Origin of the sequence: Mycobacterium sp. IS-1264 (assembly GCF_001954195.1) — a bacterium.
Classification (GTDB): domain Bacteria; phylum Actinomycetota; class Actinomycetes; order Mycobacteriales; family Mycobacteriaceae; genus Mycobacterium.
In genome coordinates this window covers 1-57,671 of sequence record NZ_MBES01000005.1, presented here as the reverse complement: position 1 = coordinate 57,671, position 57,671 = coordinate 1, and the positions used below count along the sequence as shown (strand labels likewise).

The 57,671-nt window shown below is 68.3% G+C and carries 52 protein-coding genes and 3 pseudogenes; 32 read left to right on the top strand and 23 right to left on the bottom strand.

The features are described from left to right. Positions 1-10 precede the first annotated feature (10 nt). Together A5744_RS00715 and A5744_RS00710 are read left to right on the top strand one after the other, a co-directional pair. Positions 11-667 (top strand): TetR/AcrR family transcriptional regulator, encoded by a 657-nt coding sequence (locus tag A5744_RS00715; RefSeq protein ID WP_346425758.1) that lies wholly within the window; start codon positions 11-13, stop codon positions 665-667. Continuing rightward, positions 664-1,404 (top strand): dienelactone hydrolase family protein, encoded by a 741-nt coding sequence (locus A5744_RS00710; RefSeq protein WP_076057684.1) that lies wholly within the window; start codon positions 664-666, stop codon positions 1,402-1,404. Before A5744_RS00715 ends, A5744_RS00710 begins: the two co-directional genes overlap by 4 nt. Positions 1,405-1,505: 101 nt before the next feature. On the opposite strand, the gene A5744_RS00705 is transcribed toward A5744_RS00710, so the two are convergent. From A5744_RS00705 to rfbD, 3 genes and pseudogenes are all read right to left on the bottom strand, one after another. Next, positions 1,506-2,585 (bottom strand): NDP-sugar synthase, encoded by a 1,080-nt coding sequence (locus A5744_RS00705; RefSeq protein ID WP_139331181.1) that lies wholly within the window; start codon positions 2,583-2,585, stop codon positions 1,506-1,508. 13 nt (positions 2,586-2,598) lie between these two features. Beyond that, complete coding sequence (locus A5744_RS00700; RefSeq protein WP_076057683.1) at positions 2,599-3,504, bottom strand: glycosyltransferase family 2 protein; 906 nt, start codon at positions 3,502-3,504, stop codon at positions 2,599-2,601. Beyond that, a pseudogene (gene rfbD, locus A5744_RS00695) lies at positions 3,497-4,409 on the bottom strand (dTDP-4-dehydrorhamnose reductase). Before rfbD ends, A5744_RS00700 begins: the two are co-directional and overlap by 8 nt. Positions 4,410-4,496: 87 nt before the next feature. On the opposite strand from rfbD, the gene A5744_RS00690 reads away from it, so the two are divergent. From A5744_RS00690 to A5744_RS00670, 5 genes are all read left to right on the top strand, one after another. Further along, positions 4,497-5,966 (top strand): LCP family protein, encoded by a 1,470-nt coding sequence (locus tag A5744_RS00690; protein WP_076057682.1) that lies wholly within the window; start codon positions 4,497-4,499, stop codon positions 5,964-5,966. Positions 5,967-5,973: 7 nt separating this feature from the next. Then, on the top strand, positions 5,974-6,705 hold the full coding sequence (locus A5744_RS00685; protein WP_205866273.1) for a TIGR03089 family protein: 732 nt from the start codon (positions 5,974-5,976) through the stop codon (positions 6,703-6,705). A gap of 83 nt (positions 6,706-6,788) precedes the next feature. Further along, positions 6,789-7,064: a DUF1490 family protein gene (locus A5744_RS00680; protein WP_076057681.1), complete on the top strand. Its 276-nt coding sequence runs from the start codon at positions 6,789-6,791 to the stop codon at positions 7,062-7,064. Positions 7,065-7,122: 58 nt separating this feature from the next. After that, positions 7,123-9,231 carry a manganese-exporting P-type ATPase CtpC gene (ctpC, locus tag A5744_RS00675; protein WP_139331187.1) on the top strand — a complete coding sequence of 703 codons (2,109 nt, stop codon included), beginning with the start codon at positions 7,123-7,125 and terminating at the stop codon, positions 9,229-9,231. Between the two features lie 111 nt (positions 9,232-9,342). After that, positions 9,343-10,554, top strand: a complete 1,212-nt coding sequence (locus A5744_RS00670) for a CoA transferase (RefSeq protein ID WP_076057679.1) — start codon at positions 9,343-9,345, stop codon at positions 10,552-10,554. Positions 10,555-10,567: 13 nt separating this feature from the next. Here A5744_RS00670 and A5744_RS00665 read toward each other — a convergent pair whose 3' ends face one another. The 3 genes and pseudogenes from A5744_RS00665 to A5744_RS00655 form a co-directional block, all read right to left on the bottom strand. Continuing rightward, positions 10,568-11,737: an acyl-CoA dehydrogenase gene (locus tag A5744_RS00665; protein ID WP_076057678.1), complete on the bottom strand. Its 1,170-nt coding sequence runs from the start codon at positions 11,735-11,737 to the stop codon at positions 10,568-10,570. A gap of 74 nt (positions 11,738-11,811) precedes the next feature. After that, positions 11,812-12,327 (bottom strand): 5-(carboxyamino)imidazole ribonucleotide mutase, encoded by a 516-nt coding sequence (gene purE, locus A5744_RS00660; protein ID WP_076057677.1) that lies wholly within the window; start codon positions 12,325-12,327, stop codon positions 11,812-11,814. 30 nt (positions 12,328-12,357) lie between these two features. Continuing rightward, positions 12,358-13,603: pseudogene (locus A5744_RS00655) on the bottom strand (5-(carboxyamino)imidazole ribonucleotide synthase); the annotation flags it as partial. Positions 13,604-13,712: 109 nt separating this feature from the next. On the opposite strand from A5744_RS00655, the gene A5744_RS00650 reads away from it, so the two are divergent. Further along, positions 13,713-14,369: a GtrA family protein gene (locus A5744_RS00650; RefSeq protein ID WP_076057676.1), complete on the top strand. Its 657-nt coding sequence runs from the start codon at positions 13,713-13,715 to the stop codon at positions 14,367-14,369. Here the strand turns inward: A5744_RS00650 and A5744_RS00645 are convergent. The 3 genes from A5744_RS00645 to A5744_RS00635 are packed head-to-tail and all read right to left on the bottom strand — an operon-like array spanning position 14,324 to position 17,301. Next, positions 14,324-14,842, bottom strand: coding sequence for a PH domain-containing protein (locus tag A5744_RS00645; protein ID WP_076057675.1), 519 nt, complete (start codon positions 14,840-14,842; stop codon positions 14,324-14,326). The genes A5744_RS00650 and A5744_RS00645 overlap by 46 nt on opposite strands. Positions 14,843-14,862: 20 nt before the next feature. After that, the gene (locus tag A5744_RS00640) at positions 14,863-15,684 is read right to left on the bottom strand and encodes a biotin--[acetyl-CoA-carboxylase] ligase (RefSeq protein ID WP_076057674.1); all 822 of its coding nucleotides are present in this window, start codon (positions 15,682-15,684) and stop codon (positions 14,863-14,865) included. 48 nt (positions 15,685-15,732) lie between these two features. Beyond that, positions 15,733-17,301 (bottom strand): MFS transporter, encoded by a 1,569-nt coding sequence (locus tag A5744_RS00635; protein ID WP_076057731.1) that lies wholly within the window; start codon positions 17,299-17,301, stop codon positions 15,733-15,735. Between the two features lie 236 nt (positions 17,302-17,537). Between A5744_RS00635 and A5744_RS00630 the strand changes: the two genes are divergently transcribed. The 7 genes from A5744_RS00630 to A5744_RS00600 all read left to right on the top strand — a co-directional run bounded on the left by A5744_RS00630 (position 17,538) and on the right by A5744_RS00600 (position 24,931). Next, positions 17,538-19,178, top strand: a complete 1,641-nt coding sequence (locus A5744_RS00630) for an acyl-CoA carboxylase subunit beta (RefSeq protein WP_076057673.1) — start codon at positions 17,538-17,540, stop codon at positions 19,176-19,178. Continuing rightward, positions 19,175-19,414 carry an acyl-CoA carboxylase epsilon subunit gene (locus A5744_RS00625; RefSeq protein WP_076057672.1) on the top strand — a complete coding sequence of 80 codons (240 nt, stop codon included), beginning with the start codon at positions 19,175-19,177 and terminating at the stop codon, positions 19,412-19,414. The genes A5744_RS00630 and A5744_RS00625 overlap by 4 nt, the downstream gene beginning before the upstream one ends. Then, positions 19,411-20,052, top strand: coding sequence for a Maf family nucleotide pyrophosphatase (locus tag A5744_RS00620; protein ID WP_076057671.1), 642 nt, complete (start codon positions 19,411-19,413; stop codon positions 20,050-20,052). Before A5744_RS00625 ends, A5744_RS00620 begins: the two co-directional genes overlap by 4 nt. A gap of 145 nt (positions 20,053-20,197) precedes the next feature. Beyond that, complete coding sequence (locus A5744_RS00615) at positions 20,198-21,664, top strand: serine hydrolase domain-containing protein (protein ID WP_076057670.1); 1,467 nt, start codon at positions 20,198-20,200, stop codon at positions 21,662-21,664. A 38-nt stretch (positions 21,665-21,702) separates the two neighbouring features. Continuing rightward, positions 21,703-22,611, top strand: coding sequence for a class I SAM-dependent methyltransferase (locus tag A5744_RS00610; RefSeq protein ID WP_076057669.1), 909 nt, complete (start codon positions 21,703-21,705; stop codon positions 22,609-22,611). A gap of 158 nt (positions 22,612-22,769) precedes the next feature. Next, a complete protein-coding gene (locus tag A5744_RS00605) occupies positions 22,770-23,699 on the top strand; it encodes a class I SAM-dependent methyltransferase (protein WP_076057730.1) in 930 nt (309 codons plus the stop codon). Positions 23,700-23,710: 11 nt separating this feature from the next. Further along, positions 23,711-24,931 carry a peptidoglycan DD-metalloendopeptidase family protein gene (locus A5744_RS00600; RefSeq protein ID WP_076057668.1) on the top strand — a complete coding sequence of 407 codons (1,221 nt, stop codon included), beginning with the start codon at positions 23,711-23,713 and terminating at the stop codon, positions 24,929-24,931. Between the two features lie 12 nt (positions 24,932-24,943). On the opposite strand, the gene A5744_RS00595 is transcribed toward A5744_RS00600, so the two are convergent. Beyond that, positions 24,944-25,975, bottom strand: a complete 1,032-nt coding sequence (locus tag A5744_RS00595) for a hypothetical protein (RefSeq protein ID WP_240562921.1) — start codon at positions 25,973-25,975, stop codon at positions 24,944-24,946. 147 nt (positions 25,976-26,122) lie between these two features. Further along, positions 26,123-27,106: an NAD-dependent epimerase/dehydratase family protein gene (locus A5744_RS00590; RefSeq protein ID WP_076057666.1), complete on the bottom strand. Its 984-nt coding sequence runs from the start codon at positions 27,104-27,106 to the stop codon at positions 26,123-26,125. 96 nt (positions 27,107-27,202) lie between these two features. On the opposite strand from A5744_RS00590, the gene A5744_RS00585 reads away from it, so the two are divergent. The 4 genes from A5744_RS00585 to A5744_RS00570 all read left to right on the top strand — a co-directional run bounded on the left by A5744_RS00585 (position 27,203) and on the right by A5744_RS00570 (position 31,042). Next, entirely contained in the window at positions 27,203-28,093 is an 891-nt protein-coding gene (locus A5744_RS00585) for a sulfurtransferase (RefSeq protein ID WP_076057665.1), read from the top strand. Beyond that, positions 28,093-28,512 (top strand): SufE family protein, encoded by a 420-nt coding sequence (locus A5744_RS00580; protein WP_076057664.1) that lies wholly within the window; start codon positions 28,093-28,095, stop codon positions 28,510-28,512. The genes A5744_RS00585 and A5744_RS00580 overlap by 1 nt, the downstream gene beginning before the upstream one ends. Before the next feature lie 131 nt (positions 28,513-28,643). Next, a complete protein-coding gene (locus tag A5744_RS00575; RefSeq protein WP_076057663.1) occupies positions 28,644-30,440 on the top strand; it encodes an acetyl/propionyl/methylcrotonyl-CoA carboxylase subunit alpha in 1,797 nt (598 codons plus the stop codon). A 194-nt stretch (positions 30,441-30,634) separates the two neighbouring features. Beyond that, a complete protein-coding gene (locus A5744_RS00570) occupies positions 30,635-31,042 on the top strand; it encodes an STAS domain-containing protein (protein ID WP_076057662.1) in 408 nt (135 codons plus the stop codon). On the opposite strand, the gene A5744_RS00565 is transcribed toward A5744_RS00570, so the two are convergent. Together A5744_RS00565 and A5744_RS00560 are read right to left on the bottom strand one after the other, a co-directional pair. Next, positions 31,005-31,793 carry an RNA polymerase sigma factor SigF gene (locus tag A5744_RS00565; protein WP_076057661.1) on the bottom strand — a complete coding sequence of 263 codons (789 nt, stop codon included), beginning with the start codon at positions 31,791-31,793 and terminating at the stop codon, positions 31,005-31,007. The two genes, A5744_RS00570 and A5744_RS00565, sit on opposite strands and share 38 nt — an antisense overlap. Further along, positions 31,790-32,227 carry an anti-sigma factor gene (locus tag A5744_RS00560; RefSeq protein ID WP_076057729.1) on the bottom strand — a complete coding sequence of 146 codons (438 nt, stop codon included), beginning with the start codon at positions 32,225-32,227 and terminating at the stop codon, positions 31,790-31,792. Before A5744_RS00560 ends, A5744_RS00565 begins: the two co-directional genes overlap by 4 nt. Before the next feature lie 394 nt (positions 32,228-32,621). On the opposite strand from A5744_RS00560, the gene A5744_RS00555 reads away from it, so the two are divergent. Further along, positions 32,622-33,002 (top strand): phage holin family protein, encoded by a 381-nt coding sequence (locus A5744_RS00555; RefSeq protein WP_076057660.1) that lies wholly within the window; start codon positions 32,622-32,624, stop codon positions 33,000-33,002. Positions 33,003-33,074: 72 nt separating this feature from the next. Further along, positions 33,075-33,389 carry a protein UsfY gene (gene usfY, locus A5744_RS00550; RefSeq protein ID WP_076057659.1) on the top strand — a complete coding sequence of 105 codons (315 nt, stop codon included), beginning with the start codon at positions 33,075-33,077 and terminating at the stop codon, positions 33,387-33,389. Between the two features lie 13 nt (positions 33,390-33,402). Here the strand turns inward: usfY and A5744_RS00545 are convergent, their stop codons facing one another. After that, positions 33,403-33,786, bottom strand: coding sequence for a hypothetical protein (locus tag A5744_RS00545; protein ID WP_076057658.1), 384 nt, complete (start codon positions 33,784-33,786; stop codon positions 33,403-33,405). 359 nt (positions 33,787-34,145) lie between these two features. Between A5744_RS00545 and A5744_RS00540 the strand changes: the two genes are divergently transcribed. The 3 genes from A5744_RS00540 to nei2 are packed head-to-tail and all read left to right on the top strand — an operon-like array spanning position 34,146 to position 40,179. Next, positions 34,146-34,814, top strand: a complete 669-nt coding sequence (locus tag A5744_RS00540) for a TetR/AcrR family transcriptional regulator (protein WP_076057657.1) — start codon at positions 34,146-34,148, stop codon at positions 34,812-34,814. A 39-nt stretch (positions 34,815-34,853) separates the two neighbouring features. Beyond that, positions 34,854-39,410 (top strand): ATP-dependent helicase, encoded by a 4,557-nt coding sequence (locus A5744_RS00535; RefSeq protein WP_076057656.1) that lies wholly within the window; start codon positions 34,854-34,856, stop codon positions 39,408-39,410. Between the two features lie 13 nt (positions 39,411-39,423). Next, a complete protein-coding gene (gene nei2 / locus A5744_RS00530) occupies positions 39,424-40,179 on the top strand; it encodes an endonuclease VIII Nei2 (protein ID WP_076057655.1) in 756 nt (251 codons plus the stop codon). 6 nt (positions 40,180-40,185) lie between these two features. Here nei2 and A5744_RS00525 read toward each other — a convergent pair whose 3' ends face one another. Further along, entirely contained in the window at positions 40,186-41,103 is a 918-nt protein-coding gene (locus tag A5744_RS00525) for a PHB depolymerase family esterase (RefSeq protein ID WP_076057654.1), read from the bottom strand. Between the two features lie 338 nt (positions 41,104-41,441). Here A5744_RS00525 and A5744_RS00520 point away from each other — a divergent pair, with 338 nt between their 5' ends. After that, positions 41,442-41,783 (top strand): DUF732 domain-containing protein, encoded by a 342-nt coding sequence (locus A5744_RS00520; protein ID WP_076057653.1) that lies wholly within the window; start codon positions 41,442-41,444, stop codon positions 41,781-41,783. A 27-nt stretch (positions 41,784-41,810) separates the two neighbouring features. Here the strand turns inward: A5744_RS00520 and A5744_RS00515 are convergent, their stop codons facing one another. The 3 genes and pseudogenes from A5744_RS00515 to A5744_RS00505 all read right to left on the bottom strand — a co-directional run bounded on the left by A5744_RS00515 (position 41,811) and on the right by A5744_RS00505 (position 45,950). Continuing rightward, on the bottom strand, positions 41,811-42,671 hold the full coding sequence (locus A5744_RS00515; RefSeq protein ID WP_076057652.1) for a pseudouridine synthase: 861 nt from the start codon (positions 42,669-42,671) through the stop codon (positions 41,811-41,813). A gap of 18 nt (positions 42,672-42,689) precedes the next feature. After that, on the bottom strand, positions 42,690-44,444 hold the full coding sequence (locus A5744_RS00510; RefSeq protein ID WP_076057651.1) for a glycerol-3-phosphate dehydrogenase/oxidase: 1,755 nt from the start codon (positions 44,442-44,444) through the stop codon (positions 42,690-42,692). 29 nt (positions 44,445-44,473) lie between these two features. Next, positions 44,474-45,950: pseudogene (locus A5744_RS00505) on the bottom strand (NAD(P)H-quinone dehydrogenase). 103 nt (positions 45,951-46,053) lie between these two features. On the opposite strand from A5744_RS00505, the gene A5744_RS00500 reads away from it, so the two are divergent. Then, positions 46,054-46,533, top strand: coding sequence for a gamma-glutamylcyclotransferase (locus A5744_RS00500; protein ID WP_076057649.1), 480 nt, complete (start codon positions 46,054-46,056; stop codon positions 46,531-46,533). Here A5744_RS00500 and A5744_RS00495 read toward each other — a convergent pair. The 3 genes from A5744_RS00495 to A5744_RS00485 are packed head-to-tail and all read right to left on the bottom strand — an operon-like array spanning position 46,530 to position 49,555. Beyond that, positions 46,530-47,714 (bottom strand): amidohydrolase, encoded by a 1,185-nt coding sequence (locus tag A5744_RS00495; RefSeq protein ID WP_076057648.1) that lies wholly within the window; start codon positions 47,712-47,714, stop codon positions 46,530-46,532. The genes A5744_RS00500 and A5744_RS00495 overlap by 4 nt on opposite strands. Further along, a complete protein-coding gene (locus tag A5744_RS00490; protein WP_076057647.1) occupies positions 47,711-48,895 on the bottom strand; it encodes a M20 family metallopeptidase in 1,185 nt (394 codons plus the stop codon). The genes A5744_RS00495 and A5744_RS00490 overlap by 4 nt, the downstream gene beginning before the upstream one ends. A 45-nt stretch (positions 48,896-48,940) precedes the next feature. Beyond that, the gene (locus A5744_RS00485) at positions 48,941-49,555 is read right to left on the bottom strand and encodes a cutinase family protein (RefSeq protein ID WP_205866274.1); all 615 of its coding nucleotides are present in this window, start codon (positions 49,553-49,555) and stop codon (positions 48,941-48,943) included. Positions 49,556-49,671: 116 nt separating this feature from the next. Between A5744_RS00485 and A5744_RS00480 the strand changes: the two genes are divergently transcribed. Then, entirely contained in the window at positions 49,672-50,478 is an 807-nt protein-coding gene (locus A5744_RS00480) for a purine-nucleoside phosphorylase (RefSeq protein WP_076057646.1), read from the top strand. 5 nt (positions 50,479-50,483) lie between these two features. Then, on the top strand, positions 50,484-52,061 hold the full coding sequence (locus A5744_RS00475) for a phospho-sugar mutase (protein WP_076057645.1): 1,578 nt from the start codon (positions 50,484-50,486) through the stop codon (positions 52,059-52,061). On the opposite strand, the gene upp is transcribed toward A5744_RS00475, so the two are convergent. Continuing rightward, positions 52,062-52,685: a uracil phosphoribosyltransferase gene (upp, locus tag A5744_RS00470; RefSeq protein ID WP_076057644.1), complete on the bottom strand. Its 624-nt coding sequence runs from the start codon at positions 52,683-52,685 to the stop codon at positions 52,062-52,064. Positions 52,686-52,840: 155 nt separating this feature from the next. Between upp and A5744_RS00465 the strand changes: the two genes are divergently transcribed. The 4 genes from A5744_RS00465 to A5744_RS00450 all read left to right on the top strand — a co-directional run bounded on the left by A5744_RS00465 (position 52,841) and on the right by A5744_RS00450 (position 56,992). Beyond that, complete coding sequence (locus A5744_RS00465) at positions 52,841-53,674, top strand: alkaline phosphatase family protein (protein ID WP_076057643.1); 834 nt, start codon at positions 52,841-52,843, stop codon at positions 53,672-53,674. Positions 53,675-53,744: 70 nt separating this feature from the next. Continuing rightward, positions 53,745-55,049: a primosomal protein gene (locus A5744_RS24535; protein ID WP_076057642.1), complete on the top strand. Its 1,305-nt coding sequence runs from the start codon at positions 53,745-53,747 to the stop codon at positions 55,047-55,049. A gap of 47 nt (positions 55,050-55,096) precedes the next feature. Then, a complete protein-coding gene (locus A5744_RS00455; RefSeq protein WP_205866272.1) occupies positions 55,097-55,927 on the top strand; it encodes an alpha/beta hydrolase in 831 nt (276 codons plus the stop codon). Positions 55,928-56,008: 81 nt separating this feature from the next. Further along, complete coding sequence (locus tag A5744_RS00450) at positions 56,009-56,992, top strand: VWA domain-containing protein (protein ID WP_076057641.1); 984 nt, start codon at positions 56,009-56,011, stop codon at positions 56,990-56,992. A 4-nt stretch (positions 56,993-56,996) separates the two neighbouring features. On the opposite strand, the gene A5744_RS00445 is transcribed toward A5744_RS00450, so the two are convergent. Next, positions 56,997-57,671: VWA domain-containing protein (locus tag A5744_RS00445; RefSeq protein WP_076057640.1), on the bottom strand; the 675-nt coding region annotated here is incomplete at its 5' end.

The window sequence follows — 57,671 nt, the reverse complement described above, 5'->3', positions numbered from 1 at the left end:
GTTTCCGTTTATGATCGGTTGCATGCCCCGCCTTACAGCGCAGACCCGCGCACAACGCCGCCAGCACATCCTCACTAGCGCTTGGAGGTGCTTTTCGCGGGACGGGTTCCACGTCACCTCCATGGACCAGGTGGTCGCCGAGACCGGGATGTCATCGAGTGCGGTGTACCGGTATTTCCGGAGCAAAGAAGAGCTGATCCACGCCAGCGCCGAGGAAGGCGTGGCCAAGGTGCGCGGCATCTTCCTCGCGCTGCTCGATACCGACCCCTGCCCCACCCCCGCTGAAACGGTGACCCAGTTGGTGGCCGAACTTCACAGTCGCACAGACAATCAGGAATACGACCTGACCCGCATCGCTTTGCAGACGTGGGCGGAAGCGCTGCGCGATCCCGTCCTACAGAAACGGGCTCGCAGGCTCTATCTCGACACCCTTGACCACATTGCCCAACTCGCCGCCCGCTGGCGCGACGATGGATACATCCCAGCCGACTCGGACACCAGAGCCGTTGCCGCGACGGTGCTTTCGCTCATGCACGGCCTGATTGTCATGCACCACCTCGTCGTCGACATATCAGAAGATGCCCTACGCAGTGGAGTTGCCCTGCTCGGTGCCGCCGTCGATCTCAACCTGCCGCTCGCGACTCCACCTAAGGAGGCCCGACGATGACCGACGTCGACCTCAGTGATCTGGCCCGCGCCCACGACGGATCCGCGCCGCTGCGTGGCTACCTGTCGACCCCATCCGGGTCGGGTCCGTGGCCCGGTGTCGTGATGATCCACGAAATCTTCGGCCTCGACGACGTTATGCTTCGCCACGCCGACAAGCTGGCCGGTTTCGGCTATCTCACCCTGGCCGTCGACTTGTTCAGCGCGGGCAGCACCCCACGATGCCTGGCCGCCACGATGACCGCCATGCTCCGCGGCCGCGGCCGCGCGTTCGCCGACATCGCGGCCGGCCGCCGATACCTGGCCGACTCCCCCGACTGCACCGGCAAGATCGGCACCGTCGGCTTCTGCATGGGAGGCGGCTTCGCGCTGCTGACTGCTTCTGACGGCTACGACGCGGCCGCCGTCAATTACGGCCAGCTACCGCGCAACCTTGACACCGTCGTGGCCCACGCGTGCCCGATCGTCGCCAGCTACGGAGGCCGCGACCCATCACTTCGCGGTGCCGCGCGCCGCCTCGACTCGGCGCTCGCCAACGCGGGAATCCCGCGCGACATCGAGGAATATCCGAACGCCAGCCACGCATTCCTCAACGACGCCGAAGCCGGACCCCGGCCGCTTCGACCGCTGTTACGCGTCGCCGGCATCGGTCCCGAACCGACCTCGGCTAAAGACGCCTGGCGACGAATCGAGCTCTTCTTCGCCACTCACCTACAGGGATCGCCACATCATCAGTAGGCGCCGATCGTGCGGCCAGCCGCACATTCGATGCCCAGCGTGACTGCAGCGTCACGTTCGACGCCAAGCGTGACTGCAGCGTCACTTTCGGCGCGAAAGACCTAGACGTCGGACGAGTAGCGAATGCCGCCGTCGGGAATGGAGATGCCCGGCCACACCCGGGCGCCGCGCAGCAACTCGCAGCGCGCGCCGATGTCGGCGCCGTCGCCGATCACGCCGTCGCGGATCAACGCCCGCGGACCGACGCGAACACCGAAGCCGAGGATCGAGCGCTCGATCACGCTGCCCGCCTCGACCTTGACGCCGTCGAAGATCACCGCGCCGTCCAGCCGCACACCCGGGCCGATCTCGGCGCCGCGGCCGACGACGGTGCCGCCGATCAACAGCGCGCCGGGCGACACCGCCGCGCCGTCGTGCACCAGCTGCTCGCCGCGGTGGCCGTGCAGGGCCGGCGACGGGGCGATGCCGCGCACCAGATCCGACGATCCGCGCACGAAGTCTTCCGGTGTGCCCATGTCGCGCCAGTACGTGGCGTCGACGTAGCCGCACACCTTGACGTCCGGGTCGGCCAGCAGCGAGGGGAACACCTCGCGTTCGACCGAGACCTCGCGACCGCGCGGAATCCGGTCGATAATGTGGCGTTCGAACACATAGGTGCCCGCGCTGATCTGATCGGTCGGCGGGTCCTCCGACTTCTCGACAAAAGCGACGACCCGGTTCCGCTCGTCGGTGGTCACACAGCCGTAGGCCCGCGGGTCGCTCACCCGCACCAGGTGCAGGCTGACGTCTGCGGAGTTGGTCCGATGGAAATCCAGCAGCTGGCCCAGGTCGGCGCCGGAGAGCACGTCGCCGTTGAACACCATCACGGTGTCGTGCCGCAGCTGGCCGGCGATGTTGGCGATCGCGCCGCCGGTGCCCAGCGGGCGCTCCTCGGTCACGTAGTCGATCTGCAGGCCCAGCTTGGAACCGTCGCCGAACTCGGCCTCGAACACCGCGGCCTGATACGACGTGCCCAGGATGACGTGCTCGATACCCGCCGCGGCGATCCGCGACAACAGATGCGTGAGGAACGGCACGCCGGCGGTCGGCAGCATCGGCTTGGGCGCCGACAGGGTCAGCGGCCGCAGCCGGGTGCCCTTGCCGCCGACCAGCACCACCGCGTCGATTTGATTGCCGATCAACGGGTTAGCCAACTCAGTGCCGCCCTTCTGCCAGTCTTCGCCTGCGGGAGCTGCGCTGTGAATTGCGCACCATCAGACGAGAACGAACCGCGAGCGATCCGCGCAATGTCCAGCGCAGGGGCGCCCGCAACCAACCCGAGTGCCGGTCGGCGAGAAAAAGGTACGTGCTCTTGTGATGAGCCGCCAGGTTACTTGCCGGGTCGCGACCGGTGGAGTGGCCCTTGTGGTGTAGGACCTCCGCCGACGGCACGTAGACGGATTGCCAACCCGCTTTGCCGAGCCGGTCGCCGAGGTCGACGTCCTCCATGTACATGTAGTAGCGCTCGTCGAAGCCGCCGACGTGGCTGAAGGCCGACCGCCGCACGAGCAGGCACGATCCCGACAGCCAGCCCACCGGCCGTTCGCTGGGCTCGAGCCGATCCTGCCGGTAGGCCGCCGTCCACGGGTTGCGCTTCCAAAACGGCCCGACGACGGCGTGCATGCCGCCGCGGATCAGGCTGGGCAGATGCCGCGCCGACGGATACACGGAGCCGTCTGGATCCCGGACGAGCGGACCCAGCGCGCCCGCGCGCGGCCAGCGGGTAGCGGCGTCCAGCAGCGCGTCGATGCTGCCCGGGCCCCACTGCACGTCGGGGTTGGCCACGATGACCCAGTCGTCGACCCACGGTTCGCCCACTTCGTCAAGGTGCGCGACGGCGCGATTCACCGCGGTTCCGTACCCGAGGTTGGCGCCGGTGCTGAACAGCCGCACGTTCGAATAGCGCTCGACGGCCGCTTGTGGCGCTCCGTCGGTGGAGCCGTTGTCTGCCATTATCACGCTGACCGGGCGCTCGGTGGCCAACGACAACGAGGCCAGGAACCGCTCCAGGTGCGGGCCCGGCGAGTAGGTCACCGTCACGACCGGCAGGACGTCAGTCACGCGTAGAGCGTATCGGTCGATCCCTGGCCGGAGGCCGCCAGCGCCGCGACAAGCGCTGCACGCCAGTGCCTTAGCGGCCGCAGGCCCGCCGCCGCCGACTGCCGGCTCGACAGGGCCGAATAACTCGGCCGCGGCGCGGGCCGTGGAAAGTGTGCGCTGCTGACCGGCCGCACCCGGGCCGGATCGGCGCCGCATTCCTCGAAGACCGCGCGGGCCAGCTCGAATCGCGAGACCGCGCCCTCGTTGGCGGCGTGCAGGACGGGCCCGGGCACGCGGTCGTCGGCGACCTGCAGCAGCGCGTCGGCCAGGTCGCCGACGTACGTGGGCGAGCCGACCTGGTCCTCGACCACGTCGACGGGACCGTCCCCGGCGGCCAGCCGGCGCATGACGGCGACGAAGTCCCGGCCCGTGCCGCCGGTGTACACCCAGGCGGTGCGCACCACGACCGCATCGGGCAGGGCCGCCAGGGCGGCGCGTTCCCCGGCGAGCTTGGTGCGGGCGTACACGCCCTGCGGCGCGGTGTCGTCGCCGGGTTCGAAGGGGCGGGGCGCGGCGGCGCCCTCAGGACCGAGGTCGGCGTTGAACACGAAATCGGTGGAGACGTGGATGAGCCGCGCGCCGGCGCGGGCACAGGCCCGGGCGATGTGTTCCGGGCCGGTGACGTTGACCGCGTGCGCGGCCGCCTCGGCGCTCTCGGCGCCGTCCACATCGGTGTACGCCGCGCAGTTCAGCACGACGTCGCCTTGCTGCACGATCCGCTCGGCCGCGACCGGGTCGGTGATGTCCCACTCCGACGAGCTCAGCGCCGCCACGTCGCGGCCCTGGGCGGCGGCGCGGGCCGCCAAGCAGCTGCCGAGCTGCCCACCGGCACCGCTGATGACTAGCCTTCCTGACCCGCCCGACATGCCACGAGTCTGGCATGCGCCGAGAAGCGTGGGCCACGCCGCGGCCGGCTACCCGAGAAGCGGGTGTGTCACAAGTAACCTAATGTGATGCCTGTGCAACGTGTGGTTCGTGCGGTTGCCACTGCCCTGGCCGTCCTGGTCGTCATCGGCACGGGGGTCGCCTGGAACAACGTTCGATCCTTCGAAGACGGCATCTTCCACATGTCGGCGCCCTCGTTGGGTAAGGGCGGCGACGACGGCGCGATCGACATCCTGTTGGTCGGCATGGACAGCCGCACCGACGCCCACGGCAACCCGTTGTCGGCCGAGGAACTGGAAGCGCTGCGGGCCGGCGACGAGGAAGCCACCAACACCGACACCATCATCCTGGTCCGGATACCGAATAACGGGAAGTCGGCCACCGCGATCTCGATTCCGCGGGACTCCTACGTCGCCGCCCCCGGACTGGGCAAGACGAAGATCAACGGCGTCTACGGCCAGACCCGGGAGGCCAAGAGGGTCAGCCTCGTCAAGGCCGGCGCGTCGGCCGCCGAAGCCGCGGCGCAGGGCACCGAGGCCGGCCGCGATGCCCTGATCAAGACCGTCGCCGACCTCACCGGGGTCACCGTCGACCACTACGCCGAGATCGGGCTGCTCGGGTTCGCGTTGATCACCGACGCGCTCGGCGGCGTCGACGTCTGCCTCAAAGAGCCTGTGTTCGAACCACTCTCGGGCGCGGACTTTCCCGCCGGCCAGCAAAAGCTCGACGGGCCGCAGGCGCTCAGCTTCGTCCGCCAGCGCCACGAGCTGCCGCGCGGCGACCTCGACCGCGTGGTGCGCCAGCAGGTGGTGATGGCCTCGCTGGCCCACAAGATCATCTCGAGCAAGACGCTGTCCAGCCCGGCCACGGTGAAGCGCCTGCAGGCCGCCGTCCAGCGCTCCGTGGTGATCTCCTCTGGTTGGGATGTGATGGATTTCGTCCAGCAGATGCAGAAGCTGGCCGGCGGCAACGTCGCGTTCGCCACCATCCCGGTCCTCGACGGCGCCGGCTGGAGTGACGACGGCACCCAAAGCGTGGTGCGGGTCGACGCGCACCAGGTCGCCGACTGGGTGGCCGGGCTGCTGAACGATCAGGCTCAGGGCAAGACCGAGGAGCTCGCCTACACGCCCGCCAAGACCACCGCCAGCGTCGTCAACGACACCGACATCAACGGACTGGCCGCGGCCGTGGCAGATGTCTTGAGCTCCAAGGGCTTTGCCACCGGAACCGTGGGCAATAACGACGGTGGGCATGTGCAGGGCAGCCAGGTGCGGGCCGCCAAGACCGACGATCTGGGTGCGCAGGAGGTGTCCAAGGAACTCGGCGGATTGCCGGTCGTCCCGGATACCTCGCTGGCACCCGGAGCGGTCAAGGTGGTGCTGGCCAACGACTACACCGGCCCGGGCTCCGGGCTGTCCGGCAGCGGAACGATCATGCCGGCCAAACTGTCCGACCAAGCGGCCGCCACCAACCCCAATGTCCCGGCGCCCTCGCCGATCCTCACCGCCGGCTCGGACAAGCCGGAGTGCATAAACTGACCAACCGGTGCATGAATCGACGCTGACAACGCTTTCTGGGATGATCCTGGATCCGATGTTGCGGGCCGACCCCGTCGGTCCGCGCATCACGTACTACGACGACGGCTCCGGCGAGCGCATCGAGCTGTCCGCGGTGACGCTGGCGAACTGGGCCGCCAAGACCGGCAACCTGCTGCGCGACGAGCTCGGCGCCGGCCCGGCCAGCCGGATCGCGATCCTGCTGCCGGCCCACTGGCAGACGGCGGCGGTCTTGTTCGGGGTGTGGCGGATCGGCGCCGAGGCCGTGATCGCCTCGGGCGAACCCGGTGACATGGCGCTGTGCACCCCCGACCGGCTGGAGGAGGCCGACTCGGTGATCGAGCCCGGCGGTGAGGTGGCGGTGCTGTCGCTGGATCCGTTCGGCCGCCCGGCGCCCGACCTGCCGATCGGTGTCACCGACTATGCGACCGCGGTGCGGGTACACGGCGACCAAATAGTTCCTGAGCGCCATCCCGGTCCCGCGCTGGCCGGCCGAACGGCCGAAGAAATTCTGGCCGACTGTGAGAATTCCGCGGCGGCAAGGGGTTTGACGTCTAAGGATCGCGTGCTGTCCAGCGCGTCGTGGTCCGCGCCCGCCGAGTTGGTCGACGGCCTGCTGGCCATCATGGCCGTGGGCGGGTCGTTGGTGCAGGTGGCCAATCCCGATCCCTCGACTCTGCAGCGCCGAATCGAGACGGAAAAGATAACCCGCGTCCTCTGACCCGATTCATATTGATATCGCAATATTTCAATGTTACGGTCGGGAAAGCAGCAGCTGACGCCGTGGCGACAGGGAGGTAGGCAATGGCGGGGTTCGGGCTATTGGCAAAAGCGGCCGGGACGGTGTTCACCGGCCTGGTCGGCGTGACGGCCTACGAGGTGGTGCGCAAGGCCGTGGCCAAGGCGCCGCTGCACGAGACCGCGGTGTCGGCGGCCGAGCTGGGATTGCGCGGAACGCGCAAGGCCGAGGAAGCCGCCGAGTCGGCCCGCCTCAAGCTCGCCGACGTCATGGCCGAAGCCCGCGAGCGCGTCGGCGAGGAGGCGCCCACCCCGTCCATCGGTGACGTTCACGAGCACTGATCGCTTGATACAAGCCAACGACCCTGCCCTGGCGGTGATTTCGGACGCGGCCGGACGCATGCGGGTTTCGGTCGGGTGGGTCCGCGGCAACTCACGCCGCGCCGTCGCGGTCGAAGAGGCCGTCGCCAAAGAGAACGGTGTGCGCACCGTGCACGCCTACCCGCGCACCGGCTCCGTCGTCGTCTGGTACTCGCCCCGGCGCTGCGAGCGCCCCGCGATATTGGCCGCGATCAGCGGCGCCGAACACATTGCCGCCGAACTGATCCCGGCCCGGGCACCGCATTCGTCGGAAATCCGCAACGCCGACGTGCTGCGCATGGTCATCGGCGGTGCTGCGCTGGCGTTGCTCGGCGTGCGCCGCTACGTCTTCGCCCGGCCGCCGCTGCTGGGCCCGAGCGGGCGGGTGGTCGCCACCGGCGTCACCGTCTTCACCGGCTACCCGTTCCTGCGCGGCGCGTTGCGCTCGCTGCGTTCCGGCAGGGCCGGCACCGACGCGCTGGTGTCCGCGGCGACCGTGGCCAGCCTGATCCTGCGCGAGAACGTGGTCGCGCTGACCGTGCTGTGGTTGCTCAATATCGGTGAGTACCTTCAGGATCTGACGCTGCGCCGGACCCGGCGGGCCATCTCCGACCTGCTGCGCGGCAGCCAGGACACGGCATGGATCCGGCTCACCGAGGGCCCGCGCGCGGGCACCGAGATACAGGTGCCGATCGACAGCGTGGAGATCGGCGACGACGTGGTGGTCCACGACCACGTCGCGATACCCGTGGACGGGGAGGTGGTCGACGGCGAGGCGGTCGTCGACCAATCCGCGATCACCGGGGAAACCCTGCCGGTCAGCGTCGTGGTGGGTTCGCGCGTGCACGCCGGTTCGGTCGTGGTGCGCGGACGCCTGGTGGTGCGCGCGGAGGCCGTCGGCAACCAAACCACCATCGGCCGCATCATCGCCCGCGTCGAGGAGGCGCAGCACGACCGAGCGCCCATCCAGACGGTCGGCGAAAACTTCTCTCGCCGTTTCGTTCCCACCTCGTTCGTCGTTTCGGCGATCACCCTGGCGATCACCGGTGACGTGCGCCGGGCGATGACCATGCTGCTCATCGCGTGCCCGTGCGCGGTCGGCCTGGCCACTCCGACCGCCATCAGCGCCGCGATCGGCAACGGCGCGCGCCGCGGCATCCTCATCAAGGGCGGCTCCCACCTGGAGCAGGCCGGCCGGGTCGACGCGATCGTGTTCGACAAGACCGGGACCCTGACCGTGGGGCGCCCGGTCGTGACGAATATCGTTGCGATGCATAAGGATTGGCAGCCCGAGCAGGTCCTGGCGTATGCGGCCAGCTCGGAGATTCACTCGCGGCACCCGCTAGCCGAAGCGGTGATCCGCTCGACCGAGGAACGCCACATCACCATCCCGCCGCACGAGGAGTGCGAGGTGCTGGTGGGCCTGGGCATGCGGACCTGGGCCGACGGCCGGACCCTGCTGCTGGGCAGCCCCAGCCTGCTGCGGGCCGAAAAGGTGAACGTGTCGAGAAAGGCCTCGGAGTGGGTCGACAAACTGCGAAACGAGGCGGAGACCCCGCTGCTGCTCGCGGTGGACGGCACCCTGGTGGGGCTGATCAGCCTGCGCGACGAGGTGCGACCCGAGGCGGCCGCGGTGCTGAAGGAGTTGCGGGCCAACGGGATTCGCCGCATCGTCATGCTCACCGGGGACCATCCCGACATCGCCCGGGTCGTCGCCGCCGAGCTCGGGATCGACGAGTGGCGCGCCGAGGTGATGCCGGAGGACAAGCTCGAGGTGGTGCGCGAACTGCAGGGCGAGGGTTACGTCGTCGGGATGGTCGGCGACGGCATCAACGACGCCCCGGCGCTGGCCGCCGCCGACATCGGAATCGCCATGGGACTGGCCGGCACCGACGTCGCCGTCGAAACCGCCGACGTGGCCCTGGCCAACGACGACCTGCATCGGCTGCTCGACGTGGGAGACCTGGGTTCCCGGGCCGTCGACGTGATCCGCGAGAACTACAGCATGTCCATCGCCGTCAACGCCGCCGGGCTGGTCATCGGCGCGGGCGGGGCGCTCTCCCCCGTGCTCGCCGCGATCCTGCACAACGCGTCGTCGGTTGCGGTAGTGGCCAATAGCTCCCGTCTCATTCGGTATCGCCTCGACTAAGCGACTGCACAGCCACGGTCGGGCCCCGAGGACCGTCTCGTTATTGTGTCTAATCATGGCGCGGACCGACACCGACACCTGGGTTCGCCGGAACTACGACTAGGGGCCGACATGCCAAGCAGCGAGCCGAACAGCAAGCCCGCGAAGCCCCTCGACGGATTCCGGGTGCTCGATTTCACCCAGAACGTGGCCGGGCCGTTGGCCGGGCAGGTGCTGGCCGACCTGGGTGCGGAGGTCATCAAAATCGAGGCGCCCGGCGGTGAGGCCGCCCGCCAGATCACCGCGGTCCTTCCCGGGCGCCCGCCGCTGGCCACATATTTCCTGCCGAACAACCGCGGCAAGAAGTCGGTGACGGCGGACCTGACCGACGACGACGTCAAGCAGCAGGTACTGCGGCTCGCCGACACCGCCGACGTCGTGCTGGAGGGCTTTCGCCCCGGCGTCATGGAACGAATGGGGTTGGGGCCCACCGACTTGCAGTCGCGCAATCCCAGACTCATCTATGCCCGCCTGAGCGCTTTCGGCGGCAACGGGCCGCACGGCACGCGCCCGGGCGTCGACCTGATGGTCGCGGCCGAGGCCGGCATGACCACCGGAATGCCCACGCCCACGGGTAAACCGCAGATCATCCCGTTCCAGCTCGTCGACAACGCCAGCGGTCACGTGCTGGCCGAGGCGGTGCTGGCCGCGCTGCTCAACCGCGAACGTCACGGGGTGGCCGACGTGGTCCGGGTCGCGATGTACGACGTTGCGGTGGGGCTGCAGGCCAACCAGCTCACGATGCACCTGAACAAACCCAGCGAGCCGGCCAAACCGAAGCCAGAAATCAAGCCAGATGCCAAGAAGCGCAAGGGAGTTGGTTTCGCCACGCAGCCCTCGGACGCCTTCCGGGCATCCGACGGGTATCTCGTCCTGTCCGCCTATGTGCCCAAGCATTGGGCCAAGCTGTGCGAGATCATCGGCCGGCCCGATCTGCTCGACGACGAGCGATTCGTCGACCAGCGCGCGCGGGCGCTGAACTACCCGGAGCTGACCGAGGAGCTCGAGTCGGCCCTGGCCGCCAAGACCGCCGCGGAATGGGTCGAGCTGCTGCACGAGGGCGGCCTGATGGCCTGCCTCGCCTACACCTGGAAGCAGGTCGTCGACACCCCGCTGTTCGCCGAGAACGACCTGGCCCTGCGCGTCGGCAGCGGCGACGAGGCCATCACGGTGATCCGCACCCCGGCGCGCTACTCCAGCTTCGACGCCGTGAACACCGATCCCCCGCCCGCCGCGGGGGCGCACAACGACCGGTATCTCAGGGCACCGGAGACGGCGAAGTAGGCGCGGCGCGGGATCAGCGCAGCAACGCCCGCGACATCACTACCCGTTGGATCTGGTTGGTGCCCTCGTAGATCTGGGTGATCTTGGCGTCGCGCATCATCCGCTCGACCGGGAAGTCGGTGGTGTATCCGGCGCCGCCGAACAGCTGCACCGCCGCCTCGGTCACGTCCATGGCGGTGTCGGAGGCAAAGCACTTCGCGGCCGCGGAGATGAATCCGAGATTCGGTTCACCGCGTTCGGCCCGGGCGGCGGCGCTGTACACCATCAGCCGGGCCGCTTCGACTTTCATCGCCATGTCGGCCAGCTCGAACTGCACGCCCTGGAACTCGGAGATCGACTTGCCGAACTGCTTGCGGTCCTTGGTGTACGCGACGGCGGCGTCCAGCGCGCCCTGCGCGAGGCCCACGGCCTGCGCCCCGACGGTGGGGCGGGTGTGGTCGAGGGTCTGCAGCGCGGTTTTGAACCCGGTGCCGGGTTCGCCGATGATCCGATCGCCCGGGATGCGGCAGTTCTCGAAATACAACTCAGTGGTGGGCGATCCCTTGATGCCCATCTTCTTTTCCTTCGGGCCGACGCTGAACCCCTCGTCGTCCTTGTGCACCATGAACGCCGATATCCCGTTGGCGCCCCGGTCCGGATCGGTCACCGCCATCACCGTGTACCAGGTCGACTTGCCGCCGTTGGTGATCCAGCACTTGGTGCCGTTGAGAATCCAGTGATCCCCGTCGGCCTTGGCCCGGGTCCGCATGGACGCCGCGTCACTGCCGGCTTCGCGCTCGCTCAAGGCGTAGGAGGCCATCGCCCCCTCGGTGGCCAGGGACGGCAGCACCTGCTTCTTCAGCTCCTCGGAACCCTGCAGGATCAGGCCCATGGTGCCCAGTTTGTTGACGGCGGGAATCAGCGAGGCGGACCCGTCGACGCGCGCGACTTCTTCGATCACAATGCACGCCGCGACTGAGTCCGCGCCCTGACCGCCGTACTCCTCGGGGATGTGGACGGCGTTGAAACCGGACGCGTTCAGCGCGTCGAGGGCCTCCTGCGGAAATCGCGAATTCTCGTCTACATCGGAGGCGTGCGGAGCGATCTCCTTTTCCGCCAGCGCTCGAATCGCCGCCCGCAGCTCCTGGTGCTCCTCGGGCAATTGGAACAGGTCGAATGTGGGGTCTCCGGCCCACTGAGCCATCTTGGCCTCCTTGCACTCCGCCAAATTTGCCCGGCTGTCCCACGGGCCACTACCCAGCTCGCTTCGTCGCCGGGCTACTGGCCGGTAACTTTACCCTGACCCTCCCGCAGCGCCGCATCCTTGGCCCGCACGCTCTCGGCCAGCTCCTCGGCAAAGGTGACGAGCCGCGCGCGCAGCGCCGGGTCGGATGATCCGAGAATGCGCACTGCCAGCAGGCCCGCGTTGCGGGCGCCACCGATGGAGACCGTGGCGACCGGCACGCCCGCCGGCATCTGCACGATCGACAGCAGGGAATCGAGGCCGTCCAGCCGAGCCAGCGGAACCGGCACGCCAATCACCGGCAGCGGCGTCGCCGAGGCGACCATCCCGGGCAGGTGGGCCGCGCCGCCGGCGCCGGCGATGATCACCTCGATGCCGCGGTCGGCCGCGCCGCGGGCGTAGTCGAGCATCTCCGCCGGGGTGCGGTGCGCCGACACGACCCGCACCTCGGTCGGTACGTCGAACTCGGCCAGCGCCGCGGCCGCGTCGGACATCACCGTCCAGTCGCTGTCGCTGCCCATGATCACCGCTACGCGCGGATGCTCGGTCATTCGGCGCCACTCCTCCTCATCACTTCGCTCTGCATCGTCGCTGGCGCTAGCCATGTGGATCCCATCCGTCGGCCCATTGCCCGTGTGACAACCAGTGTGCGGCCAGCTCGGCGCGTTCACGCAGCTTCGCCAGGCCAGCGACATCGGAGCCCGGGGAATCGCCCAGGAAATTGATGTGCCCGACCTTGCGTCCGGGGCGTTCGGCCTTGCCGTAGAGGTGAACCCGGGCGTCGGGCATGCGCGCATAGAGATGGTGCAACCGTTCGTCGACGGTCATCGCCGGCGGCTGCGCGGCACCGAGCACGTTGGCCATCACGGTCACCGGCGCGATGGCGTCGGTGTCGCCCAGCGGATAGTCCAGCACCGCGCGCAGATGCTGTTCGAACTGGCTGGTGCGGGCCCCGTCCATGGTCCAGTGCCCGGAGTTGTGCGGCCGCATCGCGAGCTCGTTGACCAGAAGCGCGCCGTCGACCGTCTCGAACAGCTCGACCGCGAGCACCCCGATCACGCCGAGGTCGGCGGCCAGCCGCAACGCCAGCTGTTGCGCGGCCGAAGCGAGTTCCTCGGGCAGCTCCGGCGCGGGCGCGATGACCTGTACGCAGATCCCGTCCCGCTGCACGGTCTCGACGACCGGCCACGCCGCGCCCTGCCCGAACGGCGAGCGCGCCACCAGAGCCGACAGTTCGCGGCGCAGGTTCACCTGCTCCTCGGCCATCACCGGCACGCGGGAGGCCAGGAAGTCGGCGGCGATCTCGCGGGCGTGCGACGGGTCACGGGCCATCCGCACCCCGCGCCCGTCGTATCCGCCGCGGACCGCTTTCACGACCACCGGGCCGGCTATGCGCCTCGCGAAGGTGTCGAGTTCGTCGACGCTTCGGATCTCGGCGTAGCGGGGCACCTGGGCGCCGAGGGCCTCCATCCGCCGCCGCATGACGAGCTTGTCCTGGGCGTGCACCAGCGCCTGCGGTGGCGGCGCCACGTTGACGCCTTCCGCGACGAGCTTGTCCAGCAGTTCGGTCGGGACGTGCTCGTGGTCGAAGGTCAGCACGTTGGCTCCGGCGGCGACGCGGCGCAGATCTTCGAGATCGGTGTGCGAGCCGATCACCACGTCGGGACTGACCTGTGCGGCCGATTCGTCGGCTGCGGTCGCCAGCACACGCAGCGTCTGCCCCAGCGCGATGGCGGCCTGATGGGTCATCCGGGCCAGCTGACCGCCGCCGACCATGGCGACGACGGGCGCGGTGCGCGGCGGGCGTGAACTCGGCACGGCCATCATGGTGTCATGGCGCACAGTCCCGTGCTCGAGGCGTGTTGACCGGCTCTGACGCACAATCGTTATGTACCATTTTGCGTCGATTTTGCGTCCATACGTACACTCACGTGTTGTGTCCTTCGCCGAAGCCACAATCGCGCGCCTGCCCGGGATCATTCAGCCGTATGCGCAGCGCCATCATGAACTGATCAAATTCGCCATCGTCGGCGGTACCACGTTCATCATCGACTCGGCGATTTTCTACACGCTGAAGCTGACGATTCTGGAGCCCAAGCCGGTGACCGCCAAGGTCATCGCGGGGATCGTGGCCGTCATCGCGTCCTACGTGCTGAACCGGGAGTGGAGCTTCCGCGACCGCGGCGGGCGCGAGCGACACCACGAGGCGCTGCTGTTCTTCGCTTTCAGCGGCGTCGGTGTGCTGCTATCCATGGCCCCGCTGTGGATCTCCAGCTACGTCCTGCAGCTGCGGGTCCCGACGGTGTCGCTGACGGTGGAGAACATCGCCGACTTCATCTCGGCGTACATCATCGGCAACCTGCTGCAGATGGCGTTCCGGTTCTGGGCGTTCCGGCGTTGGGTGTTTCCCGACGAGTTCGCGCGCAGCCCCGACAAGGCACTCGAATCGGCCCTCACCGCCGGTGGCATCGCCGAAATCTTCGAGGACGAAATCGAGGGCGGCAACGTCACGCTGCTGCGGGCCTGGCGCAACAGGGCTCGGGCGCGTCAGCTCGGCGATTCCTCGGAACCCAGGGTGTCGAAGACTTCGTGATACAGCAGCGCGTGCACCTCGCGCAGGCGCGGAATGTCGTAGAACTCCAACGGATCTTGTGACGCCGACTCGATAATCAGGGTCCCGGTGCGAAACATTCGCTCGACGATCTTGTCCCGGAATTCGACGCTGTTGATCCGCGCCAACGGGATGTCGATGCCGCTGCGGGTCAGCACCCCGTGCCGAAACATCACCCGCCGGTTGGTGACGACGAAATGTGTGGTCAGCCAGCTCAGGAACGGCCACAGCGTCAGCCAGCCGACGATCACCAGCCAGATCCCCCAGATGACGCCGTAGATGATGTTCTTGGCGAGCTGCTCCCAGTGCGTCGAGTTGAGATAGCCCGACCCGAACGCCGCGAGCGCGGTCACCACGATGAGTACGACGACGGGCCAGATCAAGCGCTTCCAGTGCGGGTGGCGGTGTATGACGACCTGTTCGCCGGCGGCCAGGGCGTTGTCCGGGTAGCTCATGGTCGCGAAGTTACCGCTTCCTAACGTAGATGCACCACGTCGCCGGCGGAAACGACGACGGTCTCGGCATCGGTTTCCACGCATAACCTGCCCTGGTCGTCGACGGCGCTCGCGGTCCCGACGACTTCCCGGCCGCCGGGCAGTTCGGCGCGCACCCGCGTGCCGATGGTCAGGCTGCGGGCGCGGTAATCCGCGGCCAGCTGCCAGTCGGCCCCCCGCGCGAGCCGCCAGGCGGTGATGCGGCCGCCGAGCTCGCGCAACACGGCGCGGACCAGCGCGTCGCGGTCGGGCGAGGCCACTCCCAGACCGAGCAGCGACGTGGGCGCAATCGCACCGGAGCCGTCGACCTCCTCGGGCGCCTGAGTTACGTTGAGCCCCAAGCCAATTACCACTACCGGCTTTGCGACCTCGGAGAGAATTCCGGCCAGCTTGCCGCCACCGGCCAGCACGTCGTTGGGCCATTTGAGACCGGCTTGCACGCCGGCCGCATCGAGCACCGGGGCCACCGCGTCGACGACGGCCACACCGGTGGCCAACGACAGCCAGCCCCACCCCGCGGTGGGGACGTCGACCACGCTGACCCCGACCGACATGGTGATCTGCGCGCGCGGGGAGGCCGACCAGCCGCGGCCGTGCCGCCCGCGGCCGGCGGTCTGATGCTCGGCGATGAGCACCGCCCCGGCGACGTCGTCTCCGGCGGCCGCGCGAGCCAGCAAATCGGTGTTGGTGGAACCGGTTTCGTCGACGACGTCGAGCCGTCGCCAGCCCAGCCCGGTGCCGATCAACTCGGCGCGCAGTGCGGCGACGTCCAGTGGCCTTCTGAGCTCATCGGGGTCTGTCACCGGACCCAGCCTAGAACGCGGCGCTCATCGCGGGCGCCGGTCACCCAGTCATCGAACCGGATCCCTGGTGCGGCTGTTGAGCTGCCGGTCACCGAGATCGCCACGGGTGCGCGGAAACCGCCTCCAACCAAGAATGAAGCCTGCCGTGAGCAATGCCGCCCCGCCGGCGACCGCTAGCCGGACGCCGCCGATGAAGTCTTTGTCGGCGACGCGCACGACCAGACGCTCCTGCGCTGATGTCAGTCGATGGCCCGGCCCGATATTTGCGGGGTGCGCGCACGGATTCGCGCCTTCCACTACGGCCGCGATGACCGCTTTGCGTTCGGCGGGATCGGCGATGGCGGGCTCCAGCCGGGCCGGCAACGTCGCGCCTAGCCAGAGCGCGAGGACGGAGCCGAAAAGTGCGACGCCGAAAATGCTGCCCAGCGACCGTTGCAGATTGATCAGGCCAGCGCCCATGCCTGCTCGGTGATCGTCAACCTCGGTCATAGCAAGCTGCAGCAGTGGCGTGGCGCAGCCCCCGTACCCCGCACCGAATAGCGCCAGACCGATGATCACCACGGGCATTGCGCGGCCAATGGCGACCGCGAATAGCGCCAACCCGATGATCGACGCCGCCAGACAGACCAGCGCCGGCAGTCGGGGGCCCCGATCTTCTACCGCCCGGCCTGCCAGTACGCTCGCGACCCCAAATGCCACCGGGACGGGCAACAGCAGCAGACCCGCGTGCATGGGCGAGAACGCGCGCACGTTCTGGAAATGCTGGGTGGTCACCATCAACAAACCAAAAAAGCAGGATGTCACCAGGAAGTAGACCAGCAGCGCCGATCGGTACACCGGCTGGCGAAGCAACTGAAGATCGATCAACGGGAATGCCGCGCGGCGTTCGTGCCGAACAAACAGCCATAGCAGCACGACAGCCAGCAGCAGCGCCGGCCCCACTGCGGCCAGCTCCCGATGGATCCGCGGGACCTCGATGAGCCCGTACGCGATCATTGCGATCGCGGGGGCGAACATCAGCTGACCCGGCCAGTCGAGTTGGGTCGGGTCGGGATCCCTGGACTCGGCGGCAGCAACCAGCGTGAGGAGCCCGACGATTGCTCCCATCGGGAGGTTCACCGCAAAGACGCTGCGCCATCCGAGGTCCTGGACCAGGAACCCGCCCAGCGCCGGGGACACCGCCGCACCGACACTCCCCATGGCCATCCAGCCGGCTATCGCCCGCGCTTTCAACCCCGGGTCGGGAAACGCGTGACTGAGCAGGGCGAGAGACAACACCGAGATGAAGGCCGCTCCCACACCCTGAATAATTCGCGCCACCGTGAACAGTCCAAGACTGACGTGTAGCGCGCACACCACGGAGGAGATGACGAATACCGCGAGCCCGATCAAAAACCCGCGCTTGCGACCGTACCGATCACCCAGTAAGGCGCAGCTCATCAGCGCGGCAGCCATACCCAGGCTGTAGCCTGCGACGGCCCACTGAAGACCTCGCTCACCCGCCTTGTACGCCGCCTGGATGCTGGGCAGCGCGACGTTGACGACGTTGACGTCCACACACACGATGAAGATGCCCAGCCCGGCCGCGACCACGGTCATCCGCTGGCGCGCCGTCATCGCCGGATGGGCATGCTGCACCCCGGTCATTGCGACAAACTTTTCGAGACGGGTTCGGGACAGTGGCCCATCCGGCCCTCCTTGCTCGTAGCCCGATATCGTCCGGAGGTATTGCCGAGTATTTTGCTCACTTCGGCAGCTTTGGACTCAGGAATTAGATTCGGGATCTCCAACGGACCTTCATGGGCGGGCCCTTCATGGGGAAGACGGGATAGCCGCCGCTAAGCTCGACACCCATGACGAGCGTTACCGACCACACCGCGGAGCCCGCGGCCGAGCACAGCATCGACATCCACACCACCGCGGGCAAGCTGGCCGAGCTGCACAAGCGCCGGGACGAGGCACTGCATCCGGTCGGTGAAGAGGCCGTCGAGAAGGTGCACGCCAAGGGCAAGCTGACCGCCCGGGAGCGCATCCTCGCCCTGCTGGACGAGGACTCGTTCGTCGAACTCGACGCGCTGGCCAAGCACCGCAGCACCAACTTCGGCCTGGAGAAGAACCGCCCGCTCGGCGACGGCGTCATCACCGGCTACGGCACCATCGACGGCCGCGACGTGTGCATCTTCAGCCAGGACGCCACGGTGTTCGGCGGCAGCCTCGGCGAGGTGTACGGCGAGAAGATCGTCAAGGTCCAGGAGCTGGCCATCAAGACCGGGCGCCCACTGATCGGCATCAACGACGGTGCCGGCGCGCGCATCCAGGAGGGCGTCGTCTCGCTGGGCCTGTACAGCAAGATCTTCCGCAATAACATCCTGGCTTCCGGTGTCATCCCGCAGATCTCGCTGATCATGGGGGCCGCGGCGGGCGGGCACGTGTACTCGCCGGCCCTGACCGACTTCGTGGTGATGGTCGATCAGACCAGCCAGATGTTCATCACAGGGCCCGACGTCATCAAGACCGTTACCGGCGAGGACGTCACCATGGAGGAGCTCGGCGGCGCCCACACCCACATGGCCAAGTCGGGCACGTTGCACTACGTGGCCTCCGGTGAGCAGGACGCCTTCGAATGGGTCCGCGATCTGCTGAGCTACCTGCCGCCCAACAACGCCACCGATCCGCCCCGCTACGCAGCGCCCATCCCGGCGGGCGCCATCGAGGACAACCTCACCGACGAGGACGTCGAGCTGGACACGCTGATCCCCGACTCGCCCAACCAGCCCTACGACATGCACGAGGTCATCACCCGGATCCTCGACGAGGACGAGTTCCTGGAAATCCAGAGCGGTTATGCCCAGAACATCGTCGTCGGGTTCGGTCGCATCGAGGGCCGCCCGGTCGGGATAGTGGCCAACCAGCCGACGCACTTCGCTGGCTGCCTGGACATCGACGCCTCCGAGAAGGCGGCGCGGTTCGTGCGCACCTGCGACTGCTTCAACATCCCGATCGTGATGCTGGTCGACGTGCCCGGCTTCCTGCCGGGCACCGGCCAGGAATACAACGGCATCATCCGGCGCGGCGCCAAGCTGCTGTTCGCCTACGGCGAGGCCACCGTCCCGAAGATCACCGTCATCACCCGCAAGGCCTACGGCGGCGCCTACTGCGTCATGGGTTCCAAGGACATGGGCTGCGACGTCAACATCGCCTGGCCGACGGCGCAGATCGCGGTGATGGGCGCCTCGGGCGCCGTCGGGTTCGTCTACCGCAAGCAGCTGTCCGAGGCCGCCAAGGAAGGCAAGGACGTCGACGCGCTGCGGCTGCAGCTGCAGCAGGAGTACGAGGACACGCTCGTCAATCCCTACGTCGCGGCCGAGCGCGGGTACGTCGACGCGGTGATCCCGCCGTCGCACACGCGTGGCTACATCGGCACGGCGCTGCGTCTGCTGGAGCGCAAGATCTCGCACCTGCCGCCCAAGAAGCACGGGAACATCCCACTGTGAGCTCGGATATCCAAGAGGCCCAGAAGCCGCACGAGCCGCACATCCAGATCCTCAAGGGGCAACCCACCGCCGAGGAGGTGGCCGCATTGGTCGCCGTGCTGGGCGCCGCCGGCGCCGCGCCGGAACCACCACCGGCGGAGCGCACCCGCTGGGGCCTCCCGGTCGACCGGCTGCGTTTTGCGATGACGAACTACCAGCGGCTCACCATGCAGCAGATGACTCATATGAAGCAGTGACCCGGCTGGTGCTGGCGTCGGCCTCGGCCGGCCGGCTCAAGGTGCTGCGCCAGGCCGGCGTCGATCCGGTGGTCGTGGTCTCCGGGGTCGACGAGGATGCAGTGACCGCGGCCCTGGGCCCCGACGCTTCGGCCAGTGACGTCGTGTGCGCGCTGGCGGTGGCCAAGGCCGACGAGGTCGCGGGCAGGCTGGATGGCAGCATCGCCGCGGATTGCGTTGTCATCGGCTGTGATTCGATGCTTCACATCGACGACCAGTTGTGCGGTAAGCCGCAATCCGTCGCCGCCGCTCGTCAGATGTGGCAGTCGATGGCGGGCCGGGCCGGCCGGCTGTATACCGGCCACTGCGCTATCCGATTGGTGGACAACGAAATCGTTCATCGGGACGCCGAAACATCTATCACCACCGTACGTTTCGGTAAACCATCATCCGATGACCTCGAGGCCTACCTTGCTGCCGGGGAGTCATTGCGGGTCGCCGGAGGGTTCACGCTCGACGGCCTGGGCGGCTGGTTCATCGATGGTGTCGACGGCGACCCGTCGGCTGTGGTGGGCCTCGGGCTGCCGCTGACGCGATCGCTGCTCGGCCGCGCGGGCCTGTCGATCGCCGCGCTGTGGGCGGACAATCCGCTCGGCTAGCACCGCCCGCGGTAAACCGGCTCCCGCGCGGGAGCGGGCGAGGCCCCAAGCGCTGCAACCGAATCCACTCCGGCAGGCCCTTGGGGGGTTATATTAATGGCCATGTGGACGTTACCGCCGCCCACGAACCCATTCGACCGTACGCGTGCGAGCGCCAGGTCGGCTGCCGCACGCAATCGCCGCTGCCGTGGGTGAAACCGTTAACCGCACAGACCTTGGCGTAGCGTTCGACGAGCTCGATGCCAAGATCACCGCGGGCATGAAGGCCTATGCGATTCCGGGGGTCGCGGTTGCCGTGTGGGCCGGCGGCCAAGAATACGTCCAGGGCTACGGGGTCACCAACGTCGACCATCCGTTGCCTGTCGACGGCGACACCGTCTTCCGAATCGGTTCTACCACAAAGACTTTCACAGGAACCGCGATGATGCGGCTGGTCGAGCGGGGCGAGGTAGACCTGGATTCGCCCGTGCGCCGCTTCATCCCCGACTTCGCGGTGGCCGACGAGTCGGCCAGCGCCGTCGTGACCGTGCGCCAACTGCTCAACCACACTGCAGGCTGGGATGGTCGCAATGGGCAGGACTTCGGGCGCGGCGATGACGCGGTGGCGCGCTACGTCAACTCGATGACACGGTTACCGCAGCTGACTCCTCCGGGAACCGCATTCGCGTACAACAATTCGGGTCTTGTGGTGGCGGGCCGCATCATCGAGCTTGTCACCGGAACAACCTACGAGTCTGCGATGCACAAACTGGTGCTCGACCCGCTGCAGCTGGCTCACACCCGCTACTTTTCCGACCAGATAATCGGTCTGAACGTGGCGGCACCTCACCAGGTGGTCGACGGCAAACCCCTGGTCGATACCGACTTTTGGGCATTCCCGCGCAGCTGCAACCCCACCGGTGGGTTGATGTCCACGGCGCGAGATCAGCTGCGCTACGCACAGTTCCACCTCGGCGACGGCAGGGCGCCTAACGGCGAGCAGATTCTGAGCCGACAGTCGCTGGAGGCGATGCGTTCGAACCCGGGGGCGGGTGGAACACTGTTCGTCGAGCTGACCGGGATGGGCGTGACCTGGATGCTGCGGCCCTCCGCGCAGAATGTGAATATCGTCGAGCACGGGGGCACCTGGAAGGGGCAACGGTCCGGTTTCGTGATGGTGCCCGATCGCAACTTCGCCATGACCGTCCTCACCAATTCCGATGGCGGATTTCATCTGATCAACGACCTTTTCGCCTGCGACTGGGCGTTGCACAGATTCGCCGGGGTCACCAATCTGCCTGCAGTACCGCAACATCTCGGCGCCGACGACCTGCGGCCCTACCAGGGCCGCTACATCGCCGAGCAGGTCTCCCAAGGCGGCGTCGTCGAGCAAACGGTGATCGACTTCCGGGCAAGCGACGGCCGGCTCGCCGGCACCATCGACACCGTCGACGCCAACGCGGACGGCCCAAGCAGCGCCGAACTGGGCCTGGCCCTTTACCGGCCCGACTACGGGATCGACCTCGGACCCGACGGCAAGCCCACCGGCAGTCGATCCAACTTCGTCCGCGGTCCGGACGGCAACATCGCCTGGTTCTGCAGCCAGCACGGGCGCCTGTTCCGACGCCAATAACACCGCACCGCAGAATTGCGCGGCGCTAGGGTGAGCTGATGTCCCGCACCGACGACGACAGCTGGGACCTGGCGTCCGGCGTCGGCGTCACCGCCACCATTGTCGCGGCCGGGCGCGCGCTGGCCACCAAGGATCCGCGCGGCTTGATCAACGATCCGTTCGCCGAACCTCTGGTCCGTGCGGTGGGCCTGGATTTCTTCACCAAGCTGATGGACGGCGAACTCGGCATGTCGGCGATCGCGGACGCCTCACCGACCGTGGCGCAGGCGATGGTCGACGGAAACGCGGTCCGCACGAAGTACTTTGACGAATACGTCCTCAACGCCACCGATGGGGGTATTCGGCAAGTGGCGATCCTCGCTTCCGGGTTGGACACCCGCGCCTACCGTCTGCCGTGGCCGACCGGGACGGTGGTGTACGAGGTCGACCAACCACAGGTGATGGAGTTCAAGACGACGACCTTGGCCGACCTGAGCGCCGAGCCCACCGCCACTCGGCGCGCCGTGCCCATCGACCTGCGCGCGGACTGGGTCACGCCGTTGCAAGCCGCCGGCTTTGACTCGTCAGCACCGACGGCGTGGCTGGTCGAGGGGTTACTGATTTATCTAAAGCCGCAGGCCCAGGATCGGCTGTTCGACGACATCACCGCGCTCAGCGCGCCCGGGAGCATGGCAGCCACCGAATTCGTTTCCAGTATCGTGGATTTCGGCACCGAGCGAGCGCGGACCATATCCAACCCATTCCGCGACCACGGCGTCGACGTCGACTTGGCTTCATTGATCTACCCCGGCGAACGCAACCACGTCCTCGACTACCTCACCGCCTTGGGCTGGCAGCTCGAAGGCGTGCCGCTCGCCGAACTGTTCCGGCGCAGCGGCCTCGATGCGCCTGCTGGAGACGACGACACGATCTTCATCAGCGGGACCCTGACCGACCAGCCACGGTAGCCAAACCCGCCAGTTTCGTCCCCCGATCGGGGGACGAAGCGTTCATCACCATTGCGGGCCGATCGGCGGAGTTCCGCCGGGCCAAATCTTCCTAGATTCGAAGTGTGCAACTCGGCCGTCCCTCAGCCGCCGAGATCCCACACGTGAAAGGCGGAATCGTGATGCGCAAAGACGGCGATAGCTGGGATCTGGCCAGCCATGTCGGCGCGACCGCGACGCTGGTGGCCGCGGGCCGCGCCAGGGCCACCAATTCGCCCGAGCCGTTGATCGAGGACCCGTTCGCCGAGCCGTTGGTCCGCGCGGTGGGTATCGAATTCCTGGTCAAATGGGCCACCGGAGAGCTCCGCGCGTCCGACGTCGACGAGCCTGAAGCGGGCTGGGGCCTGCAGCGAATGACCACCGATTTGGTGGCCCGCACTCGCTATTTCGATCAGTTCCTTACCGACGCGACGGCCACCGGAATTCGGCAGGCGGTGATCCTGGCGTCTGGGCTCGACGCGCGCGGCTACCGACTGCCGTGGCCGCCGGGCATGGCGGTGTTCGAGATCGATCAGCCCGACGTGCTGCGGTTCAAGGCCGAAACGCTGGCACGGCTGGGCGCCGAGCCCACGGCGCAGCTGCGGATGGTGCCGGCCGACCTGCGGGACGATTGGCCGGTCGCGCTGCTGCGCAGCGGATTCGACCCGGCGTTACCGACCGCCTGGATCGCCGAAGGATTATTCGGTTATCTCCCCCCTGAAGCTCAGGATCGCCTGCTGGACAACGTCACCGGTCTCAGCGCGCCGGGAAGCCGGATGGCCATCGAGGCGTTCGTGGGGTCGGCGGAGCTGGACTCCGGGCGGGTCCAACAGATCATTCGCGGTGCGACTCGCACCTGGCGCGACCATGGATTCGATCTGGACATCTGCTCGCTGAACTATCTCGGGGCCCGCAACGAGGTCTCGGGCTATCTCGCTAACCACGGGTGGCAGTCGACCGGGACTACGGCCGCGCAGCTGCTCGCCGATCACGGCCTGATCGGGATGCCTGGCGATTGCGACTCGCCCTCCGACAAGCCCAGCTACTACACTTCGGTTCTCGCGGCTTAAAGGGGAACACATTGCGGATTCTGGCGGTCACGCGTGCCCACAATGCCGGGAAGACCTTGCCCGATACGTTGGACTCGCTGGCCACCTTCAGCGACGACATCTACGCGATCGACGACCGGAGCACCGACGACACCGCCGCGATTCTCGCGAACCACCCCGCGGTCACCAATGTTGTTCGCGCCCGGGCAGATCTACCGTCCACACCATGGCTGGTCCCCGAATCCACCGGGCTGGAGCTGCTGTACCGGATGGCCGATTTCTGTCGCCCGGACTGGATGGTGATGGTCGACGCCGACTGGACTTTCCAGATCGACGTCGACATCCGTGAGGTGCTTGCGCGCACACCGGACGACGTAGCCGCGCTGATGTGTCCGATGGTTTCCCGCTGGGATGATCCAGAATATCCGGACATGGTGCCGGTGATGGGTACCGCCGAGGCGATGCGCGGGCCGTTTTGGCGTTGGTACCCGGGCCTGTATGCGGGGCCCAAGTTGATGCACAATTCGCACTGGCCGGCCAACATCGCCGAGCACGGTCGGATAGGGCAGCTGGACGGAATCCGCTTGACGCACAACGGCTGGGCGACGTTGGAGGAACGGATCTCGCGCGTCAAACACTACCTGCGGCTCGATCCGGATTTTCGGCACAACTTCGGTGTGGCCTACGATCGATCCCTGTTGTTCGGCTATGCACTCGACGAGGTCAGCCTCCTCAAAGCGGACTACCAGCGGCGAGTGCGCGGCGACTTCGATCGGATCGAGCCGGGGGCGCGGCTGCCGATCGAGGCCGAGCCACGCGCGATTGGCCGTGGATACGGACCCCGCGCGGACGGTTTCCATCCCGGCGTCGACTTCGCCGCTGACCCCGGCAGCCCGATCTACGCCGTCATATCCGGAACTGTTTGCCGCGCAAGCGATTTCGGCCAGTTTTACTCAGTGATCATCTCGAACGGCGATACCCAAATCCGCTACGTGTTTCGGCCTGGTGACGACACACAAATCGCGCGCGGTGATCGGATAAGTGCGGGAAGCCGGATCGGCAGCATCGGTGCGGAAGGCCAATCGACGGACGGTTATCTGCATTTCGAGATGCGGGTTGGGCGTGAACACGTCAATCCCCTGCGCTATCTGGGCAACATGGGGCTGCGGCCCTGGCCGCCGCCGGGGCGGCTGCGCGCGGTATCGGGCAGCTACCCGCCCGCCACACCGTGCACGATCACCGCCGACGAGTGATCCTGGGCGACCTCAGCGCGGCGCGTGGGCTGTTCGTCGGCAAGCCTCGACCCGTTCCAGCAGACCGCGGGCTGCCCGGATCGTCGAGCGGACCTCCTGCAACAGTTTGGCGGGATGCTGCAGGTCCATGTCGTGCAGTCCTTCGTAGCGGTCGATGCCGAAACCCGCGGTCTCAATGCGAATTTCGAACGGCAGGGACAGAGTTCGCAGCGCGTCAAAGTGCTGATAGGGGACGAACGGCTGACCGGTCACCATTAGACAACTCGATTGGTCCATATCCAGGGTCCGCGCCGTAAAGGTGAAGGTATCCGCGGAGGTGGCACGTCGGATGTCGGGGTCCGGCGACGGTGCCTCGATCAGTGTGATGGGCAGCCCGAGGTCATTGCTGTCTTCGCCGAAGCGCCAAACCATCTGGCCTCGATGGGGGTCGCCGCCCCGCTGACGCCCATGCCGTACGGCTTCGCGAGTATCCACCCCAAACGCGTCGGCCGCGGCGGCCGCCAGCAAATCGAATTCGGAACGCGCGCCTGGCGCGCAGGACGCGACCGCGTCGTCTTCGGACGGCAACAGCCGCCGAGAAGCAGCGGCCAGCACGACATGACCGACGCGGTTCTCGGCAGCCAGGTCCCGCGCCAACCGGGCCCTGAGCATGTTCGAGTAACGTCCGGTTCCGATCACCAGCATGTAGTCGAATTTTGTTTCAGTGGGCCATGTTTCATCTGTAAGGCCCAGCCGTCGCGCCAGCGTCGTGATCGTGTCCAGTTGCCGGTCGGGCAGGTCGAGACGGGGGATCATCCACCGTGCCCCGCCGCCGGCGTCTTGGCACCGCACCTGTTCCCCGTAACGTGCCCGCGTCCGGCTCCGGTAATCCCATACCTCGCTGAACTCGTCCAGGTAAGCCAACCGGTCGGCCAGATTGCCGTGCCGCGGGAAAACTCCGCCGAACATCGCAACCAACTGCGCCAGCGCGTCGTGCGCGCTCCACGCGTCGACATCCCCGCGCAGCGATGTCAAGAACTCGCGATCGCGCTCGCCGCCACCCATCGACACCCCAGCCGGACCTTTCACGTCAATTTCCCGCTCCCTGAATACGCCACAACATCCGCCGCATGTGGAATGCAGCCTTTTACCAGCCTAACTGCGGTGAACTGGGCCAAGATGCGCTTTTTTCCAGACCCGCAATCACGGGGCTCATCGGGAAGACAAGACGCCGCCGAACCCGTCGTGTTCGTAGGCATACTGCGGCTGATCCTTCGCCCATTGGATATAGCGGTCGATGCCTTCCCAGATATCGACTTCGGGCTTGAATCCGATGCTCTTTGCGAGCTCGATGTTAGCCGGGAAACTAGCGACTTCACCGGGGCGTGCCTCGCGATATGCGATCTTGGCGTCGAACTTTTCGGCGATGTACTCGACGATGTCTTTCACCCGCGTGTTTTTGCCGCTCGCGAAATTGATCGCCTGTCCGCGAAGCGCGGTGTTTTGCAGCACAAGGTTGTATGCACGAACGATGTCGCTTACGTACAGATAGTCGCGTGTCGCCGAACCGTCGCCGAAGATCGTGAGGTTTTCGCCGTTGATGGCCTGACGGACGAGTCGTGGAATCAGCGCGCCGAATCGCCCGGTTTTCTGCCGCACCCCAAAGATGTTGAAGGGCCGAACAATCGTGACGTCAAGACCATAGGAACGGTAGTAGGAATAGCACAACCGATCGGCCGCCGCCTTGGAGGCGCCGTAGGGGCTGTTCGGTTTCAGCTCCGCTCTCTCGTCGAGAAGCTCGCCCTCCCGCAGATTGTGTCCGTCGCCGTACACTTCGCAGGTTGACACGTAGATCAGCCGGTTCTTGTAGCGTCGGACCGCCTCGAGCACACGGTAAGTACCCATGACGTTGGTTTCGAGAAAGCTCTCTGGTTCGCCGAGGGACTGGTCGACGTTGATATTGGCGGCCAGATGAAAAACGACGTGGTGATCGCGCACCGCGCGATGCACCGTTTCCCCATCGGTCACCGAACCCGAAATAAAGGCGGCGCGCTCGTGCGAACGAAAGTCACTCGTGTTTCGGGTGGCACTCTTCGACGATGTATTCAGGACAGTGACCCAATGCCCGCCCGCCAGTAGCGATTCGGATAGATGACTTCCCTGGAAGCCCGCGCCCCCCGTGACAAGTATCTCCATCTAGTTCGCCCCTCGGGTGTTATTTGTTAGGCGCAAGTTTAATCGAGACTCACGGGTCAAGGCCCCGCTTTTATTCCTGGCGGTAGGCTCGAGGTTGTGCCGCTACCCCCTGATCCGAGCCCCACGCTGTCGGCCTACGCCCACCCTGAACGGCTGGTCACCGCCGACTGGCTGTCCGCCAACATGGGCTCCCCGGGCCTGGCGATCGTCGAGTCCGACGAGGACGTCCTGCTCTACGACGTCGGCCACATTCCGGGTGCGGTGAAGGTCGACTGGCACACCGACCTCAACGATCCGCGCGTCCGCGACTACATCAACGGCGAGCAGTTCGCCGAGCTGATGGACCGCAAGGGCATCGCCCGCGACGACACCGTGGTGATCTACGGCGACAAGAGCAACTGGTGGGCGGCCTACGCGCTGTGGGTGTTCACGTTGTTCGGCCACCCCGACGTGCGGCTGCTCAACGGCGGGCGCGACCTATGGCTGTCCGATCGCCGGGACATGACGCTCGAGGTCCCCACCAAGACCTCGTCGGGCTATCCCGTCGTGCAGCGCAACGACGCGCCGATCCGCGCGTTCAAGGACGACGTGCTGGCCAACCTCGGCAGCCAGCCGCTGATCGACGTGCGCTCACCCGACGAGTACACCGGCAAGCGCACCCACATGCCCGACTACCCCGAAGAGGGCGCGCTGCGCGCCGGCCACATCCCCACCGCACGATCGATCCCGTGGGGCAAGGCGGCCGACGAGAGTGGCCGCTTCCGCAGCCGCGAAGAGCTGGAAGAGTTGTACGGCTTTGTGCAGCCGGACGACAAAACCATCGTCTACTGCCGCATCGGCGAGCGGTCCAGCCACACCTGGTTCGTGCTCACGCATTTGCTGGGCAAGCCCGGGGTGCGCAATTACGACGGGTCGTGGACCGAGTGGGGCAACACCGTGCGGGTGCCGATCGTCGCCGGCGAGGAACCGGGAGCCGTGCCGGTCTGATGAGTCTGCCCGCGCCGCTGGCCGAGGTGGTGTCCGACTTCGCCGAAGTGCAGGGCCAGGACAAACTGACGTTGCTGCTCGAATTCGCCAACGACCTGCCGGAGCTGCCCGCCGACATGGAACAAGCGGCCATGGAGCCGGTCCCCGAGTGCCAGTCACCGCTGTTTTTGCATGTCGACGCGCACGACCCAGATCGGGTGCGGCTGTACTTCAGCGCGCCCGCCGAGGCGCCGACGACCCGCGGGTTTGCCTCGATCCTGGCCGCCGGGCTCGACGAACAACCCGCCGCCGACATCCTCGCGGTACCCGAGGATTTCTACGCCGAGCTGGGTCTGGCCGCTCTGATCAGCCCGCTGCGGTTGCGCGGCATGTCGGCGATGCTGGCCCGCATCAAACGGCGGCTGCGCGAGGCGGCGTGATCGCAAACGTGATCTTCAAACGGATCGGAGACCGGGTATCAGCGCCCACGGCGCGGCGCATAAACTTCCCCGGACAAGACTTGTAAGAAATTCTCTTAGACAAAGAGACGTCCAGCCAAACAGGAGGCGAAGTGGCCAATCACGCCAGCTCGAGGATCGCCAAGGTGCTCGTCGCCAACCGTGGCGAGATCGCTGTCCGGGTGATCCGCGCGGCCCGCGACGCGGGCCTGCCCAGCGTGGCGGTGTACGCCGAGCCCGACGCCGACGCGCCGCACGTGCGCCTGGCCGACGAGGCGTTCGCCCTGGGCGGTCAGACGTCGGCGGAGTCCTACCTGGACTTCGGCAAGATCCTCGACGCGGCCGAGAAGTCCGGCGCCAACGCCATCCACCCCGGCTACGGCTTCCTGTCGGAGAACGCCGACTTCGCCCAGGCGGTCATCGACGCCGGCCTGATCTGGATCGGCCCCAGCCCGCAGTCCATCCGCGACCTCGGCGACAAGGTCACCGCCCGCCACATCGCCGCCCGCGCGCAGGCGCCGCTGGTTCCCGGCACCCCCGACCCGGTCAAGGACGCCGACGAGGTGGTGGCCTTCGCCAAGGAGTACGGCGTGCCGATCGCGATCAAGGCGGCCTTCGGCGGCGGCGGCAAGGGCATGAAGGTAGCCCGCACCATCGAGGAGATTCCCGAGCTGTACGAATCGGCTGTGCGCGAAGCGGTTTCGGCGTTCGGCCGCGGCGAATGCTTCGTCGAGCGCTACCTGGACAAGCCGCGCCACGTCGAGGCGCAGGTGATCGCCGACCAGCACGGCAACGTCGTCGTCGCCGGCACCCGCGACTGCTCGCTGCAACGCCGCTTCCAGAAGCTGGTCGAGGAAGCGCCCGCGCCGTTCCTGACCGACGCCCAGCGCAAGGAGATCCACGAATCCGCCAAGCGGATCTGCAAAGAGGCCCACTACTACGGCGCCGGAACCGTCGAATACTTGGTCGGCCAGGACGGGCTGATCTCGTTCCTGGAGGTCAACACCCGCCTGCAGGTCGAGCACCCGGTCACCGAGGAGACCGCCGGCATCGACCTGGTGCGCCAGCAGTTCAAGATCGCCAACGGCGACAGGCTGGAGCTCACCGAGGACCCCACGCCGCGCGGGCACGCCATCGAATTCCGCATCAATGGCGAGGACGCGGGACGCAACTTCCTGCCGGCCCCCGGCCCGGTGAACAAGTTCCACCCGCCCACCGGTCCGGGTGTGCGGCTGGACTCCGGCGTCGAGACCGGCTCGGTGATCGGCGGGCAGTTCGACTCGATGCTGGCCAAGCTGATCGTCTACGGCGCCGACCGCAACGAGGCGCTGGCGCGGGCGCGGCGCGCGCTGGACGAGTTCGAGGTCGAAGGCCTCGCCACGGTGATCCCGTTCCACCGCGCCGTGGTGTCCGACCCGGCGTTCATCGGCGACGAAGACGGCTTCTCGGTGCACACCCGCTGGATCGAGACCGAGTGGAACAACACCGTCGAGCCCTTCGCCGGCGGCGAGCCGCTGGACGACGAGGACGCGCGGCCGCGCCAGAAAGTGGTGGTCGAGGTCGGCGGGCGGCGGCTCGAGGTCTCGTTGCCGGCGGACCTGGCGCTGTCCAACGGCGCCACCACCGACGCCGTCGGCGCCATCCGCAAAAAGCCGAAGCCCCGCAAGCGCGGTTCGCATTCCGGCGCGGCGGCCTCGGGTGACGCGGTCACCGCACCCATGCAGGGCACCGTCGTGAAGGTCGCGGTCGAGGAGGGCCAGGAGGTCGCCGCCGGCGACCTGGTCGTGGTCCTCGAAGCGATGAAGATGGAGAACCCGGTCACCGCGCACAAGGACGGCACCATCACCGGCCTCGCGGTCGAGGCCGGCGCCGCCATCACCCAGGGCACGGTGCTCGCCGAGATCAAGTAGGGGCCCGACCAGCAAAACCCGCGAAACGTTGTCGGCCTGCCCGGGCACGGGTAGGGTTCGGGACAGGTTGAGTTCACAGCCACCTGGAATACGTCGCTGACGTCGGCGTAGGCGAATTCCCTGCCCCAAGCGTTTTATGACGCGTGGCTGGCGTATTCCACAGCACGAATCCTCCGGTAGTGAGGGAGTACGCAATGCCTGTGACCCAATCTTGGCAACAGAGTCGCACAGCCCAATTCAGCGCGCGCCGGGAGCCGGGCGGCACGGTGATCACCGTCGACGGTGAGCTCGATGCCGCCAACTCCGATCAGCTCACCGAGTATGTGCGGCGCAGCGCCAGCCGTTCCCGGCGGGTGATAGTGGACCTGCGCGGACTGGAATTCATTGGTACAGCGGGTTTTTCGGCGCTGCATCGGATCAACGTGGTGTGCTCGGCCGCCCAGATGTCCTGGGCGATGGTGACGGGAGCGGCGGTCTCGCGGTTGCTGCGTGTCTGCGACCCCGACGGCACGCTGCCGGTGACGTCGCCCGCCGACGAGCCGCTGCTGCGGTCGGCCTGGGCCGCTACCGCAACTGGTCCCGCAGTCGGGTTAGCGATTTAGATAACAGCCGAGACACGTGCATCTGTGAGATGCCGACCCGGTCGGCGATTTGCGTCTGGGTCATCGATTCGAAGAAGCGCAGCACCAACACCGTTCGCTCCCGCTCGGGCAGCGCCTCGAGCAGCGGGCGCAGCGATTCGCGGTTCTCGATCTGATCCAGACCGGTATCCACGTCGCCCAGGGTGTCGGCGATCGCGCGGGCGTCGTCGTCGTCGCTGCCGCCGCCGCTGTCGATGGACAAGGTGTTGTAGGAGCTGCCCGCCACCAAGCCCTCGATGACTTCGCCGCGGTCCATGCCCAGTTCGCCTGCCAGTTCGGTCGCGGTCGGGGCCCGGCCGAGCCGCTGGGACAGATCGGCGGTGGCGGTGCCCAGCCGCAGGTGCAGTTCCTTCAGCCGCCGTGGAACCTTGACCGACCAGCTGTTGTCACGGAAGTGCCGACGGACCTCGCCCATGATCGTCGGCACCGCGAACGAGACGAAGTCCGACCCGGCGTCGATGTCGAAGCGGACCACCGCGTTGACCAGTCCGACCCGCGCGACCTGAACCAGGTCGTCGCGCGGTTCGCCCCGTCCCTCGAACCGGCGGGCGATGTGGTCGGCCAGCGGCAGGCAGCGCTCGACGATCTTGTCGCGCTGGCGCTGGAATTCCATGGAGTCGGCGGGAAAAGTAGCCAATTCCCGGAACATGTCCGGAACATCGGCGTATTCGTTCGGGCGCGTATCCGAACCGCCGGCATCTCGGGCCGTCACCGGGTGGCGGCCGCCTTTCGCGCCGTCAGCGCGATACCGAAAACGCTGCCGGCTTCACTGGGTTCGCGACCGTCATGGAAAGTCTGGACATCGTCGGCCAACGAGGTCAGCACGTGCCAGCTGAAGCTGCCGGGCGACACCACGTCGTGAGTGTCGCACGCGGCGGACGCCTCCACTATCAATTCGTCGTCGAGCGGGTCGACCAATACGACGAGCGTGGCATCGGGGGTGGCCGATCGGATCAACCGGGTGCACACTTCGTCGACCGCGAGCCGCAGGTCCGCCACGGCGTCGAAATCGAGATCCTCGAAGGTGCCGATGGCACCGACCAGGGTGCGCAGCATCGCCAGGTTTTCCAGGCGTGCAGCAACGTGTACCTCGACGGCGCGGTGGCCGCGCTGGCGCTTGCTCCCGTGCAATCGCGCATCGGTCATATGGTCTCCCGGCAATGTTTGACTGACACTACTTCCGCTTCGCAGCTCGTCTTCGGCCGCGTGATCGAGCCGGTTAGTCACGATTCCCGCCGGGTATTCCACCTGCTATGAACGGGCCTGACACGACCGAAACAGTGCGGACGCGCCGGCTCAAGCGCATCGCAGTCGTCGCCGGGATCACGCTGGTCGTATTGGTCGTTATCGCGATAGCCATCTATGTCGGTGCCTTCGTGATTTTGTCTCCCATGATGGGATAACCACGCTAACGCAGCATCGCGGCACTCAATCATGGTCTAGTCCAGATACCCGCTCCGCGGGTCCGGTAACCGCGACGACCGGTTTTCGGTAAACGCGGTCCTTAACGGTGGCAACCGCGAGACCTACACTTGTCGTTATGAGGCAAATTCTGCTTCGGGCAGTTGTGCTTCTGGGATCGTGGGCGATCGGCCTGGCGCTGGCGGCCTGGGTTGTGCCCGGCGTTTGGGTGTCGGTGTCCGGATTCGTGGTCGCGGTGGCGGTGTTCTCGGTGTTGCAGGCGATCCTCTCGCCGTGGATTTTGCGGTTGCCCCGCGCGTACGCGTCACTGCTCTTCGGCGGCACCGGCCTTGCGCTGACGGTCGTCGCGTTGGGTCTCGCGTCGGGGTTCACCCACGGGCTGGTCATCCACGGCGGCGCGTCCTGGATTGCCACGACGATCGTGGTCTGGCTCGTGACCACGGTCGGGGCGATCACGCTGCCCGAGGCGCTCGTTCGCGAGGCGCCCGGCCCTATCTGACGGCGTTTCACAAGGTCCGCCGAATGAGTAGCATTTTGGTTATCTCATCCGACAGTGGCGGAGGGAGAGGTGATGGGAGACAGGCATCACGATCCGACGGACCATTTCCGGACCACGCAACCGCACGCTGGTATCACGATGAAGGACAACCTCTTCTGGCCGGGATTCATTCTGTTCATCGTCGCGGTCGCCGGGATGATCGCCACCGCGGCGGCCGCCGCGTACGGACATTACGAATGGCTGCCGACGACGGTCCTCGTCGCGGTGCTGGGCAGCGTGGCGGGGGCGCTGTGGTTCGTCGTGGAGCTTCGCCGCGTGAGCCGGATCGACGAGCAGTGGCACGTCGCGGGCGACAAGAGCCCGCCGCGCCAGCGCGCGGCCAGCTAAGCGCTCCAAGCGGCTAAAGGGCGAGAACCGGCCCCGCAATCGCGGGCACGCCCATAGAGACCGTCACCGCGGTCAGTGTCAGCAGAAACCAGCCCGCGCCATGCCATCCCCACCAGGTCCCCTCGTGGCGCCATACCTGGTAGGTGCGCAGGAATGCCCAGAGCCCGCCGGCCAACAGGATCAGCGGTCCACCCAACGCCAGCACGGTCCGCTGGGGCGCGCCGCACGCCGCGGTGTCGACGCCCGTCCCCGGGCACGTGCTGACCCACAACGCGGCCAGGACGATGAACCCGACGCCGGCGGCCGTGGCCAGGGCGGCAAAACGGATGGCGGCGTGTACCTCGCCGTCTTCCTGGCCTAAGCGATCGCCTCGTGATCGCTCATCCGCTTTTGGCATCTGAGAACCTCATATCCTTGGCTGCTCTTGATCCATCGTTCGTTACGTCGCATTTATTACCGCGTTATTGAAATTTCCTGCCGCCCGGCCCTGCCAGCCCCGGCGAGAAGGCGCATGGGAGCAGATACCCCGCGCTAAACCCGGGTAAACCGCTTACCGCCTAGGTGCCGGCCTATGGAAATGGCGGGCGCGGGGCAAGCGGACGCCATTCCCGGCGGCGGGCAGGACGGTCACTGGCCTACGCGCGCCGAAGTACCAACACCGTCAATTACTCCAGCGCGTTATCGCTGGCCCAGGGGCGAAGTTCCAATACGCGCACTCGGCGAGTGATCTTGAACACCGTGAGTACTATCTGACACATGCCGACAGCCAGGAGGCGGTTATCCCCAGAGGATCGGCGCGCCGAGCTGCTCGCGCTAGGTGCCGAAGTCTTCGGGAAGCGGCCGTACGACGAGGTCCGTATCGACGAGATCGCCGAGCGCGCCGGCGTGTCCCGGGCCCTGATGTATCACTACTTCCCCGACAAGCGGGCGTTCTTCGCCGCCGTCGTCAAGGACGAGGCCGACCGGCTGTACGAAACCACCAACAAGGACACCGCCACCGGACTGACGATGTTCGAAGAGGTGCGCAGCGGTGTGTTGGCCTACATGGCCTACCACGAGCAGAACCCGGAGGCCGCGTGGGCCGCGTATGTCGGCCTGGGCCGGTCGGACCCGGTTCTGCTGGGCGTCGAGGACGACGCCAAGAACCGCCAGATGGAACACATCATGAGCCGCATCGCCGAGCTCGTGGAAAAGCTGGGGACGAAGCTGGAACCCGATGTGGAACGGGACCTGCGGGTGATCTGCCATGGCTGGCTCGCGTTCACCTTCGAGACGTGCCGGCAGCGCATCATCGACCCCAGCACCAACGCCGACCGCCTCGCGGATTCGTGCGCGCACGCGTTGTTCGACGCGATCGCCCGGGTGCCGGAGATCCCCGACGAGCTGTCCCATGCGATGGCGACCGCTCGTCTCGAACCGCGCTAGCCGATCGTTTTTGTCGGTGCCTGTTGGCACCATGGCTAGATGACCACTCGCGACCCGCTGGGCCGGTTCAGCGCGATCACGCGCGAGTGGTTCGGCAGCACCTTCGCCGCCCCGACCACGGCGCAGGCGGATGCGTGGGACGCGATCGCCGACGGCGACAACACGCTCGTGATCGCGCCGACGGGATCCGGTAAGACGCTGGCCGCTTTCCTGTGGGCCCTGGATAGCCTCGCCGGCAGCGCCGAGCGCCCGCCCGGGACCCGGGTGCTCTACGTGTCACCGCTCAAGGCGCTGGCCGTCGACGTCGAGCGCAACCTACGGACCCCGCTGGCCGGCCTCACCCGGATCGCCGATCGCCACGGCCTGCCCGCCCCGAACATCAGCGTCGGGGTCCGCTCCGGCGATACCCCGCCCGCCGTGCGTCGTCAGCTCGTCAACTCCCCGCCCGACGTGCTGATCACCACCCCGGAGTCGCTGTTTTTGATGCTGACCTCGGCCGCGCGGGAAACCCTGGCCGGCGTGCGGACGGTGATCGTCGACGAGATCCACGCCATCGCCGGCGGCAAGCGCGGCGCGCACCTGGCCCTGTCGCTCGAGCGCCTCGACGACCTGTCCCGCGACGTCCCCGAGGGCCGGCCCGCCCAGCGCATCGGGCTGTCGGCGACCGTGCGTCCGCCCGAGGAGCTCGCCCGGTTCCTGTCCGGCCAGGCGCCGACGACCATCGTGGCCCCGCCGTCGGCCAAGACTGTGGAGCTGACCGTCCAGGTGCCGGTGCCCGACATGGCCAACCTGGCGGACAACACCATCTGGCCGGACGTCGAAGCGCGCCTGGTCGACCTGATCGAATCGCACGGCTCGACCATCGTGTTCGCCAACTCGCGGCGGCTGGCCGAGCGACTTACCGCACGGCTCAACGAGATTCACGCCGAGCGCAGCGGTGTCGCGCTTGCCGGGCAGGGCAACTCCGGGGTGCCGGGCGGGGCGCCCGCTCACCTGTTGGGCAGCGGCCAGACGTATGGCGCCGAGCCGGTGCTGGCACGCGCCCACCACGGCTCGGTCAGCAAGGAACAGCGCGCCGTCGTCGAGGAAGCCCTCAAGCGCGGGCTGCTCAAGGCGGTGGTCGCCACGTCGAGCCTGGAACTGGGTATCGACATGGGCGCCGTCGACCTGGTGATCCAGGTGGAGGCGCCGCCGTCGGTGGCCAGCGGCCTGCAGCGCATCGGGCGGGCCGGCCATCAGGTCGGCGAGGTCTCGCGGGGCGCGCTGTTTCCCAAGCACCGCACCGACCTGATCGGCTGCGCGGTGACCGTGCAGCGGATGCTCGCCGGGCAGATCGAGACCATGCGGGTGCCCGCCAACCCGCTCGACATCCTGGCGCAGCACACCGTGGCCGCGGCCGCGCTGGAGCCACTCGACGCCGACCGGTGGTTCGACACCGTGCGGCGGGCCGCGCCGTTCGCGACCCTGCCGCGCAGCGTCTTCGAGGCCACCCTGGACCTGCTGTCCGGGAAATACCCGTCCACCGAGTTCGCCGAGCTGCGACCGCGATTGATCTACGACCGCGACGCCGGCACGCTGACCGCGCGGCCCGGGGCGCAGCGCCTGGCCGTCACTTCCGGTGGCGCCATCCCCGATCGCGGGCTCTTCACGGTCTACCTCGCCACCGAGTCCGAAAAGCCTTCGCGGGTAGGCGAACTCGACGAGGAAATGGTTTACGAGTCACGTCCCGGCGATGTCATCTCGCTGGGGGCGACCAGCTGGCGGATCACCGAGATCACCCACGACCGGGTGCTGGTGATCCCGGCGCCCGGCCAGCCGGCCCGGCTGCCGTTCTGGCGGGGCGACGACGTCGGCCGGCCCGCCGAACTCGGCGCCGCGCTCGGCGCGTTCACCGGCGAGCTGGCCGGCCTAGACCGCGACGCATTCGACAAACGTTGCGCGAGTTTGGGTTTCGATGCCTACGCGACCGAAAACCTGTGGAAGCTGCTGGACGACCAGAAATCGGCCACCAACGTCGTCCCCACCGACACCACGCTGCTGGTGGAGCGGTTCCGCGACGAACTGGGCGACTGGCGGGTGATCCTGCACTCGCCGTACGGGCTGCGGGTGCACGGGCCGCTCGCGCTGGCCGTGGGCCGTCGCCTCTACGAACGCTTCGGGATCGACGAGAAACCGACCGCCTCCGACGACGGCATCGTGGTGCACCTGCCCGACACCCTGTCGGATACCGCCGAAACACCGCCGGGTGCAGAGCTTTTCGTTTTCGACGCCGACGAAATCGACCCGATCGTGACCGCCGAAGTGGGCGGGTCGGCGTTGTTCGCGTCGCGGTTCCGGGAGTGCGCGGCCCGCGCCCTGCTGCTCCCCCGCCGCCACCCGGGCCGCCGCTCACCGCTGTGGCACCAGCGCCAGCGCGCGGCCCAGCTGCTGGACGTCGCGCGCAAGTACCCCGACTTCCCCGTCGTGCTGGAGACCATCCGGGAATGCCTGCAGGACGTCTACGACGTCCCTGCGCTGGTCGAGTTGATGGCCGGCATCGCCGGTCGCCGGGTGCGAGTGGTCGAAACGGAGACGGCTACGCCCTCCCCCTTCGCGGCCTCGCTGTTGTTCGGCTATGTCGGCGCGTTCATGTACGAGGGCGATTCCCCGCTGGCCGAGCGCCGCGCCGCGGCACTGTCGCTGGATAGCACGCTGTTGGCCGAGCTGCTCGGCCGCGTGGAGCTGCGCGAGCTGCTCGATCCGGAGGTCATCGCCGCGACCGGCCGACAGTTGCAGCACCTGTCGCCCGACCGGGCAGCGCGCGATGCCGAGGCGGTCGCGGATCTGCTGCGACTGCTCGGGCCGCTGACCGAAGACGAGGTCGCGGCGCGCGCCGGTGGCGCCGATGTGGGCGGCTGGCTGGAAGGCCTGCACACGGCCCGCCGCGCGTTGACGGTGTCGTTCGCCGGCCGCAGCTGGTGGGTGGCGGTCGAAGACATCGGCCGGCTGCGCGACGGGGTCGGGGCCGCGGTCCCGCCGGGCGTCCCGGTCGCCTTCACCGAGGAGGTGGCCGACCCGCTGGGCGAGCTGCTGGGCCGCTACGCGCGCACCCACACGCCATTCACCACCGCCGAAGTCGCCGCCCGCTTCGGCCTGGGACTGCGCGTGACCGCCGACGTGCTGGGCCGGCTGGCTGCCGACGGGCGGCTGGTGCGTGGCGACTTCGTCGCCGCCGCCGAGATGTCGGGCGCGGGCGCCGAGCAGTGGTGCGACTCCGACGTGTTGCGCATCCTGCGGCGACGCTCGCTGGCCGCGCTGCGTGCGCAGGTCGAGCCGGTGAGCACCGCCGCCTACGGCCGGTTCCTGCCGGCCTGGCACCGGGTGTCGTCGCCACAGTCGGGTATCGACGGGCTGATGTCCGTCGTCGATCAGCTGGCCGGCGTTCGGATGCCGGCCTCCGCGATCGAACCGCTGGTGCTGGCTCCGCGGATCCGCGACTACTCGCCCGCGATGCTCGACGAGCTGCTCGCGACCGGGGAGGTCACCTGGTCGGGCGCCGGGGCGATCTCGGGCAGCGATGGCTGGATCGCGTTCCACACCAGCGAATCCGCGCCCCTGACCCTGGCCGCACCCGCCGAGATCGACTTCACCGAAGCCCACCGCGCGATCCTGGACACGCTGGCGGGAGGCGGCGCGTACTTCTTCCGGCAGCTCGCGCAGGACGGTGTCGGCGAGGCAACGCTGAAAGCCGCGCTGTGGGAACTGATTTGGGCCGGCTGGGTCACCGGCGACACGTTCGCCCCGGTGCGCGCGGTCCTGGGCGGCACGGGCGCCCGCAAGCGTTCCGCGCCCGCGCACCGAGCGCATCGTCCGCCCCGGCTGAGCCGCTACAGCGTCGCGCACGCCCAGCATCGCCCGACCGACCCGACCGTCGCCGGCCGGTGGTCGGCGCTGCCCGCCCCCGAGCCGGATTCCACGGTGCGAGCCCACTACCAAGCCGAGCTGCTGCTGAACCGGCACGGCGTGCTGACCAGGGGCGCGGTGGCCGCGGAGGGCGTCCCGGGCGGATTCGCCACCCTCTACAAGGTGTTGAGCACGTTCGAGGAAGCCGGCAGGTGCCAGCGGGGCTATTTTGTCGAGTCACTGGGCGGGGCGCAGTTCGCCGTCGCCTCGACCGTGGATCGGCTGCGCAGCTATCTCGACGGGATCGACCCCGAGCGGCCCGAATATCGGGCGGTGGTGCTGGCCGCCGCCGACCCGGCGAACCCCTACGGCGCCGCGCTGCCGTGGCCCACGTCGAGCGAGGACGGGCCCGGCCCCGGGGCGCGGCCGGGCCGTAAAGCCGGGGCGCTGGTCGTGCTGGTGGACGGCGAGCTGGCGTGGTTCCTCGAGCGCGGCGGGCGCTCCCTGCTCACCTTCACCCACGATCCCGCGGCCGATCATGCGGCGGCCCTGGCGCTGGCCGATTTGGTCTCCACCCGCCGGGTCGCGTCGATTCTCGTCGAACGCATCGACGGAGTGCCGGCGCTGCAACCGCGCGCCGGCGGGCCCGGTCCGGTCGACGCCCTGTCCGACGCCGGCTTCGTGCGCACCCCGCGCGGAATGCGGCTGCGGTGAGCTCGGCAGACTAATGCCGGAAGGCGACACGGTTTGGCATACGGCGGCGACGCTGCGGCAACAGCTGGCCGGGCAGACGCTGACCCGCTGCGATATCCGGGTGCCGCAGTTCGCCACCGTCGACCTCACCGGACACGTGGTGGACGAGGTATTCAGCCGCGGGAAGCATTTGTTCGTCCGCGTCGGGCGGGCCAGCATTCACTCGCATCTGAAGATGGACGGCAGCTGGCGGGTCGGCGACCGCCCGATGCGGGTGGATCACCGGACCCGAATCATCCTGGAAGCCGGTCGGATTCGGGCCGTCGGGATCGACCTCGGCGTGCTGGAGGTCCTCGACCGCGACCACGACACCGACGTCGTCGCTCATCTGGGACCCGACCTGCTGGGCCAAGATTGGGACCCGCGGGTTGCCGCCGCCAACCTGGCGGCGCGCCCGGACCGACCGATCGCCGAGGCGCTGCTGGATCAGCGGGTGCTGGCGGGCATCGGCAACGTGTATTGCAACGAACTGTGCTTCGTCAGCGGACACCTGCCGACCGCGCCCGTGAGCGCGGTCAACGACCCGCGCCGCCTGGTCTCACGTGCCCGGGATATGTTGTGGGCCAACCGGTTACGCTGGAATCGCTGCACCACCGGCGACACCCGGCCGGGTCGCCAGCTGTGGGTCTACGGCCGGGCGGGCCAGGGTTGCCGTCGCTGCGGCACGCGGATCGAATCCGACGACAGCGGTGAGCGCGTGACGTACTGGTGCCCCAGCTGCCAACGCTGAATCCGGCTAGTCGCGTGCGTGCGCCAGGAAAAACTGCGCGATCGCTTCCGATGCGTCCAGCGCGCGCGTGGTGGATCCGATGACCGCCTTGGGCAGGTATTGCTTGCCGCCCGGCCACGTGTGTCCGCCGTTGTCGATCTGATAGAAGACCACCTCGGTCGACTGCGCGCACGCTGTGGAGTCGAAGCGGTGAACGACGGTGCCGTCACCGACGTTGGGTAACGCGTCCGCCGTCGGATCGCCTTGGCACCCATCGACAATGCGCCACTTGCTCACCATGGCGGCGGCGGATATCGAGTGGCTGACGCCGCCGCGACCCCGCACATCGCCGCCGTTGAAACGCACCAGCGGATCGGCGGTTCCGTGCGCCTCCCACACCGAAACCGGACGCGACGGATTGCAGGCCACACCGGTGCCCAGCGTGCCCGCCACCGGCGCGATCGCGGCGAACACATCGGCGCGCTCGCACGCCAGCCGGTTGGACATGAAGCCCCCGTTGGACATGCCGGTGGCAAATACATGCCCCACCGCGACGCCGTAGTCGTTGCGCAGCTTGCCCACCAACGCGACCAGGAAGCCGACGTCGTCGACGTGGTGACGGTCCGCCGGCGACGCCCCGCGCCCGTCGGCCCAGCTCTTGTCGTAACCGTCGGGATAGACCACGAGCAAGCCGTGGGCGTCGGCGACTGTGTCGAAGTCGGTGAGACCCCGCTGCCCGATCCCGGTACCGCCGCCGCCGTGCAGACTCAGCACCAGCGCGACGGGGTCGCCTGGCGGCACGTGCAGCGTGTAGGTGCGGTCCATGCCGCCGGAACGGAACGTCCCCGACAGATCTCGAGAGCTGGCCGCCGAAACGTGGCGCTCGCCGCATCCCACGAGGCAAATTGCGAGGACGCTGACCGACAGCAATCGCGCCCATGGCATGTCGTCAAATTACCTATTGGCCGACGGTCGGGCAGCGCCACCCTATGAGCTTCGTCACGCCCGCGGCGGCCGCCGCTTCGATCATCGTGATTTTGATTTCGCACCGGGTCCCGACCGGGTCGGCGCCGCGGTGACCTCGCTGCGCTTGCGGTGCTCTTGCCCTGTCGAAAACCTGACCGGCGGGTGAACAAAATATGTACAACTACCGTTTGACCTGGGCGTGCGGTTGTCAGAAATCGATGTACCCCGGAGAATATTGCCCGTAGAAGCTGAAACACCCACGTTGGCGGACCAACATGGCTTCAGCAAAACCATCTCACTTCAGGGGAGCATCCGAAATGGTTCACCGCCTTCTGCTAGCCGCGGCGGTCGCTTTGCTTGGACCGCTGGCAGCGGTCCCGAGCGCGCATGCCAACACCCAAGACGACAAGTTCCTGGCGACCCTCAACCAAGAGGGCATCACCGACCATGTTTCTCCCTCGCATGCGATCGAGGCCGGCCACATGGTTTGCCAGAAACTGGACGACGGGGCGAAGCCTGCCGATGTGGTGAACGACGTGCTGAACAGCAGCGCCATGCCCGCCTATCATTCCGGCTACTTCGTCGGCGCGGCCATCAAGGCATATTGCCCGCAGTACACGCCCGAGGAAGGCCCTGGGGAGAACCCCCCGAAATCCTGACGGGACACATCCGCGACTTCGATTGGCTCACGGCTCTTCTCGACCGCTGACGAATTCGCGGCGCGAGCCCGTCACCGGATCGTCGAACTCGATGCGCTGGGCCAGCAGTCGAAGCGGCGTACCGAAGTCGCCGGGTGAGACGTCAATGACGTTGGGGTACAACGGATCACCCGCGATCGGTATCCCCAGCGAGGCCATGTGCACCCGCAGCTGATGGGTGCGTCCCGTGCGCGGCGTCAACCGATACAGACCGTCGGGCGACAACAACTCCACCAGCGTCTCAGCATTGGGCGTGCCCGGCTCGCAGACCGCCTGTAAGCGTCCCCGCCGCTTGACGATGCGGCTCGCGACCACCCGCGGCAGCACCAGGTCGGGATCGACCGCCGCACGCGCCAGATACGTCTTGCGCACCTTGGCGCGGGCGAACAGTGACTGGTAAGCCCCCCGCAGCTCGCGCCGGACGGTGAACAGCAGCACCCCGGCCGTCAGGCGGTCCAGTCGATGCGCCGGGCTCAGTTCGGGCAGCCCCAATTCCCGTCGCAACCGCACCAGCGCGGTCTGCGCGACGTGCTGCCCACGCGGCATGGTGGCCAGGAAGTGCGGCTTGTCGACGACGACGATGTCGGCATCGTGATACAGCACCGGCATGTCGAAGGGCACCGGAACCTCTTGCGGCAGTTCGCGATACAGGTAGACGGCCGCGCCCGCGGGCAGCACGGTCGCGTGGTCGACCACCACGCCGTCGGCGTCGACGACTTCCCCGGCCAGCACTTTCGCGCGGGCCGGCTCGCCGAATCGTGCAGTCAGCTCGGCCAGCACCGGTCCGCCGCGCAGCCGCACCCGCGCGGGCCCCAGCCCGTCGCGAACCGGCAGCGGCGCGGCCCTCACCGCAGCCTCAATCGGGACTCAATTGAGCGGCACCGGCTCGAGGATCTCGGCGCGGGCCTCGGGCGCGCTGGCGCGCAACTCGTCGGCCGACACGTCGTCGGGCTGCGCCTGCGACAGGATCTCGGCCTCCACCCGGGCGGTGTAGTTCGCGACCTCGCGGTCGACGTCCTCGGCGCTCCACCCCAGCACCGGGGCGACGAGGTCGGCCACCTCCCGGGCACAGTCGACGCCGCGGTGCGAATACTCGATCGAGATGCGCATCCGGCGGGCCAGGATGTCCTCCAGATGTAGCGCGCCCTCGGCGGCCGCCGCGTACACGGCCTCGACCCGCAGGTAGCCGGGGGCTTCCTTGATCGGGCTGAGCAGGCCGGGGGTTTCGCCCGCCATCTCCAGCACGTCGCCGATCAGCGAGCCATAGCGGTCGAGCAGGTGGCGCACCCGGTAGGGGTGCAGACCCTGCAGCGCACCGACGTGTTCGGCCTGATTGATCAGCGCGAAGTAGCCGTCGGCGCCCAGCAGGCTCACCTTCTCCGTGATCGACGGCGCGACCCGGGCCGGAACGTATTGGGCCGCAGCGTCGATCGCGTCGGCCGCCATCACCCGGTAGGTCGTGTACTTGCCACCGGCGATGGCCACCAGGCCCGCCGCGGGCACCGCCACCGCGTGTTCCCGGGACAGCTTCGAGGTGTCGTCGCTCTCCCCCGCGAGCAACGGGCGCAGCCCCGCGTACACGCCGTCGATGTCGGCGTGCGTCAGCGGCGTGGCCAGCACGCTGTTGACGGTGCCGAGGATGTAGTCGATGTCGGCCTTGGTGGCCGCGGGATGGGCCAGGTCGAGATTCCAATCGGTGTCCGTGGTTCCGATGATCCAGTGATTGCCCCACGGGATGATGAACATCACGGATTTCTCGGTGCGCAGGATCATCGCGACGTCGCTGACGATCCGGTCGCGCGGCACCACCACGTGCACACCCTTGGACGCGCGCACCTGGAATCGCCCGCGCTGCTTTGACAATGCCTGAATCTCGTCGGTCCACACCCCGGTCGCGTTGACCACGACGTGGCCGCGGACCTCCGTGATCGCGCCGTCCTCGGAGTCGCGGACGCGCACGCCGATCACCCGGTCGCCGTCGCGCAGCAATCCGACCGCCTGGGTGGACGATCGCACCACCGCGCCGTAATGCGCCGCGGTGCGCGCGACCGTCATGGTGTGCCGGGCGTCGTCGACGACGGTGTCGTAGTAGCGGATGCCGCCGATGAGCGAGCTGCGTTTCAGGCCGGGGCTCAGCCGCAGCGCCCCGGCGCGGGTCAAATGTTTTTGCGCCGGAACCGATTTCGCGCCGCCGAGCCGGTCGTAGAGGAAGATGCCCGCCGCGATGTAGGGGCGTTCCCAGACCCGCTTGGTGAGCGGAAACAGGAACGGCAGCGGCTTGACCAAATGGGGCGCCAGCGTGGTCAGCGACAGCTCGCGCTCGTAGAGCGCCTCGCGTACCAGCCCGAATTCCAGCTGTTCGAGGTAGCGCAGCCCACCGTGAAACATCTTCGACGAGCGGCTCGACGTGCCCGACGCCAGGTCGCGCGCCTCGACCAGCGCCACCTTGAGCCCGCGGGTCGCGGCGTCCAGCGCGCACCCGGCGCCCACCACGCCGCCGCCGATGACCACCACGTCGAACTGCTCGGTGCCAAGCCGCTCCCAGGCCACCTCGCGCTGCTGCGGTCCGAGCACGGACGCCGGCCAGGTCTGTTCGGTCGGCGCATGGATCGGGTCACTCACGGCAAAAGACTCCTCATCGGGGGTTCCCGTCAGTTACTCGTCGGTAGGACTGCTCCCCAGGCTAGTTCGTCGGACGCCTTTGAGTGGCGTTCAGTCGAGATCGTCGTGCGCCATCAGCCGCCGGGCCGCCTCGGTGATCGACCCCGACAACGACGGGTACACGGCCAGCGTCTGCGCCAACTCGTTGACGGTGATGCGGTTTTGCACGGCGACGGCGATCGGCAGGATCAGCTCGGACGCGATCGGGGCCACCACCACGCCGCCGATCACCACGCCGGTGGAGCGGCGGCAGAAGACCTTGACGAAGCCCTGCCGCAGGCCCGACATCTTCGCCCGCGCGTTGGTCCGCAGCGGCAGCATGATGGTCCGCGCGGGCACCGAACCGTCGTCGATCATCGACTGCGGCACCCCGACCGCGGCGATCTCCGGGCGGGTGAACACCGTCGCGGCGACCGTGCGCAGCCGGATCGGGCTCACGCCCTCCCCCAGCGCGTGATACATCGCGATCCGGCCCTGCATGGCGGCGACCGACGCCAACAGCAACAGACCCGTGCAGTCTCCCGCCGCATAGATCCCGGGCACCGAGGTGCGCGAAACCCGGTCCACGGTCAGGTAATTGCCGCGTCCCAGCTCGATGCCGACCCTTTCCAGGCCCAGTCCGCCGGTGTTGGGAACCGATCCGATGGTCATCAGCGCGTGGCTGCCCTCGACGGTGCGGCCATCCGTCATGGTGACCAACACCCCCGCGTCGGTGCGGGTGACCGACTCGGCGCGCGCGTGCTTGAACAGCTGAACCCCGCGTTCGGCGAACGACTCTTCCAGCACGAGCGCGGCGTCGGCGTCCTCGTACGGCAGCACCCGGTCCCGGCTGGCCGCGACCGACACTCGCACGCCCAACTCGGTGTAGGCGTGCACGAATTCGGCGCCGGTCACGCCCGAGCCCACCACGATCAGGTGCTCGGGCAGCGCTTCCAGGTCGTAGAGCTGCCGCCACGTCAGGATCCGCTCGCCATCGGGCTGGGCCGTCGGCAGGATCCGCGGGCTGGCGCCGGTGGCGATGAGCACGACATCGGCTTCGTGCTCGCTGGTGGTGCCATCGGCGGCGGTGGCCTTGATGCGATGCTTGGCCAGGCCGCGCGTGGGGTCGACGAGCTCGCCCCGGCCCGCGATCACCTGGACGCCGACGGCGAGCAGCTGGGCGGCGATGTCCGCGGACTGCTCCGCCGCGAGCGTTTTGACACGGGTGTGGATCTGCGGCAACGAGATCTTGGCGTCTTCGAAGTCGATGTCGAAACCCAGCCGGGGCGCCCGGCGCAGCTCCGTCCGCAGGCCGGTGGACGCGATGAACGTCTTGGACGGCACGCAGTCGTCCAGCACGGCCGCGCCGCCCATGCCCTCGGAGTCGATCACGGTGACGTGCGTCGTGTCGGGATGAGACGTGGCGGCGACCAGCGCGGCTTCGTAACCGGCCGGGCCTCCGCCGAGGATCACGATGCGCGTTACCACGGTCCTTAACCTATCGGGACGAGGCCGCTCGCCGCAGCGCGGCGTGGAACGGACGGCGCTCGGATGAATACCGGTTGCGGGTGTGCCGTTTAAGCTTTTTCCCGTGCCGCTCTACGCCGCCTACGGATCGAACATGCATCCCGAGCAGATGCTGCAGCGTGCACCCCACTCGCCGATGGCCGGAACCGGCTGGCTGCCGGGCTGGCGGCTGACGTTCGGCGGCGAGGACATCGGCTGGGAAGGGGCCCTGGCCACGATCGTCGAGGACCCGAATTCGAAGGTGTTCGTCGTCCTATACGACATGACGCCGGCAGACGAGAAGAACCTCGACCGCTGGGAGGGCTCGGAGTTCGGCGTGCACAAGAAAATTCGCTGCCGCGTCGAACGGCTGTCCTCCGACACCACCACCGATCCCGTGCTCGCGTGGCTGTATGTGCTGGACGCGTGGGAGGGTGGCCTGCCGTCGGCGCGCTATCTCGGCGTTATGGCCGATGCCGCCGAAATCGCCGGCGCCCCAAGCGATTACGTACACGACCTGCGAACCCGCCCGGCCCGCAACATCGGCCCGGGAACCTCCGCTTAGAACAGGGCCGACTCGACGACGGCGGTCTGCTCGATGATGTTGACCATCACGCGCAGCCCGATCGCCAGGGACCGTTCGTCGAGGTCGAATGTCGGCTGGTGCAGGTCCAACTGCGGTCCCACGCCGGACCACACGCCCAGTCGCGCCATCGCGCCGGGGATTTCCTCCAGATACCAGGAGAAATCCTCGCCGCCGCCGGACTGCCGGGTGTCGGACAGCACATCAGGGCCGACGGCTTCGATCGCATGCATGAGGATGCGGGTCGAGACTTCCTCGTTGACCACCGGCGGCACCCCGCGCCGGTATTGCAGCGTGTGTTCGATCGCCAGCGGCGACAGCAGCGCGCCCACGGCCTCGCGGATGAACTCCTCCAGGCCAACCCACGTCTGCCGGCTGGCGGTGCGCACGGTGCCGGCCAGCACGCCGGATTGCGGAATGGCATTGGCCGCCACGCCGGCATTGACCGCGCCCCACACCAACACGGTGCCGTTGCGCGGGTCGATGCGCCGCGACAGCACCCCGGGCAGCCCGGTGATCAGCGTGCCCAGCCCGTAGACCAGGTCGGCGGTCAGGTGCGGCCGCGAGGTATGCCCGCCCGGCGAATACAGCGTGATCTCGATCTGGTCGGCGGCCGACGTGATGGGGCCCTGCCGCACCGCGACCTTGCCGACTTCCAGCCGGGGATCGCAATGCAGCGCGAAGATCCGCGACACCCCGGTCAGCGCCCCGGCGGCGATCGCGTCAATCGCGCCGCCGGGCATCAACTCCTCGGCGGCCTGGAAGATCAGCCGCACCCCGACCGGCAGCTCGGGCACCGACGCCAGCGACAGCGCGGTGCCCAGCAGGATCGCGGTGTGCGCGTCATGCCCACAGGCGTGCGCGACGTTGGGCATCGTCGAGGTGTAGGGCGCGCCGGTCAGCTCGGCCATCGGCAGCGCGTCCATGTCGGCCCGCAGCGCGATTCTCGGCTCGTGGTCGGGACCGAAATCACACGTCAGGCCCGTACCGCCGGGCAGGACCTTGGGGTTGAGCCCCGCATCGGCCAACCGCTCGGCGACGAACTGCGTGGTGGCGTACTCCTGCCGGCCCAGCTCCGGGTAGCGATGGATGTGGCGGCGCCACTCGATCAGGTCTTCGTGGTGTGCGGCCAGCCACGACTCGGCGGTGTCGACCAGGCTCATGACGCCGCCCGTCTCTCCCGCGCCGCGAGCACCCGGTCGCGTTCATCGGGCGACTCGGCGAGGTGAACGACGGTGCGCGCCAACATGATTGCGCCGTCGACAACCGCACGATCGGCGCTGGGACCGGCGGCCGCGGCGGCAAAGGCGCGCTGGTGAACCGTGGCGCCACCGGCGTCGACGCCGATGATCGGGTGGATCCCGGGCAACACCTGCGTCACGTTGCCCATGTCGGTGCTGCCCATCGGCAGCGCGTCCTCGATCTCGGGGCCGACCGGGTTGCGGCCCAGCCGGCGCATCTCGTCGCGGAAGACGCCCGCCAGCCATCGGTCGGGTTTGAGCTCGGCGTACGGCGGTGCGGGCTGGTTGATTTCGTATTCGCAGCCGGTGGCCAGCGCGCCCGCGGAAAAGCACGCGAACATCCGGCCCTCCAGCTCTCGCAGCGAATCCGATTCGACCGCCCGCATCGCGTACTGCAACGTCGCATGGCCGGGGATGACGTTGACGGCCTGTCCGCCGTTGGTGACGATCCCGTGCACCAGCTGCCCCGGTGCCAGTTGTTGGCGCAGCAGCCCGACGGCGACCTGCGCGACGGTGACGGCGTCGGCGGCGTTGATCCCCAGGTGCGGCGCGACGGCGGCATGGGATTCCTTGCCGCGGTAGTCGACGACCGCTTCGGACAGCGCCAGCGAGCGGGCCCCGGCGATGTCGGCCGGCCCCGGATGCACCATCACCGCGACCGCGACGTCGTCGAACACCCCGGCTTGCAGCAGCAGCTCCTTGCCGCCGCCGGCCTCCTCGGCGGGAGTTCCCAGCAGCGACACCGTCAGGCCCAGCTCGTCGGCCACCTCGGCCAGCGCCAGCGCGGTCCCCACCGCCGAGGCCGCGATGATGTTGTGCCCGCACGCGTGCCCGATCTCGGGCAGCGCGTCGTACTCGGCGCAGATCCCGACCACCAGCGGTCCGCTGCCGAAGTCGGCGCGAAAGGCCGTCTCCAAACCTCCGGGCCGCGCGGTGATCTGGAAACCACGCTCGGCGACCAGTGTCTGCGCCTTGGCGCAGCTGCGATGCTCGGCGAACGCCAGCTCGGGCTCGGCGTGGATGGCGTGGGACAGCTCGACCAGGTCGGATCCGCGACGCCGCACCACGTCCTCGACGTTGGCTAATGCGGGTGCTGCGGGCATTCTCGCAGTATCTCACCCGGCCACGACGGCCCGAGGATCCGAGGGCTACACCAGTCCGGCGATGAACGCCGCCGCCTGGCCGGGATAGGGCGGCACCTCGTAGACGTGGTGCGCATCCCGGTCGCGACCGCCGACGACGCAGACGGGGTCGCCGTCACTGCACAGGTCGATCGCCCGGCCGGCCCACGCGCCCGTCGTCGACAGGGGTGTGTTGAAGCGGTTGCCCGGATTGCCGAACACCGCAACCGCTCGCACCTTCCCCACCAGGCCGGGATCCAGCGCGGGAGCGGATCCGAAGTTGCCGATGCGCTGGCCGACGGGCGGCACCCCCGCCAGCATCGAGACCGCGGCGGCGCCCTGCGAGAAGCCGCCGAGCACCAGCCGAGTGGCCGGGCATTGGTCGGCCATCGCCGCGATGTGATCGCGCGCGTCGTTGGCGCCGTCGGCGGTGGTCAAAAAGTTGTAGCTGGCCGGATAGTTCACCGCGTACGAGTCGACGCTGCGCGAGCCGAGGGCGGGCTGCAGCGCGGCGAAGAGCGCATCGCCCACGGCCCCCAGGCCGGGCGGTTCGGCGGTACCGCGGATGAAGATCAGTTGGACGTCGGGACACCCTGCTCGCGCTGTCGGAGCGGGGCCGCTCGCGAGCATTGCCACCGACAGGCCGACGGCGACGACGAGGCCGATAACCGGCCAGGTACGGAGACGCATACGGCAGATCCTGACATAGACCGCTGACAACCGCCGTGTGAGGCGTCACCGGGCTAAGCTGCCCGACTGTGGCCGAATCCCCGCCCGCGCCCGAGCAACTCGCGCGACTAGCCGCACAGGCCATCGCCGAGCGCACCGGGATCGGCGAGCACGACGTCGCCGTGGTGCTGGGCTCCGGATGGGCGCCGGCGGTCGCCGCGCTGGGCTCCCCAACCGTCGTGCTGCCCCAGGCCGACCTGCCGGGGTTCGCGCCGCCGCGCGCGGTCGGCCACACCGGCGAGCTCATGTCGGTGCGCATCGGCGAGCACCGGGTGCTGGTGCTGGCCGGCCGGGTGCACGCGTACGAAGGACACGACCTGGCCCACGTCGTGCACCCGGTGCGGGCCGCCTGTGCGGCCGGGGCGCGCATCGTCGTACTGACCAACGCCGCCGGCGCGCTGCGCCCCGAGATGCGGGTCGGCGAGCCGGTGCTGATCAGCGACCACCTGAACCTGACCGGGCGTTCGCCGCTGGTCGGCGCGCAGTTTGTGGACCTGACCGACGCGTATGCGCCGCGGCTGCGCAAGCTCGCCCGCGACAGCGACCCGCAGCTGACCGAAGGCGTGTACGCGGGCCTGCCGGGGCCGCACTACGAGACGCCGGCGGAGATCCGGATGCTGCGCACCCTCGGCGCCGACCTGGTGGGCATGTCGACGGTGCACGAGACCATCGCGGCCCGGGCCGCCGGCGCGGAGGTGCTGGGCATCTCCCTGGTGACGAACCTGGCCGCGGGTCTCACGCCCGCGCCGCTGCGGCACGCCGACGTGGTCGCCGCGGGGGACGCGTCCGCGGGCCGGATGGGCGCCCTGCTGGCGGACGTCATAGCCCGGTTTTAGAGCGCATGACGCCCGAGGAGTGGATCGCGCACGACCCGGACCCGACGACGGCCGCCGAGCTCGCCGCCTGCGGTCCCGACGAGCGTGCGGCGCGCTTCGCCCGACCGCTGACCTTCGGCACCGCGGGATTGCGCGGTCCGGTGCGCGCGGGCCCCGACGCGATGAACGTGGCGGTGGTGTCGCGCGCAACGTGGGCGGTGGCGCGAGTGCTCACGGATCGTGGGCGTGCCGGTTCCCTGGTGGTGGTGGGGCGCGACGCCCGGCACGGCTCGGCGATCTTCGCCACCGTGACGGCCGAAGTGCTTGCCGCCGAGGGCTTTTCGGTGCTGCTGCTGCCCGGTCCGGTGCCGACGCCGGTGGTCGCCTTCGCCGTGCGCCACACCGGCGCCGCCGCGGGGATACAGATCACGGCATCGCACAATCCGCGCACCGACAACGGCTACAAGGTGTACTTCGACGGCGGCATCCAGATCGTCTCACCGACCGACCGTCAGATCGAAACCGCAATGGCCGCAGCCCCTTTCGCCGACCGGATCGGCCGTCGACCCGTCGAACCCGCCGATACCGACCTCGTCGAGCGCTACATCGAGCGGGCGGCCGGCGTGCGGCGATCGACCGGCCCGGTGCGCGTTGCCCTCACCCCGCTGCACGGGGTCGGCGGTGCCGTCGCCGTGGACACACTGCACCGCGCCGGGTTCGAGCAGGTGCACACCGTCGGCGCCCAGTTCGCACCCGACCCCGACTTCCCCACCGTCGCGTTCCCGAACCCCGAGGAGCCCGGCGCCGCGGACGCGCTGCTCACGCTGGCCGCGGACACCCACGCCGACGTCGCGATCGCGCTGGATCCCGACGCGGACCGGTGCGCGGTGGGCATCCCGACCGCACCGGGGTGGCGGATGCTCTCCGGCGACGAAACCGGTTGGCTGCTGGGCGATTACATCCTGTCGAACGAGCGACCCGCGACCGCGGTGGTGGCCAGCACGGTGGTGTCGTCGCGGATGCTGGCGGCCATCGCCGCGCACTACGGCGCGGTCCACGTCGAAACCCTCACCGGCTTCAAATGGTTGGCGCGCGCCGACGCGGACCAGCCCGGCGCCCTGGTGTATGCCTACGAGGAGGCGATCGGCCACTGCGTCGACCCCGCCGCGGTGCGTGACAAAGACGGCATCAGCGCCGCGGTGTTGGTGTGCGATCTGGTGGCCGCGCTCAAAGCGCAGGGTCGCTCGGTGTCCGATCGGCTCGACGAGCTCGCCCTGCGCCACGGCGTCCACGACGTCGCGGCGGTGTCGCGCCGGGTCGCCGACGCCGACGAGGCCGCCGCCTTGATGGGGGCGCTGCGGGCCTCACCGCCGCAACGGCTGGCGCGCTTCCCGGCGACCATGACCGACATCCGTGACGCGCTGATCTTCGCCGGCGGGGACGACGAGGCGTCGGCCCGGGTGGTGGTGCGGCCCTCGGGAACCGAACCGAAACTGAAGTGCTACTTGGAGATTCGCTGCGCGGTGGCCGACGGCCTGCATCGTGCCCGCGAACGGGCGGCCGGGTTACGCGACGAGCTGGTGTCCGCGGTGCAAGCCTGGTAGCTAGCGCGGCCCGTACTGCCGGTCCCCAGCGTCGCCGAGACCCGGCACGATATAGGCGATCTCGTTGAGCCCGTCGTCGACGGCCACGGTGAACAGCCGCGCGTCCGGCGCCGCTTTGCCAAGCGCCGCAATGCCTTCCGGCGCGGCCACCACGCACAGCACGGTGATGTCCGCCGCGCCGCGGCTCTGCAGCAGGCCGACGGCGTGTTTCAGCGATCCGCCGGTGGCCAGCATCGGGTCCAGCACCATCACCGGCAGCGCGCTCAGGTCGTCGGGCAGCGATTCCATATATCCGCTCGCCTGGTGGGTTTCCTCGTCGCGGGCGACGCCGACGAAACCCACCCTGGCCTCAGGCAGCAGCTCCAGCGCCTGGTCGACCATGCCCAGCCCGGCGCGCAGCACGGGCACCAGCAGCGGCGGGTTGGCCAGCCGCACACCCAGCGTCTCGGCTAGCGGGGTGCGGATCGCGAATGTCTCGCGGCCAGCGTCGCGGGTGGCCTCGTAGACGAGCATCGCCGTCAGATCGCGCAGCGCGGCCCGAAAACCCGCGGTGTCGGTGCGTTCGTCGCGCAGCGTGCTCAGCCTGGCGGCGGCCAGGGGGTGGTCGATGACGCGGACATCCATGGAATTCGAGCGTATATACCTCTTTTGTGCAATGGCCCGTTGACACGCGTGCGTGCGTCCCGTCAATGTCGGTGACCCGTTCATATACTCCCGGGGTGTCGCGCGAAATTCGAAGTCCGAGAACGCTGATCGACTGGGCATATCGCATCCTCGGAATGGCCGGCGCGGTCATGCTGATGGGTCTGGCGGCCATTCCGCCGACTCCCCGGGTGGGCCTGGCCGCCGCCGAGCTGCCCCGGCCCGCGCACGTGGTAATCGTGGTGGAAGAGAACCGTTCTCAAGCACACATCATCGGCAGCCCGCAGACGCCCTTCATCACCGCGCTGGCCACTCACGGCGCGAACATGACCCAGTCGTTCGCCGAAACACATCCCAGTCAGCCAAACTACTTGGCGCTCTTCGCCGGAAGCACTCTCGGAGTGACCAGCAACGCGTGCCCCGTCAATGGGGGCAATGCCCCTAACCTAGGCTCCGAATTGCTCGCCGCCGGATACACATTCGTCGGTTTTGCCGAGGACCTGCCCGCGGTCGGTTCGCCCGCGTGCAGCGCCGGCAAGTACGCGCGCAAGCATGTGCCGTGGGCCGATTTCACCAATGTGCCGCCGCAGAACTCGGTGCCGTTCTCCGCGTTCCCGATGGGCAACTACGCCAGCCTGCCGACCGTGTCGTTCGTCATTCCCAACAACGACAACAACATGCACGACGGCTCGATCGGGCAGGCCGACACCTGGCTGAACCGCCAGCTGTCCGGCTACGCCAACTGGGCGCTGGCCAACAACAGCCTGCTGATCGTCACGTGGGACGAGGACGACGGCGGTCCGCGCAACCAGATCCCGACGGTGATCTACGGCGCGCATGTGCAGCCCGGCAACTACCCCGAGCAGATCAGCCACTACAACGTGCTTTCCACCCTGGAACAGATGTACGGGCTGCCGAAGACGGGTAACGCGGCCAACGCGCCCCCGATCGCGACCATCTGGGCACCCTAAAGGCCATCCGCCGCCACCGGGCCCGACACCGGCCCCGGCACGCACGCCGGCCGTCGCTATTGTGTGCCGCATGGCTGCTGACCTCGTGCCCATCCGCCTGAGCCTGTCCGCCGGTGACCGCTACACCGTGTGGGCACCCCGCTGGCGCGATGCCGGCGACGAGTGGGAGGCGTTCCTGGGCAAAGACGATGACCTCTATGCCTTCGAGACCGTTTCCAACCTGGTCGCATTCGTGCGTTCGGACTCCGACAACGATCTGGCCGACCACCCCGCGTGGAAGGAGCTGACCAGCGCCCACGCGCGCACCCTCGACCCCGCCAAGGACAAGCGATTCGACCTGGTCGCCGTCGAGGAGTTGGTGTCGGAGAAACCGACCGAGGAGTCGGTGGCCGCGCTGGCGGGCACGCTGGCCATCGTGTCGTCCATCGGGTCGGTGTGCGAGCTGCCGGCGGTGGCGAAGTTCTTCAACGGCAATCCCAGCCTCGGCACGGTGTCCGGCGGGATCGACAACTTCACCGGCAAGGCCGGCACCAAGCGCTGGGATGCGATCGCCGAGATCATCGGGCGCAGCTGGGACGACGTGCTCAGCGCGATCGACGACGTCGTCAGCACGCCGGAGGTCGACGAGAAGCTGTCGGCGAAGGCCGCCGACGAACTGGCCGAGGAGCTCGAAGAAGACGAGGACGAAGACGCCGACGAGGCCTCCGACGAGGACGTCGTCGAGGAGCCCGAGGACGACGAAGGGTCCGAAGCCAGCGACGACACAGACGAACCCGAGGACGAGGAGGAGCCCCGCGCGGCCGGCGACACCGTGGTGCTGGGCAGCGACAAGGACTTCTGGGCGCAGGTGGGTATCGACCCGATTCGGATCATGACGAGTTCCGGGACGTTCTACACGCTGCGCTGCTACCTGGACGATCGCCCGATCTTCCTGGGCCGCAACGGGCGCATCAGCGTGTTCGGCTCCGAGCGGGCGCTGGCGCGCTACCTCGCCGACGAGCACGACCACGACTTGTCCGACCTGAGCACCTACGACGACATCCGCACCGCCGCGACTGACGGCTCGTTGGCGGTCGACGTCACCGACGAGAACATCTACGTGCTCAGCGGCCTGGCCGACGACTTCGCCGACGGGCCCGACGCCGTGGACCGTGACCAGCTCGACCTGGCCGTCGAGCTGCTCCGCGACATCGGCGACTACTCCGAGGAGGGCACGGTCGACAAGGCCCTCGCGACGGGTCGACCGCTGGGCAAACTGGTGGCGTACGTGCTCGAGCCCGGCTCGGTCGGCAAGCCCGCGGGCCCGTATTCCGCCGCGGTGCGGGAGTGGGAGAAGCTCGAGCAATTCGTGGAGGGGCGGCTGCGTCGAGAATAGCGGCGCGAACAGCGGTGAATTCGGCCGTCGAGCCGAGTCTTCCCTACATGACCACCCACTCGATGACCACCCACTCGCTCGTCGTACCCGGAGCCCGGCTGCACTACGAGGTGCGCGGCGCGGGTCCGCTGCTGGTGATACTCGGCTCGCCGATGCCCGCCGCGGACTTCGCGCCGCTCGCCGAAGCGCTGGCAGGCGACCACACCGTCGTCACCACCGACCCGCGTGGAATCTCCGGCAGCCCCGTCGATGACCCGGCCCAAGATTCCACGCCCGACCTACGCGCGGACGACGTCGCGGCAATTCTCGACGACCTCGGTGCGGATCGGGCCGACGTGATGGGGTCGTCCGGCGGCGCGCTCACCGGGTTGGCACTCGTGACTCGCCACCCCACCCGTGTCGGCACGCTCGTCGCGCACGAGCCACCGTTGCTGGAGCTGCTGCCCGACGCCGCCCAGCAGCGCGCCAACACCGAAGACATCATCGACACCTTCCACCGCGACGGGCTGGCCGCCGCGATGACGAAGTTCATGGTGAACGCGGGCTTCCAGGCCGGCGGTGGCGACGCCCAGGGCGCCCCGGTCGCAGCCGAACCGCCACCGCAGCAGCTGGCCGATGGCACCCGGTTCATCACCCACGAACTGCGGGGCACCGCCGCCTACCGGCCCGACATCGCTGCCCTCACCCGCGGCCCGGCGCGGGTAGTCGTCGGGATCGGCGCCGAGTCCGGCGGCCTGATCACGTACCGGACAAGTATTGCGCTGGCCGAACTCCTCGGAGTACAGCCGATCGAGTTTCCCGGCGATCACGGCGGATTCATCTCGGCACCAGGCGAGTTCGCCGATATCCTGCGGGCCACGCTGTCCACGAGCGTTTGACGGGTAGTCAAGTCTCCTCTTTACTGGCGGCAGCGTCCGCCGGTGATTCAGTGGCGGCCCCGACGGGAAGGTGTGAGCCGAGTGTCGCTTCCCGGAATCGGCCCCTTACCGCTGTATGGGTTCCAGCGCCCGGCGATGTTGCTGTTCGCTTTGGTCCCGCTGGCCTTACTCGCGCTCTACGTCGTCGTTCAGGCCCGCCGCCGGCAGCGGCTGCGCCGGTACACCGAGGCGGAGGTGCCGCAGTCGATCTGGCGGCATCTGCCGATCGCGGTGTCGCTGCTCTGCCTGTTCTTGCTGACGATCGCGCTGGCCACCCCCACGCACGACATGCGCATACCACGCAACCGCGCGGTGATCATGCTGGTGATCGACATGTCGCAGTCCATGCGGGCAACCGACGTCGAGCCCAACCGCCTCAAGGCCGCCGAGCAGGCGGCCAGCCAATTCGCGAGCCAGCTGACGCCGGGCATCAATCTCGGGCTCGTCGGCTTCGCGGGCGTCCCGTACCTGCTGGTGCCGCCGACCCCGCAACATCAGGCGACCATCGAGGCCCTGAAGAAGCTCGAGTTCGCCGACAGCACGGCGACGGGCCAGGCGATCTTCACCGCCCTGCACGCGATCAGCGCGTCGGCCGTTCAGGGTGGGGACAAGCCGCCGCCCGCGCGCATCGTGCTGCTGTCGGACGGCGGGGAGAACAAGCCGCAAAATCCCAGCGACCCACGCGACGGCGTCTACACCGCGTCGCGCCTGGCGAAGGATCAAGGGGTGCCCATCTCCACGATCACGTTCGGCACCAAGACCGGCAGCATCGAGATGGACGGCCAGCGGGTGAATGTGCCCGTCTCAACGGACCAGATGAAGAAGATCGCCCAGCTTTCCGGCGGGCAGTCCTACACCGCCACCAATCTCGAGCAGCTCAACAAGGACTACGACGCCATCGAGAACGAGATCGGGTATCGCACGGTGCCCGGACCGGGCAGTGCGGGCTGGCTGCGCCTCGGGGTCGTCGTCGCGCTGGTGGCGACGGCTCTGGCGCTGCTGATCAACCGAAGACTTCCCACCTGATCGCTCAGGCGGGCAGCCGGCGATTCAGGAACAGGCCCGCCAATACCGCGCCGGCCATCACGAACGCACCGAGCAGCATCCACGCCAGGCTCGCGTCACCCTTCACGGTTTCGTAGCCGATCTGGTGCTGCAGCGTCGTATAGACGTTCTTGAGCGATTCCAGGCTGTCGGCATGGAACGCCTGGCCGTCGGTGATCTCGCAGATTTTCTGCAGCGTCCGGTCGTCAACCGGGACGGGAATGCTGGCGCCCTCGAACTCGACGGTGCCGTACGGCGTGCCGAACGAGATGGTCGATATCTGCACGCCCTGGTCCTTGGCGGCCCGCGCGGCGGTGAACGCTCCCTGCGGCGCGTTGGGATCCAACGGCACGTTTTCGGCGCCGTCCGATTCCAGCACGATCCGCGCCGGCGGCGGACCTTCGCCGCCTCCCATCACAGAGCCGACCGTGGCGATCGCCTGCAACGCGGTGAAGAGGCCTTCTCCCGTCGCGGTTTTCGGGGCGGGCTTGAGGCTGTCGATCGCCGCCTTCACCGCGTCGCGGTTCGTCGTCGGCGCGACCAGCAGCGAGGCGTTCGCCGCGAATTCCACCAACCCGAGGTTGATGGCCGGCGTCAGCTGGTCGGCGAACTGCTTGCCGGCCTCCTGCGCGGCGGCCAGCCGATTCGGAGCGACGTCGGT

What these genes read in the sequence shown, in the direction of transcription:
- A5744_RS00715 (WP_346425758.1), top strand. Translation starts at nt 11, where the DNA reads ATGATCGGTTGCATGCCCCGCCTTACAGCGCAGACCCGCGCACAACGC.
- A5744_RS00710 (WP_076057684.1), top strand. Translation starts at nt 664, where the DNA reads ATGACCGACGTCGACCTCAGTGATCTGGCCCGCGCCCACGACGGATCC.
- A5744_RS00690 (WP_076057682.1), top strand. Translation starts at nt 4,497, where the DNA reads ATGCCTGTGCAACGTGTGGTTCGTGCGGTTGCCACTGCCCTGGCCGTC.
- A5744_RS00680 (WP_076057681.1), top strand. Translation starts at nt 6,789, where the DNA reads ATGGCGGGGTTCGGGCTATTGGCAAAAGCGGCCGGGACGGTGTTCACC.
- ctpC (WP_139331187.1), top strand. Translation starts at nt 7,123, where the DNA reads ATGCGGGTTTCGGTCGGGTGGGTCCGCGGCAACTCACGCCGCGCCGTC.
- A5744_RS00670 (WP_076057679.1), top strand. Translation starts at nt 9,343, where the DNA reads ATGCCAAGCAGCGAGCCGAACAGCAAGCCCGCGAAGCCCCTCGACGGA.
- A5744_RS00665 (WP_076057678.1), bottom strand. Translation starts at nt 11,737, where the DNA reads ATGGCTCAGTGGGCCGGAGACCCCACATTCGACCTGTTCCAATTGCCC.
- purE (WP_076057677.1), bottom strand. Translation starts at nt 12,327, where the DNA reads ATGACCGAGCATCCGCGCGTAGCGGTGATCATGGGCAGCGACAGCGAC.
- A5744_RS00645 (WP_076057675.1), bottom strand. Translation starts at nt 14,842, where the DNA reads ATGAGCTACCCGGACAACGCCCTGGCCGCCGGCGAACAGGTCGTCATA.
- A5744_RS00635 (WP_076057731.1), bottom strand. Translation starts at nt 17,301, where the DNA reads ATGACGGCGCGCCAGCGGATGACCGTGGTCGCGGCCGGGCTGGGCATC.
- A5744_RS00630 (WP_076057673.1), top strand. Translation starts at nt 17,538, where the DNA reads ATGACGAGCGTTACCGACCACACCGCGGAGCCCGCGGCCGAGCACAGC.
- A5744_RS00610 (WP_076057669.1), top strand. Translation starts at nt 21,703, where the DNA reads ATGTCCCGCACCGACGACGACAGCTGGGACCTGGCGTCCGGCGTCGGC.
- A5744_RS00595 (WP_240562921.1), bottom strand. Translation starts at nt 25,975, where the DNA reads ATGGGTGGCGGCGAGCGCGATCGCGAGTTCTTGACATCGCTGCGCGGG.
- A5744_RS00590 (WP_076057666.1), bottom strand. Translation starts at nt 27,106, where the DNA reads ATGGAGATACTTGTCACGGGGGGCGCGGGCTTCCAGGGAAGTCATCTA.
- A5744_RS00580 (WP_076057664.1), top strand. Translation starts at nt 28,093, where the DNA reads ATGAGTCTGCCCGCGCCGCTGGCCGAGGTGGTGTCCGACTTCGCCGAA.
- A5744_RS00570 (WP_076057662.1), top strand. Translation starts at nt 30,635, where the DNA reads ATGCCTGTGACCCAATCTTGGCAACAGAGTCGCACAGCCCAATTCAGC.
- A5744_RS00560 (WP_076057729.1), bottom strand. Translation starts at nt 32,227, where the DNA reads ATGACCGATGCGCGATTGCACGGGAGCAAGCGCCAGCGCGGCCACCGC.
- A5744_RS00555 (WP_076057660.1), top strand. Translation starts at nt 32,622, where the DNA reads ATGAGGCAAATTCTGCTTCGGGCAGTTGTGCTTCTGGGATCGTGGGCG.
- usfY (WP_076057659.1), top strand. Translation starts at nt 33,075, where the DNA reads ATGGGAGACAGGCATCACGATCCGACGGACCATTTCCGGACCACGCAA.
- A5744_RS00545 (WP_076057658.1), bottom strand. Translation starts at nt 33,786, where the DNA reads ATGCCAAAAGCGGATGAGCGATCACGAGGCGATCGCTTAGGCCAGGAA.
- A5744_RS00540 (WP_076057657.1), top strand. Translation starts at nt 34,146, where the DNA reads ATGCCGACAGCCAGGAGGCGGTTATCCCCAGAGGATCGGCGCGCCGAG.
- A5744_RS00535 (WP_076057656.1), top strand. Translation starts at nt 34,854, where the DNA reads ATGACCACTCGCGACCCGCTGGGCCGGTTCAGCGCGATCACGCGCGAG.
- nei2 (WP_076057655.1), top strand. Translation starts at nt 39,424, where the DNA reads ATGCCGGAAGGCGACACGGTTTGGCATACGGCGGCGACGCTGCGGCAA.
- A5744_RS00525 (WP_076057654.1), bottom strand. Translation starts at nt 41,103, where the DNA reads ATGCCATGGGCGCGATTGCTGTCGGTCAGCGTCCTCGCAATTTGCCTC.
- A5744_RS00520 (WP_076057653.1), top strand. Translation starts at nt 41,442, where the DNA reads ATGGTTCACCGCCTTCTGCTAGCCGCGGCGGTCGCTTTGCTTGGACCG.
- A5744_RS00495 (WP_076057648.1), bottom strand. Translation starts at nt 47,714, where the DNA reads ATGAGCCTGGTCGACACCGCCGAGTCGTGGCTGGCCGCACACCACGAA.
- A5744_RS00490 (WP_076057647.1), bottom strand. Translation starts at nt 48,895, where the DNA reads ATGCCCGCAGCACCCGCATTAGCCAACGTCGAGGACGTGGTGCGGCGT.
- A5744_RS00475 (WP_076057645.1), top strand. Translation starts at nt 50,484, where the DNA reads ATGACGCCCGAGGAGTGGATCGCGCACGACCCGGACCCGACGACGGCC.
- upp (WP_076057644.1), bottom strand. Translation starts at nt 52,685, where the DNA reads ATGGATGTCCGCGTCATCGACCACCCCCTGGCCGCCGCCAGGCTGAGC.
- A5744_RS00465 (WP_076057643.1), top strand. Translation starts at nt 52,841, where the DNA reads ATGGCCGGCGCGGTCATGCTGATGGGTCTGGCGGCCATTCCGCCGACT.
- A5744_RS24535 (WP_076057642.1), top strand. Translation starts at nt 53,745, where the DNA reads ATGGCTGCTGACCTCGTGCCCATCCGCCTGAGCCTGTCCGCCGGTGAC.
- A5744_RS00455 (WP_205866272.1), top strand. Translation starts at nt 55,097, where the DNA reads ATGACCACCCACTCGATGACCACCCACTCGCTCGTCGTACCCGGAGCC.